We start from the raw sequence: 55,761 nt of genomic DNA on the forward strand, positions 1-55,761 counted from the left end.
GGGTCGCGTTGTCGGTGGGGTCCTGCGGGCGGCGGATGAGCTGCTCGGCGTCGGAGGCGGTGTCGTACAGCGCGCCGCTCTCCGGGTCGGTGAAGCGGGTCATGACCTGGTCGAGGAGGAGCCCGGCGAAGTCCAGCCAGACGCCCTCGCCGGTCACGGAGGCCAGCGCGAGGAAGCCCTCGGCGACGTCGGCGTAGTCCTCCAGCACCCCGGTGTTGGCACCGGCCCGGCCGTCGCGGCTGGTCCGGGTGAGGTGGCCGTGCTCGTCGAGGTGGACGCGGACCAGGTGGTCGGCGGCGGCGACGGCGGCCTCGATCAGGTCGGGGCGGTCGAAGTAGGCGCCGGTCTCGGCGAGCGCGGCGACAGCGAGGCCGTTCCAGGCGGCGACGACCTTGTCGTCCCGGCCGGGCGCGGGCCGCCGGGACCGCTCGGCGAGCATCCGCTCCTTGACGGAGGCGATCCGGCCGGCGTCGAACACCCGCTCGGCCTGCGGCAGTTGAAGCACCGACTGGCCGTGCTCGAAGGTTCCCTCGTCGGTCACGCCGAAGTATTCGGCGGCCAGGTCACCGTCCTCGTCCCCGAGAAGGGCACGCAGGTGCTCGGGCGTCCAGACGTAGTACGCGCCCTCGACGTGCTTACCGGTGCCGTCGTCACTGTCGGCGTCCAGCGCGGAGGCGAACCCGCCCTCCTCGGTGCGGAGTTCGCCTACGAGGAAGTCGGCGGTCTCCAGTGCGACCCGGCGGGCGAGGTCGGAGCCGGTGGTGCGCCAGAGGTGGGCGTAAACCCGACAAAGCAGTGCATTGTCGTAAAGCATTTTTTCAAAGTGCGGTACGACCCAGTCGCGGTCCACGGAGTAGCGGGCGAAGCCGCCGCCGAGCTGGTCGTAGATGCCGCCGCGGGCCATCCGCTCGCAGGTGTCGCTCGCCATCTGGAGGGCGCCCTCGGAGCCGGTGCGGGCGTGGTGGCGGAGCAGGAACTCCAGCGCCATGGACGGCGGGAACTTCGGCGCGCCGCCGAATCCGCCGCGCTGCGGGTCGTACTCACGGGTGAGCCCGAGGAGGGCCTGCGCGAGTTCCTCCTCACCGGGCACACCGGCCGCCTGCTGGACGATCTCCCGCTGGGCGAGGTCCCGCGTGATCTTCCCGGCGACCTCGGTGACCTCGTCCCGCCGGCCGTCCCACGCCTGGTGGACACCCTCCAGCACCTGCCCGAAGGAGGGCATGCCGTGCCGGGGGCGGGGCGGGAAGTAGGTGCCGAAGTAGAAGGGCTCGGCCTCCGGCGTGAGAAACACGGTCATGGGCCACCCACCCTGCCCGGTCGCCGCCTGCACGGCCTCCATGTACACCGCGTCGACATCCGGCCGCTCTTCCCGGTCGACCTTCACACTGACGAAGTTCTCGTTCAGATAGTCGGCGGTGGCCTGATCCTCGAAGGACTCGTGCGCCATGACGTGACACCAGTAAATCGTCAGAAGCATAAGTGGCAGGACGCATAGCCCACACTCAAGAGGATGGGCACGTCCCGCCGCTTGGCTTCCGTCATCGCCTCCTCTCCCCATGGCCACCAGTCCACTGGATTGGAGGCGTGCTGGAGTAGGTAGGGCGACTGCTCATCAGCCAGTCGGTTCATACCGCCATGGTGGCACGACGCCGACCGCGATGCGTGATCATCCGAGCTTCTGGCGAGGCCGCCGACGATCACCCCTGTTCAGCAGCCATCGAACCGCCACAAGGGGCATCGATCCGGGGCGCGAGCCGGAGCCTGCCGCTGTGCCGCGCAGCCCGGAGGTGGCCGGGTCGATCAACTGGCAGTCGCCCAGGTCGATGCCGAGGTCGGCGGCCTTCTTGCGGCTCGGCCAGGCACTCGCGATGCCTGTCGTTCGACGGAGACCTATGCTCAACGATATGGCGCTGAGCTGAGGGGACAGTCATGGGTGATGAGGAGCTGTTCGAAGGCGACGCCGAGATCAGGTGGCAGGAGAGGGCTGCCGCAGGCCAGCCGCTGGAGCCGCGGGTGGGCCCGGTGCCCAAGGGGCCGCCCAAGTCGAAGCCGTACACCCATCCGGCGGCGGGCTGGGGTGCGGCCAAGGCCGTCACCGAGTTCCTGATCGACGAGCGCGAGGTCGTGGACGGCACCCTTGAGATGCTGAAGATGAACCAGGAGGACAAGGGCGGCTTCGACTGCCCCGGCTGCGCGTGGCCCGACACCAAAGACCTGGCGCTGGACCTCTGCGAGAACGGCATCAAGCACACCACGTGGGAGATGACGGGCAAGCGTGTCACCCGCGAGTTCTTCGCGAAGCACACCGTCACCTCGCTGTTCGACTGGAACGACCACGACCTCGAGGCAGAGGGCCGGCTGACCGAGCCGATGGTCTACGACCCGGAGACCGACCATTACGTGCCGATCAGCTGGGCGGACGCGTTCAAGCTCTTCGGCGACAGCGTCCGGGCCCTGGATAGTCCGGACCAGGCCGCGTACTACACCTCGGGACGGCTGGGCAACGAGGCCTCCTTCCTCTATCAGCTCATGGCCCGCGAGCTGGGCACCAACAACCAGCCGGACTGCGCCAACATGTGCACGGAGGCCGGCAGCCGGGCGATGCTCGCCGCGCTCGGCACCGGCAAGGGCACCGTGGACCTGGGGGACTGGGAGGCCGCGGACGCCGTCTTCGTGGTCGGCATCAACGCCGCGTCCAACGCGCCGCGCATGCTCACCCCGCTGGCGCAGCTCTACCGCGAGGGCAAGAAGATCGTCCACATCAACCCGCAGATCGAGGCGGGCGCCACCCGTACGATCATCCCGCACGACATCCTGGCGATGGCGACCTTCCACGCCACCCCGACCAGCAACCTCAACATCCAGCCGCGGTCCGCGGGCGACATGGCGCTGATGCGCGGCATCGCCAAGGCCACCCTGGATATGGCCGGGAACGACGAGCACGCGATCGACCGGCAGTTCCTGGAGCGCCACACGGAGGGGTTCGAGGAGTACCGGAGGGTGGTCGAGGCGACCTCCTGGGACGAGATCGTCCACCAGTCGGGCGTGGCCAAGGAGGACATCCTCAAAGCGGCCGCGATCTACCGCGAGGCCGACCGGTCGATCATCACCTGGGGCCTGGGCGTGAACCAGCACGAGCACGCCGTCGACACCATCCGCGAGATCGTCAACGTACTGCTGCTGCGCGGCAACCTCGGCCGCGAGGGCGCCGGCGCCGCGCCCAACCGCGGCCACAGCAACGTGCAGGGCAACCGCACCTGCGGCATCACCAACGCCCCCACCCCGGAGTTCCTCGACAAACTCGCCGAGGTCTGCGGGATCGACCCACCGCGCGAAGAGGGGCTGGACGTCGTCGGCACCATCGAGGCGATGGACCGGGGCGACATCAAGGTCTTCGTCGGGATGGCGGGCAACTTCGCGCTGGCCTCGCCCGACACCAGGTTCACCTACGCGAGCCTGCGGAAGGTGGACCTGACCGTCTACGTCAGCACCAAGCTCAACCGCAGCCATCTCGTCCACGGCATGCGGGCGCTGATCCTGCCGTGCCTGGGCCGCACCGAGAAGGACGTCCAGCGGGGCACACCGCAGCGGATCTCCGTCGAGGACGGCGACTCGATGGTCCACCTCTCGCAGGGCAACCAGCACCCGGCCTCGCCGCAGCTGCTCTCCGAGCCCGCGATCATCGCCGGTCTCGCCCGGGCGGCGCTGCCCGACTCGAAGACCCCGTGGGAGTGGTACGTCGAGGACTACGACCGCATCCGCGACACCATGGCGGACGCCCTGTACGGCTTCGAGGACTTCAACCGGCGCGTCCGGCTGCCGATGGGCTTCCGGATCAAGCAGCCCGCCCGCGAACTGGTCTTCCTCACCCCTTCCGGGCGCGCCGAGTTCTCGCACGCCCCGCTGCCCGACGTGGTGCCCCGAGACGGACGGCTCGTCCTGGGCGCGATGCGCTCCCACGACCAGTGGAACACCACGATCTACACCGACAACGACCGCTACCGGGGCATCCACAACCTGCGCACGCTCGTCTTCATGAACGGTGACGACATGCGCGAACGTGGCCTGGAGGAATTCCAGCCGACCCTGATCACGGCATACGCCAAGGACGGCACCCAGCGCACGCTGAAAGGCTTCCTCGCGGTCAAGCACGACATCCCGCGCGGCGTCGCCGCCGGCTACATGCCGGAGCTGAACCAACTGATCTCGATCAGCGACTACAGCACCCAGAGCGACCAGCCGCTGATGAAACAGCTGAACGTCACGATCGAACAAGACACCTGACGACGCGCGATCCGCTCACACGCAGATCGGGTTCATCGCCCGGCCCGCGATGGTCGACCCCCGTAACACCGGCCGATCAACCGTAAGGATCTCAACGTCAGTTGGATCGATAAGGTGGTGCTGGAGTTCGAGGTCTCCGCCGTCAAGCAGCTCTGATCTTTCCCGCCAACTGCTAGGAGAACCACCATGACCGCGACGTGCACGGACCAACGACGTGATATGGGCCTGCTGTTGCTCCGTCTGGGTGTCGGTGGCACGCTGGCCGCGCACGGCGCGCAGAAGCTGCTCGGCTGGTTCGGCGGGGGCGGCATCAAGGGCACGGCCAAGTTCATGGAGTCCGTCGGCTTCGAGCCGGGCAAGCAGAGCGCGATGGCCGCCGGAATCGCCGAGGGGGGAGGGGGCACCCTGCTGGCCCTCGGCCTTGCCACGCCCGCCGCCGGTGCGCTGGCGGCCGGCGCCATGGGGGGCGCCAGCGCGGTGACCTGTCACAACGGTTTCTTCGCCCAGAAGGGCGGCGACGAACTCTCCACCGTCCTGGGTATCGCCGCCGTGGCGATCGCCGTCTCGGGCCCCGGCCGCTACTCTCTCGACCACGCCTTCCGTAACGTGCTCAACCGCCCGTGGATGGTCCCCACGGCGCTCGCCGTGGTGGGCACGGGAACGGCGCTGGTGGTACGCAAGCGCAACAGGAACCTGCAGAGGTCGCAGGAGCAGGACGCGTCGACAGGGGCCAAGGGATAGTCGGCGGTCGAAGGTCCTCGACTCAGGGATCGCCGCCTGTGACGAAGGTGGAGCGGACGGTCGAAGACCAGCACGGACGACTGAAGGAGATTCCCATGCCCACGTCCTCCTCCATGACCTTCGGACTCGACTCCTTCGGCGACCTGCCCCTCGGCGCCGACGGGAAGCTCCTCAGCCACGCCCAGGCCATCCGGCAGGTCGTCACGGAAGCGATCGCCGCCGACGAACGAGGCGTCGACGTCATCGCCCTCGGCGAACACCATCGAGCCGACTTCGCGATCTCCAGCCCCGAGACAGTCCTGGCCGGCATCGCCACGCGCACCGAACGCATCAAGCTGGCGTCCGGAGTGACCGTGCTCAGTTCCGATGACCCGGTGCGGGTGTTCGAACGTTTCGCGACGGTCGACGCACTGTCCAACGGCCGTGCCCAAGTGATCCTCGGCCGCGGGTCGTTCACCGAGTCGTTCCCGCTGTTCGGATACGAACTCAGCGACTACGACGACCTCTTCGAGGAGAAGGTGGGTCTGTTCGCCGAACTCCTCAGGGAAAAACCGGTGACCTGGGAGGGGCGCACCAGGACGGCACTCCGCGATGCCGATGTCTTCCCCAAGACCGAATCGGGCCGACTCCACACCACCATCGGGGTGGGAGGTTCCCCCGAGTCGGTGGTCCGGGCCGCCCGATACGGGTTCCCACTGATGATCGCCGTCATCGGTGGACCGCCTGAGCGTTTCGCGCCGTTCATCGACCTCTACCGGCGTGCCGCGAACGAGTTCGGCACGGACCCGAACGAGGTCGGCATCCACTCACCCGGGCACATCGCCGAGACCGACGAGGAGGCCCTCGAAACCTACTGGCCGGCGATCAAGACCCATCGTGACCGGGTCGGCCGTGACCGCGGATGGCCGCCGATGACACGCGAGCAGTTCGACGCCGAAGTCGCCCACGGCTCGCTGTACGTCGGGTCGCCCGAGACGGTCGCCCGCAAGATCGCTGCCACCGTTCGGGACCTCGACGTCAACCGGTTCGATCTCGTCTACGGGTTTGGTCCCCTTCCGGCCGACGCCCGGCTGAGGAGCGTAGAGCTCTATGGCGAACAGGTGGTGCCGCGGGTCAAGGAACTGCTCCTTCGGAACTCTTTGCAAGCGAGTCCACTCTGACCCCAGCCAGGCGTTTCTTCGACCAGCGATTCACCGAATCGGGTTTGACGTGGATCTCGGCCCCGGACGGGGTGACGACGGGGGTTGACATCCGCATCTGGGAGAAGGGTACGGATCGCGATCCAACGACCTTGACCATCGTCCAGTGCAAGCGAGAGCGCCGGAAGGTCGGGAAGGTTGTCGTCAAGGCCCTTGCCGCAGACGTGAAGTGGAACGGGGCGGTCAAGGGCTTGCTCGTCGCGACGACCGACTGGTCTTCTGCCGCCCGCGCCATCGCACGCACCCGGGCCTACCCGGTGGAAGAGGTCAACGAGGACGCAGTCGCCACGTGGTACGTGCGATGAGGACGGCCGGTGCCGGGACCACGCTCCCCCACCGACTCGAGACGCTGCGACCGGCTACCCCTCCTGGCCGGTAGAGGTCACGCCAGCCAGGCGGTTCGTGCGATCCAGCCTCTCACAGGGCCCATCCCGAATCGGGCACCCGGACAGTGCTGGACAGTAGGCTGGTCCGAGCAGTTCCGGAACTGCCGAGGTTTTCGAAGGAGGCACGCCATGACCGCCGAGATGGTGGCGCCCGCCTGGATGCACTCCCAGATCAGCGCGGAGCAGTACGACTCCTGGTCCGAGGAGCAGTGCGCCGGGATCGAGATCGTGGACGGAATGGTGGTCGTGAGTCCGAGCGCCTCGAAGCGGCACAACCGGCTGGCCCGGGTCCTGGCCAACGCCCTGGACAACGCCGCGGGCCCGGACTGGAACGCCGACACGGACTTCGACGTCCGCCTGCAGGACGTTCCGCTCACCAACCGTCGCCCGGACGTCATCGTCTATCGGGCGGAGACCATCGACCTCACGCCCACCCGCCCCGAGCACGTGCTCCTGGTCGTCGAGGTCGTGTCGCCCGGTTCGGAGACCACCGACCGGATCGTGAAGGTGGACCAGTACGCCAAGGCGGGCATCCCCTTCTACTGGCGGGTCGAGCAGGCCGCCACCGGTGTCCCGATCGTCTACACCTACGTTCTCGATCCCGCCACCAAGGCATACAAGGACGGCGAGATGTTCATCGGTGTGATCAAGTCCTCTGTCCCCTTCCTTGTCGCTGTCGACCTGGGAGTCATTTGACGGCCGCCATCCACGCAGGCGGCCTGGCCGTCAGCAGGCACCGGCCGACGAAGAACCGTCGAATCAAGCTCTGCCGACCGCGTCGGGCCTCGGCGAAACGCACTGTCACCAGTGACAGGCGGAGTAGCCGCACCAGTCGACCGGATTGTCAGCGTGCTGAAGCAGATAAGGCGAGGTCACACCAGCCAGCCGGTTCATGCGATCCAGCCTCTCACAATGCCCGGTCCCGTCAGCGAGACCGCAGCGCGCCCTTCCAAGGAGGGAGTGGAGTTGCACTGCCAACGCGGCCTCTGCGGCACTTGGAGCACCGCGGTGCGAGGGAATGAGCGATCCGTGCTTCGAGATCGGGCTTCCGCAGGCAGCGCCCTACTTCGGTAGCAACCATGGGGCCATGAAAGGACTGAAAACCTCTGGATTGTAATAGAAGCTGTACTACACTTGGGGTATGAAGTCGACCCGGACCGGGACCACGGAGAACATCTCCGTCTCTATGCCCTCCGAGCTGGTCAGTGAGCTCCGCTCAAGGACCGGGCGTCGAGGCCTGTCCAGCTACGTCACCGAAGCCGTCAGGCACCAGCTCGCCATGGACGGGCTCGCCGAGATCGTCGCGGCACATGAAGAGGAGCACGGCGCGCTCACGGAGCAGGAGATCGACGCCGCTCGTCACGAGTTGTTCGGAGAAGAGGGCGCCGGCGACGTCGAACGGGGCGCTGCGTGAAGGAGCAGTCGGCCCGCTCGCTGGTGCTCGACTCCGAGGCGCTCTCCCTGCTCCTGCGCAACGACCGCAAGATGGCTGCACGCGTCGAGGCGTCCCGGCAGGTCGGAGTTCCTGTCCTCGTGTCTGCGCTGACCATTGTCGAAGCCGTGCACGGGAAGACCGATCTGGCGCGCTTGAAGTGGGTGCTCTCCCGGCTGCGGGTGGAACCAGTCAGCCAAGAGGACTCCCTGACCGCAGTGGAGCTGCTTCAGGACGCAGGCGGGCTACATGGGCACAAGTACGCGATCGACGCCCTCGTTGCCGCGCTCGCGCTCCGCGTCCCGGCTCCTGTGATCGTTCTGACCTCCGACCGTGACGACTGGTCGAAGCTGTGCGGGAACCGCGTGATCATCAGAGAGGTGTGAGCACCGCCCATTACTGGGTCCGCAAGTCCACTGTCACCAGTGACAGGCGGAGTAGCCGACGGAGAGCAGGATCGGCACGTCCCTGCGCTTCGCCTCCTCGAACGCCTCCGGTCCCCAGGGGTACCAGTCGACCGGGTTGTCAGCATGCTGAAGCAGATAGGGCGAGGTCACGCCAGCCAGCCGGTTCATATCGCCATGGTTGCACGATGCGTACCGCCCCGGGAGATCATCCGCGCTCGACGCGGAGTCACCGGAGATCAGCCCTGGCCCGGCAACCATCGAGGTTTCCCGGTCGGCTCACTGCTCGCCGCGGCGAACTCCCTGCCCCTTCGGTTCGTGGTCGCGAACCGGCTGAGGTGCGGTGTTGTCGAGGAGGAGCAGGGCGTCGTGGTCGGGGGTGCCGGGTTCGGCGGTGTAGACGCCGATGCGCTGGCCGGGGGTGCCTTCGACGTGCAGCGACTGCGAGGTGAGGGTGACCGTGCCGACCTGGGGGTGCTGGAAGGTCTTGTGGGCGGGCTTGCGTCCGGTCACTTCGTAGCGCTCCCACAGGCCCGCGAAGTCGGGGCTTTTGAGGAGGAGTTCGCCGACGAGGTTGGTGAGGTCGGGGGCGTCCGGGGCGGTGCCGGCGATGGCGCGCAGGCGGGCGACGCAGGCGGTGATCTGCCGGTCCCAGTCGGTGAAGAGGTCACGGGCCGCCGGGTGGAGGAAGAGGTAGCGGGCGAGGTTGCGGTGCTTGGCCGGCCAGTCGTCCAGGCCCGCGTAGAGGGCGAGGCCGCCGGGGTTCCAGGCGAGCAGGTCCATGCTGCGGCTGATGACGTAGGCCGGGTTCGGTCGCAGTGATTCGAGCAGCAGCTTGAGGTGGGGGCGCACGGTGCGGCTGGGCGCGGGCGGTGGTTCGGGGGTGTAGCGGGCGGCGCGGGCGGCGAGTTCGCGCAGGTGCTGGTGTTCCTGGTCGTCCATGCGCAGGGCGCGGGCGAGCGCGTCGAGGACGGCGGGGCTGGGGCGGGTCTCCTTGCCGCGTTCCAGGCGCACGTAGTAGTCGATGCTGATGCCGGCGAGGGTGGCCAGTTCCTCGCGGCGCAGGCCGGGGGTGCGGCGGATACCGGTGCCCACGGTGAGTCCGACGTGCTGGGGGCCGGTCTGGGTGCGGCGGGCGCGCAGATAGCGGCCCAGCTCCGCGCTCTCGCTGTGCGCGCTCGTCGATGCCATGCCCCCAGTCTCACCCACCGGGCATCCGCCGGGCGGGGTGCGAGGGGGGCCCTGTCATTACCCCCGAAGAGCCCGCCCTGCCACACCGGCGCGATCCGGGTGAAGGTGGATGAGCAAGACGCCGGTACCCCGGCGCACGCCAGGGCCGGCACAGGGACGACGTGGCCGGCCGGGCGGGAGCGAGGGTGCCGGGCAGGCCACGATCGGAGAGAAGCGATGCGGTACATCAAACTGCGTGACCTGGAGGTTTCCCGGATCGGGCTCGGTGCGATGGGCATGTCCCACGGCTACACCGGCTCCGGTACCGACGACGCGGAGTCGATCAGGACGGTGCACCGGGCGCTGGAGCTGGGCGTCACGCTCATCGACACCGCCGAGATCTACGGCCCCTACACCAACGAGGAGCTGCTCGGCCGGGCGCTGAAGGGACGCCGGGACCAGGTCGTCCTGGCCACCAAGTTCGGCCTGGTCTCCCACGGCGGAGACGGCGCGTGGAACCTGGACTCCGGGCCGGCCAACATCCGCACCGCCGTCGAAGGCTCCCTGAAGCGGCTGGGCACCGATCACATCGACCTGTACTACCAGCACCGGGTGGACCCGAACACCCCGGTCGAGGAGACCGCCGGAGCCGTCGGCGAGCTGATCACCGAGGGCAAGGTCAGGGCGTTCGGCCTCTCCGAAGCGGGCCCCGACACGATCCGCCGCGCCCACGCCGTCCAGCCGGTCACCGCGGTGCAGTCGGAGTACTCCCTGTGGACGCGCGGTATCGAGGACCGCGTCCTGCCCGTCCTGCGGGAGCTGAACATCGGCCTGGTGCCGTTCTCCCCGCTGGGACGCGGTTTCCTGACCGGCACCGTCCGCTCCACCGACCAGTTCGACCAGGACGACTTCCGGCGCGACAACCCCCGCTTCACCGGCGAGAACTTCCGGCACAACCTCGCGCTCGCCGACGAGGTCAAGGCCGTGGCCGCCGAGGTCGGCGCCACCCCCGCGCAGGTCGCGCTGGCCTGGCTGCTCGCCCAGGGCGACGACATCGCACCGATCCCCGGCACCAAGCGGGTTGCCCGCGTCGAGGAGAACACCGCCGCCGACACGGTCGTCCTGACCGACGAGCAGCTGCACAAGCTCAGCAGCCTGCCGCCCGCCGCCGGCGACACCCACACCGAGGCACAGGCTCAGATGCTCGAACGCTGATCTCTCCCCCGGCGCGACAACCCCACCTCCCCCGTTTGGAGCAACCCCTTCTTATGCGTGCGGCAGTGATGTACGGAGCCGGAGACGTCCGCGTCGAGGACCGGCCCGACCCGAAGATCGTCAAGCCGACCGACGCCTTGATACGCACGGTCGCCACGTGCGTGTGCGGCAGCGACCTGTGGCCGTACGGCTCGATGCCCGCGGCCGACACCGGCCGCCCCATGGGCCACGAGTTCCTCGGCGTCGTCGAGGAGACCGGCGCCGACGTGACCGGACTGAAGGCGGGGGACCTGGTCGTCGCCCCGTTCACCTACAGCGACAACACCTGCGACTACTGCGCCAAGGGCCTGCACATCTCGTGTCGCAACGGCGGCCGGTACGGCTTCGACGGCGTCGACGGCGGCCAGGGCGAAGCCGTCCGTGTCCCGTACGCGGACGGCACCCTGGTGAGGCTCCCGGTGGCCGCCGACTCCGCGCTGGTGCCGTCGCTGCTGGCCCTGTCGGACGTGATGACCACCGGCCACCACGGTGCGGTCACCGCCGGGGTCCGTCGCGGGGACGCGGTGCTGGTCGTCGGGGACGGCGCGGTCGGCCTGTGCGCGGTGATCGCCGCCAGGCGGCTGGGTGCCGAGCGGATCGTGCTCGCGGGCCGCCACGAGGAACGCACCGGACTGGGCCGGGAGTTCGGCGCCACCGACGTGGTCGCCGAGCGCGGTGAGGAGGGCATCGCCCGCATCCGCGAACTGACCGGCGGCGTGGACAAGGTGATCGAGGCCGTCGGCACCCGGCAGGCCCTCGACACCGCCCTGGGCGCCGTCCTGGACGGCGGCACCATCAGCCGCCTGGGCGTCCCCCAGTACGAGCAGGGACCGATCGGCCCGGCCGAGTTCATGCGCAACATCACCCTGACCGGGGGCGCCAGCCCCGCCCGCGCCTACATCGAGCAGCTCCTGCCCGACGTCCTCGACGGCACGATCGACCCCGGCCGCGTCTTCGACCAGACCTTCACCCTCGACCGGACCCCGGACGCCTACCGGGCCATGGCCGACCGCCAGGTCCTCAAGGCCCTCATCCGCCCCTGACTCCCCCCTCCCACCCGCACAGCGAAGGACACCCCGCTCATGGAGTTCGTCACCCTGAACAACGGCGTCGAGATGCCGCTCCTCGGCTTCGGCGTCTACCAGATCCCCGCCGGGGACACCGAACGCGCCGTCTCCGAGGCGCTGGCAGCCGGCTACCGCCTGCTGGACACCGCCGCCGCCTACGGCAACGAAGAAGCCGTCGGCCGGGCGATCAAGTCCAGCGGCATCGCCCGCGAGGACCTGTTCATCACCACCAAGCTGTGGGTGCAGGACGCCCCCGCCGAGGAGAACACCCGCCGCGCCTTCGAGACGTCCCTGAACAAGCTGGGCCTGGACCACCTCGACCTGTACCTGATGCACCAGCCCTACGGCGACGTGTACGGCCAGTGGCGCGCCATGGAGGCGCTGAACCGCGAGGGCCTCGCCAAGGCGATCGGTGTCGCCAACTTCTACCCCGACCGGCTGCTCGACCTGATCGTCAACAACGAGATCACCCCACAGGTCAACCAGATCGAGACCCACCCCTTCTTCCAGCGCGCCGACTACCAGGACCTCATGCGCGAGCACGGAGTGCGGATCGAGTCCTGGGGCGGCTTCGCCGAGGGCAGGAACGACATGTTCACCAACCCGCTGCTGGCCGGGATCGGCAAGGAGTACGGCAAGTCGGTCGCGCAGGTCGTCCTGCGCTGGCTGACCCAGCGTGGCGTCGTCGCCATCCCCAAGTCGGTGCGCGCCGAGCGCATGGCCGAGAACATCGACATCTTCGACTTCCGCCTCACCGACGAGCAGATGGCGCAGATCGCCACCCTCGACACCGGCGACTCCCTCTTCTTCGACCACCACGACCCCGAGATCGTCACCTGGCTCGCGGGACGCCGCCTGGACACCTGACCCACCCGCCCCGGGGAAGTGGAGGCAGTGCGGCTTCGGTGTCGTGATACCGCGCCAGGGCCGTCCCACATCGTCTCGATGTGGGACGGCCCTCTTCATGTGTGCGGTCCGCTACCCGGGCAGCCCGGCGCTCAGCGCGCGGGCAGGGCCACCGTGCTCCAGAGGGGCTGGTGGTCGGAGGGGTTGCCGGTGTTCGAGCCGATGGTGGTGCCGGACCAGGTCGCCGAGGGCGAGGCGTAGAGGTAGTCCAGCTTGTTGCTGCCCTTGGTCGGCCGGTTGTCCGGCTGGTCGCTCTCCTTGTACGCGTCGTACAACGGCTGGAGGACCGGCGTGCTGCTGTTCGTCGGCGTCACGGTCGGGGTGGCGTTCAGATCGCCGCCGAAGACGGGCCGGTAACCGCTGTAGCCGGCGAGCTGCTGCGCCAGGGCGGACGCCTGGGCCTGCTGCACATACCGGTCCGGGTCGTCGTACGGCTTGCCGTCGGCGTCGCGGCCACCGGTGCTGAAGTGAGCCGAGCAGGCCATGACGGCCCAGGACGGAATGGCGGCACAGAGGGCGGTGCGGCGCTCCGTGTTGTCCGGGGACGTCAGCTCCACCGCCCTGTACCAGGTGTTCTCGGCGGGTACGGCGACGGCGACGCCGTATGCCCCGCGGTTGTTGGAGCAGGACTTCTGGGCCCACTGGCCGGTGGCGCCGACCTGGTACTGGATCGGGGCGAAGCGGACGTCCCACGTGTCCGCTCCCTGGTCGAACGTGTCTTCCAGCTTCTGCTCCAGCGGCTTGGCCCACTTCTCGCAGAACTCCTGCAGGAAGATCACGTCGGCCTGCGCGGAGGCGGCCCGCTGCGTGACGGCGGAGGCGAACTGGTCGGAGGTGTACCCGGCCATGGCGCAGTCGCCGTTGTTGCTGCAGGTGTTCCAGGTCAGCGCGTTGAAGGTGCGATTCGGCGTGGACGCGGCCGCCGGCGGCGTCGCCGAGGAGGGGATCGGGACCAGCTTGAAACGCTCCCAGGAGCCCGGCGTCGTGGTCGTACGGGCCCGCAGCAGTCCCGCGTCGCTGTCGGTGCTGTTGACCTCGGCGGTGACGTAGTAGTCCCGGGAGGTGCCGCCCTCGGTGAAGTTGTACCGCAGCGCGTACCAGCCGTCCTTCAGGTCCACCAGCTGGAACTGCTCCCAGTCGCCGATGGAGCCGTCCTGCCGGGCCCGGAGCATGCCGAAGTGGGGGTCCGCGTCATGGAACTCGGCGGACACGTAGAGGCCGTTGGCCTCGGAACGCAGGGCGGCGTGCGAGCCCTTGTCGTTGGTGTGCAGCGTGAAGGTCTCCCAGGAGCCGAGGCTGCTCGGGTTGGTGCAGTCCGTTCGCGCGCGGAGCTTGCCGGCCTGGTTGCCGGCGTCGTTGATCTCCGTCGAGACGCACGTCGCCTTGCCGGCCTTGTCGGTGGCCGCCTTCGACTGGAGTGCGTACTTACGCCCCGCCGACTTCTCGGTCAGGATGTCGCCGGCCTGCGCCGACGGCGCTATGGACAGCGTGAGGAGCGTCAGCAGAAGCCCGAGCAGGGCTCCCGTACGCGTCGTTCTTCGCAACGTAACTCCGTTCTTCCCCAAGGGTGTTTCCCAGGAGGGTTTGGTTTCTCGAATCACCGCGGTACGAGTGGTCGCGGCAGACGGTTACACCTTAGTGATCTAGCCTCGCGCCTTCATGCGAGAGCGAGGCCGGGGAGCCGGGAACGCGGTGATCGCCCGGAAATCACCAGTCGAAGTGATCGACGCCCCCTCGCGCTCACTGCACCTCCGAAGGAGACTCATGAGCAAGGGAGTTGACGAGGGACCGCCGAGGGGGACGCATGCGGGACGGACATCGGGCCGAGGCCGACCGGCTGGTGGTGCGGGCCGTGGAGGAGGAGGTGCGGCGGTCGGGCGGTCGGGCCGACGGGCAACTGCTGCTCACGCGGGCGCGCGCCGGGCTGGACGGGATGGCGGGGTCGGCGGCGGAGGAGTACGCCGCGTACACCCGCGCGCTCGACGAGTCCGAGGCGGACCGGCTCACCTTCGGCCGGCGCTACGCCCGTGAGGGCGCCGGTACCCCGCTGCTGGTGGCCGCCGTCGCGGCGGCCGCGGCGGCCGTCGCCGACCTGTCCCTCGGCACCGGTGCGGGCACCGCGCTCGGGGCGGGCGTCATCGTCGGCGTGGCCGGTGCCGCCGCGACGGTGGTGAAGGTGGCCGGCGTTCATCTGCCCGCCGCCCACCACCGCAAGGGCGCGGCGAGCCAGCCCGGCGGCCCTGAGCAGTTGCGGTTGCAGTGGCTGACCGCGCTGGAAGTACGCGGCATCCGCCCCTTCCTGGACCAGCAGCGGATGCTCGCCGCCTCCACGGCACCGCTGAAGAAGAGCGGCGGCCCCGCGCTGCGCGGCTCGGACAAGAGCGCGGCGGCCCGGCGCCGGACGGTACTGGAGCAGTCCTTCGGCCAACTGCCTGAGCCGGAGGGCCTGTTCGCGGGTCGCACCGAGGAGCTGGCGCGGATCGGGCAGTGGGCGCTGGCCGCCCGCGCGGAGACGGAGACCCGGCCGACCGTGGTCGTCCTGCACGGCGAACCGGGCTCGGGCCGCACCGCGCTCGCGGTGCGCGCGGCGCACGAGCTGCGCGACCACTTCCGGGGCGCGGTCGTCGTCGACCTGCGCGGCGACGGCCACGAGACCCGCCCGCTGCCCACCCGCGACGCCCTGCTGCATCTGCTGAACCGGCTCGGCGCGCCCCGCGAGCAGTTGCTGTTCCGTGAGCACTCCTCCCCCGAACAGCAGGTCAAACGGCTCGGCGAGCTGTACCACCAGCACCTGGCCGGGCTGCCGGTGACGATCGTGCTGGACGACGCCTCCGACCCGGCACAGGTGCGCGCGCTGATCCCGGAACGCTCCGACAGCCTGGTCCTGGTCACCTCCCGCACCCCGCTGAAGCCGGCCGCGGACCTGCCCGCCTGGGTGCACCACCTGCCCGTCGAGGCGCTGGACGCGGCCGGCGCCGAGGAACTGCTGACCGCCTCCGCGCAGGGCTCCGCCCACCCCTACGACGCCGAATCCACCGAGCGGATCAGGCAGTTGTGCGGCGGGCTGCCGCTGGCCCTGCGCTGCGCGGGCTCCGCGCTCGGCTCCCGCCCGGCGAGCGGACTCGCGGCGGACCTGGCCGCGTACGGCCCCGTCGAGCCGGTGGAGCGGGTGCTGTGGCTGCGCTACACCGACCAGCCGGAGCCGGCCCGCCGTCTGCTGCGCCGCCTCGCGCTGGCCGGCCGGGCCTCGCTGGGGGTGGCGGCGGCCGCCGCGCTGCTGGGTACCGGAGAACAGGAGGCGGGCCGGCAGCTGGCCGCGCTGGCCCGCGCCGGGCTGCTGGACCAGGTGCGCGGCGACCGGTACCGGCTGCACCATCTGGTCCGCGCCTTCGCCCAGGCCCGGCTGCTGGACGAGGAGGAGCAGGCCGAGCGCACGGCGGCGCAGGAGCGGCTGATCGTGAACTACGCGGAGCTGGCCGACTCGGTGCTGCGCCTGGTCGACGGCAACATGTCGACGCGTTCGGACCGGTTCGGCTCACATGGCTTCGTCTCGCTGGAGGAGGCGCTGCGCTGGCTGGACGACGAGACCAGCTTCATCACGGCCACCCTGCGTCAGGCCGAGGGAGTGGACCAGGGTGCGGTGCTGAACCTGCTGGGCGCGCTGTGCGACTACTGCCTGCTCCGCGGCGACCTGTACCGGCTCGGTGAGATCAACGAGCTGGCGCAGGCCGTGGACGAGGGGCTCCTGGTGCGCTCGGTGCAGTGGCGCACCGGTATCGCGGCCCGGCAACTCGGCGAGCTGGACAAGGCGCGCACCACGCTGGCCTCGGTGGTGGACCTGTACCGGGAGGCGCACCACGACGCGGGCGCCGCCCGTGCCCTGTGCTCGCTCGGCATCACCCTGCACCACCAGGGCAACCTGACCGAGGCGGCGGCCAGGCTCCAGGAGGCGCTGGACCTCCAGGCGCCCCCGCAGCTGGCGACCGACCGCGCCTGGACGATGCACGCGCTGGCCGCCGTACAGCGCGACCGGGCCCGGCTGCCGGAGGCGCTGGATCTGCTGAAACGCTCCCTGGTCCTGCACCGGGCGGGCGGCTCGGTGCACGGCGAGGCGTGGGCCCACTACCAGCTGGGCCAGCTCGCCCTGTGCCTCGGCGACGTACCCCGCGCGGGGGACGAGCTGGGGGCCGCGCTGGAGCGGTACGGGCGGACCCGCGACGCGCGCGGTGAGGCGTGGGCGCTGACCCAGCTCGCGCGTGCCCGGCTGGTCGACGGCGACGCGGCGCCCGCCGTGGAGGGGCTGCGCCAGGCTGCCGTACGGCACCGGGACAACGAGGACGCGCGCGGCGAGGCGTGGACGCTGTACCACCTGGGGCAGGCGCTGGAGGAGACCGGCGATCTGGACCGGGCGGTGCGCGAGCTGGAGCGCTCGCGCACGATGTTCTCCCGGATGCGGGACGTGTACGGCCTGGCCTGGGCCCGGCACCACTCGGCGCGGGTGACCCGTGACCAGCGGGCCGCGCAGACCGGCTCGCTGCGCAACTCCGGGTTCGCCCGCCAGCTGCTGGTCGACGCCCGCGCCGACTTCCAGCGGGTCGGTGTCCCGCACGGTGAGGCGTGGACGTGCCTGGAGCTGGCGGTGGTGGACGCGGGCAACGAGCGCAGCCGGCAGGCGCTGGCCCTGTGCGACGAGGCGCTGGGGCTGTTCACCGCCTATGGCGACCGGCGCGGCGAGGACTGGGCGCGCTTCCTGCGCTGCACCCTGCTGCCGTACGCGGCGCCGGGCGGCACCGAGGTGGGCACGGCGGTCGCGCAGGAGGAGCTGGCCCGTCTGGTCCGCGCCGCCCACCCCCTGCGGGACGAGCGGCTCACCGACTGCGCCCCGGCCTACGCCCTGCTGCTGGAGCGCGGGGTGAGCCTGGAGGCGGGCTGGCAGGCGTGGCGGCTGCGCATGACACCGGACCGGCACGCCCGCGATGTGCTGGGGGTGCCGGTACCGGCCAAGGGGTGATCGGGACACCGGCGGGGCGCGGCCGGTCGTGCACCGGTCGTGCCCGTCGGTGGGGTCCCGCTCGGCGGGGTCAGCCCTGCCGGGACTCGGCCGCCTTGTCGGAGGTCTCGCCCTCGGCGGGGGCCTCCTTGAAGTCGACCTTCCCCATGTGCTTGCTCATGGACTTCATCAGGCCCCACACGGCCAGGGCCATCACCGCGAACACGATGAAGCCGAGGACACCGGGGGTGACCTTGTTCTCGTCGATCTCCTTGGCGAGAGGGACGAGATGCGTCACTGCGAGGCTCACGCTTGCGCTCATGTCAGGCATTGTCCCGGATGCCCGCGAAGAGGTCGTCCTCGGGGAGGGAGGTGTCCACGAGGGACTTCGCCAGCTCGTACTCCTCGGTGGGCCAGACCTCCTTCTGGAGCTCCATCGGGACCTTGAACCAGCCGCCGTCGGGGTCGATCTGGGTGGCGTGCGCGATCAGCGCCTTGTCCCGGATCTCGAAGAACTCCGCACACGGGACATGCGTGGTCAGCGTGCGCTCGACCCGCTCGAACTCGCTCCAGCGCTTGAGCCAGTCCCCGTACGGCGACTCCAGCCCGCGGTCCAGCATCGCGTTGTGCAGCGCCTCGGTGCGGGGGCGGTTGAAGCCCTGGTTGTAGTAGAGCTTCTGCGGCTGGAAGGCCGGGCCGAACTCCGACTCCGGGTACTTCTCGGTGTCCGCCGCACCCTCGAACGCCACCATCGAGATCTTGTGGGTCATGATGTGGTCGGGGTGCGGGTAGCCGCCGTTCTCGTCGTAGGTGGTGATCACCTGCGGGCGGAACGCGCGGATCTTGCGCACCAGTTCGCCGGCCGCCTTGTCGACGTCCTCCAGGGCGAAGCAGCCCTCCGGCAGCGGGGGCAGCGGGTCGCCCTCGGGCAGGCCGGAGTCGACGAAGCCGAGCCACTCCTGCTTGACCCCGAGGATCTCGCGGGCCTCGTCCATCTCCTTCTTGCGCACCTCGTGGATGTGCTCCTCGATGTACGCGTCGCCCTGGAGCTTGGGGTTCAGGATGGACCCGCGCTCTCCACCGGTGCAGGTCACCACCAGCACGTCCACCCCGTCGGACACGTACTTCGCCATGGTGGCCGCGCCCTTGCTCGACTCGTCGTCGGGGTGGGCGTGCACGGCCATCAGTCGCAGCTGGTCAGTCAAGACTCGTTCCTTGTAAGTCGGCGCCCCGCGGTCGGTGGGGCAGTCAACGGGTGCCGTGCCTGGGGGCACGTCGTCCATGGGGCGGCGGTCGGAGGGCGGGCGGCAGGCTTCTATAGTGACCGAATCGGGGGACGAATAATTCCGCGGAGAGGACGATCATGGGTACGGCGAGCACGCGGCTGCCCGAGGGCCGATACGGCCGCTCCTCGGACGAGCGTGCCGACCACCGGCTCAAGATCCTCGGCGCGGTACTGGGTGCGGCCCTGCTGGCGCTGGTCGGTTACTTCGCCTACCACTACGTCGCCAAGAACGAGATCAGCGCCCAGGTCATCACCTTCCAGGCCACGGACGACTCGGTGCGCGTGCATCTGGAGGTCCACCGGGACGCCGATGTCGACGGCTACTGCACCCTGCGCTCCCAGTCGGCCGACGGGGCCGAGGTCGGCCGGGCCGACTTCCGCTTCACCGGGCCGGACACACGCGTGGACAAGGTCGTCACGCTCCGTACGACGGCCAAGGGAAGCACCGCCGAGCTGCTGGGCTGCCACGCCGGCTGAGGGATCACCCGGAATGTGTACAGCGTGACCTGCGCTGATGCGATTCTGATGGCTTATGTCCTCCCCCTTTCGCCCCTGAATTGTTAGGCTCGTGGTTTCGCCCATCCAAGAGAGAACATGCTTCCTGGTAGGGCGATGCTTTGTATTCCCAGTACCGACGAGGAGCACCCTGTGACCCAGACCAGCGAGAACGTCACCTGGCTGACCCAGGAGGCGTACAACAAGCTCAAGGACGAGCTTGAGTACCTTACTGGTCCTGCGCGCACGGAGATCGCGTCCAAGATCGCGGCCGCGCGCGAGGAGGGCGACCTGCGCGAGAACGGCGGGTACCACGCGGCCAAGGAGGAGCAGGGCAAGCAGGAGCTGCGCGTGCGCCAGCTGACCCAGCTCCTGGAGAACGCCCAGGTGGGCGAGGCCCCGGTCTCCACCGATGGCACCGTCGCGCCGGGCATGGTCGTCACGATCGCCTTCGACGGTGACGAGGACGACACGATGACGTTCCTGCTCGCCTCCCGTGAATACGCCAGCTCCGATGTCGAGACGTACTCGCCGCAGTCCCCGCTCGGCTCGGGTGTGCTCGGCCACAAGGTCGGCGAGGACGCGGAGTACGAGCTGCCGAACGGCAAGAAGGCCACGGTGAAGATCCTGAAGGCCGAACCGTACTCGGCCTGACCCGGCCCCCTTTTTCCGACCGGCCCCCGGTGCCCTTGAGGCGCCGGGGGCTTCGTCGTGCCGGGACAACCCCGCCACCGGTTCTCCTCAGGCGGTGGCCGAGCGGTACTTGCGGACCGCCAGGGTGCGGAAGACGACGATGATCAGAATGGAGTAGATCAGCGAGGCCCACACCGGGTGCTGCATGGGCCACGCGGTCGACGTGGATGCGCCGGGGTTGGCGAACAGCACGCGGGCCGCCTCGACGGTGGCGCTGAACGGGTTCCAGTCCGCGATGTGCCGCAGCCACGGGGTCATGTTGCCGGTGTCCACGAACGCGTTGGACAGGAAGGTGACCGGGAAGAGCCAGACCAGGCCGCCGGAGGTCGCCGCCTCGGGGGTGCGCACGGACAGGCCGATCAGGGCGCCGATCCAGGTGAACGCGTACCCGAGCAGAAGCAGCAGGCCGAAGGCGGCGAGCACCCTGAGGGCGTTGGTGTCGCCGTTGGACCCCACCCGCCAGCCGACCAGCAGGGCGACCGCCGCCAGGACCAGCAGGGTGAGAGCGGTCTGCACCAGGTCGGCGAGGGTGCGGCCGGTCAGCACCGCGCCGCGCGCCATGGGCAGCGAGCGGAAGCGGTCCACCAGGCCCTTGTGCATGTCGTCGGCGATGCCCGCGCCGGAACCCGCGGTGGCGAAGGTGACGGTCTGCGCGAAGATCCCGGCCATCAGGAAGTTGGTGTAGGCGGTGGCGCTGGTGCTGCCGCCGATCTTCATCGAGCCGCCGAAGACATAGGTGAACAGCACCACGAACATGATCGGCTGGATGAGCCCGAAGATGACGACCTCGGGAATCCGGACCATGCGGATCAGGTTCCGCTGGGCCACGATCAGTGAGTCGCGGACGGCCCGGCTGAAGGGGTTGGCGGGCGCCACGGCCCGCGCGGTGTCGCTGACGGCACTCACTTGACGGCCCCCTCGGTGTCGGTGGTGTTCTCGGCGTCCTTGGCCGCGTTCGGGCCGGCCTCGGCGGTGTGTCCGGTCAGGGAGAGGAACACGTCGTCGAGGGTGGGGCGGCGCAGCGCGATGTCGTCTATCTCGATGCCCCGGGTGTCCAGCTCCCGGATGACCTCGGCGAGCAGCTTGGCGCCGCCGGTGACGGGGACGGTGAGCTTGCGGGTGTGCTCCTCGATGGTGGTCTCGCCCTTGCCGAGGGCGCGCAGCACCTCGGCGGTGCCCGCGATCCGGTCCCGCTCGTGCACCACGACTTCGACGCGCTCGCCGCCGGTGCGGGCCTTGAGCTGGTCGGAGGTGCCCTGGGCGATGACCCGGCCGTGGTCGACCACGGCGATGTCGTGGGCGAGGTGGTCGGCCTCCTCCAGGTACTGCGTGGTGAGCAGCAGGGTGGTGCCGCCGGAGACGAGCTGCTGGATGACCTCCCAGAGCTGCTGGCGGTTGCGCGGGTCGAGGCCGGTCGTCGGCTCGTCCATGAACATCACGGGCGGCGAGACCACGAGGGCGGCGGCGAGGTCGAGCCTGCGGCGCATGCCGCCGGAGTAGGTCTTGGCGGGGCGGTCGGCGGCGTCGGCGAGGTGGAACTGCTCCAGCAGCTCGGCCGCGCGCTCCTTCGCCGCCCTGCCCCGCATCTGGTAGAGCCGACCGACCATCTGGAGGTTCTCCCGGCCGGTCAGATACTCGTCGACCGCCGCGAACTGGCCGGACAGGCCGATGGAGCGGCGCACGGTGTCGGGGTGCTTGAGCACGTCCACGCCCGCGACGACCGCCTTGCCGCTGTCGGGGCGCAGCAGGGTGGTCAGACAGCGGACGGTCGTGGTCTTGCCCGCGCCGTTCGGCCCGAGCAGCCCGAGGACCGTCCCCTCGGGCACATCGAGGTCGACGCCGTCCAGTGCCCTTACGTCTCCGAAGGTCTTCACCAGACCCTCGGCATAGATGGCGCCCGGCATGATGTCTCCACGTCGTCGGTGGTGCACGGAAATGACTGGCACACGGACCCGGCACCACTCGGCGAGCGAGCGGCGATCCGACCCCCACGTCACACACCGTAACGCGATGTATCGCGTCTCTCAACGGGTTTTCGGATTCCTTCCCCGAACGAGTGACACAGCAGCCGGGCCGACCGCGCTCGCGGCGCTCAGTCGATGATCACGTACCCCGACTCCCGCAGAGCGGCGGTGACTTCGGTGCGGTGGACAGGACCCTGGGTCTCCAGGTGGAGTTCCACCTCCACCTCGCTCAGACCGAGGCGCGGGTCGGTGCGGATGTGGCTGACGTCGAGGACGTTGGCGTCGGCCGCCGAGAGCACGCCGAGGAGGGTGGCGAGCGCGCCGGGGCGGTCGGTCAGCCTCAGCCGGACCGCGAGGTAGCGCCCCTGCGCGGCCATGCCGTGCCGCAGCACCCGTTGAAGCAGCACCGGGTCCACGTTCCCGCCGGACAGCACCGCGACGACCGGGCCGGGGAAGCCGCCGGGGTCGGCGAGCAGCGCCGCGACCGGGCTCGCGCCCGCCGGTTCCACGACCAGCTTGGCCCGCTCCAGGCACAGCAGCAGCGCGGCCGAGAGCTGGTCCTCGCCGACCGTGCGCACCTCGTCGACCAGCTCCTCCACGATCCCGAACGGCACCACGCCGGGCGTGCCGACCTTGATCCCGTCGGCCATGGTCGCCGGGCTCCCCACCGTCACCGGGTGCCCGGCGGCCAGCGAGGGCGGGTAGGCGGCGGCGCCCTCGGCCTGTACGCCGATGATCCGCACGTCCGGCCGCAGCGACTTCACCGCCACCGCGATCCCGGCCGCGAGCCCGCCGCCGCCCATGCCGACGACGATCGTGCCCACCTCCGGGCACTGCTCCAGGATCTCCAGGCCGACCGTGCCCTGGCCCGCGATGATGTCGGGGTGGTCGAAGGGGTGGATCAACACCGCGCCCGTCTCGGCCGCGTACTCCTCGGCCGCCGCGAGCGCCTCGTCCACGACCTGGCCGTGCAGGCGCACCTCGGCGCCGTACTCCCGCGTGGCGCTGACCTTGGGCAGTGGGGCGCCCTGCGGCATGAAGACGGTGGAGTGCACGCCCAGCAGGGAGGAGGCCAGCGCGACGCCCTGCGCGTGGTTGCCGGCGCTCGCGGCGACCACTCCGGCGGCGCGTTCCTCGGGGAGCAGCCCGGCGATGCGGACGTAGGCGCCGCGGAGTTTGAACGAGCCCGTCCGCTGAAGGTTCTCGCACTTCAGGTGCACCGGTGAGCCCGCCAGCCGGGAGAGGTGCCTGCTGCTTTCCATGGCGGTCGTACGGGCCACGCCCGAGAGCATCTTCTGCGCCCCGCGCACATCGTCGAGGGTGACGGAGCGCAAGGGGCCGGCCGTGCGGTAGCTCATGCCTCAAGTCTCGCAGTTCACGCTCGCGACCGGCGCCGGCGCCGGACCGCCGGGGCCGGTTTCCCCAGCGCCCGTACGGGCCACCGCCCGGCCGCGTACCCTGTCCCCCAACCCAGCACCCCTTCATGAAGCGAGCCTCCGGCCATGCCCACAACACCTGATATGTCGATGGACATGACAACCGTCGGTGACAGCGGTCTGCTCGACACCCTCCAGCACGAGGTGGCGGTGTTCGCGCGCCGTGCCGAACAGACGCGGCTCGGCGGGGTCGGGCAGGTGCGCAACTCCATGGACCGCGCCGCCTACCTCCTGCTCAACCGCCTCGACAACGAGGGCCCCATGGGCGTCAAGGCGCTCGCCGCGAGCATGGGCATCGACTCCTCCACGGTGACCCGGCAGGTGGCCCCGCTGGTCGACGCGGGCCTGGTCAAGCGCACTTCGCACCCCGAGGACGGCCGCGCGGTGGTGCTCCAGCTGTCCCCGCGCGGGAGCACGCGGCTGGCCGAGGTACGGGCCTCCCGGCGCCAGTTGATGGCCGAGCTGACCGAGGAGTGGACACCGGCCGAACGCGAGAGCTTCTGCGATCTCCTCAGCCGTTTCAACACCGCGCTGTCCGCGCGCATGGCCGTCCAGCCGCAGCCGCCCGCCGCCTCCTGAGGACGCCCCGTCCCGGCTCTTGACCCCCAGGCCCCCGCGGGCCTCAGATGAGACCGGGCCCTGGGCACGCGTCCGGGTGCCACGGGTTCTTCTCGCGCCGCAGGGTGCGCTGGGGGGAGGCGGGGTGCGTGATCGGCCGGCCGTGCGGGACGCCCGCAGGGCACAGGAGTTCGGGGGGTTCGTCGCGGGCGCGGCGGGCCGGCTGCTGCACACCGCCACGCTGCTCACCGCGGAGGCGCCGGACGCCAACCCGCGCGCGCGGCGCCTGCTGACACGGGCGCTCGCCCACACCTACGCCCACTGGGACCGCCCGCCCGGCGAGGACCCCTACGACCGCGCCCGCCAGTATCTGGCGACCCGCTTCGCACACGCGCCCTGGCACCGCTCCCGCCCGCACGGCCCGCTCGCCGCGCTGACCCCGCGCGAACGGCTGGTCCTGGTACTGCGGCTGTACGAGGGGCTGGCCGACGAGCAGACGGCGGCCCTGCTGGGCCTGCCCGCCGAGCGGGTACACGCCCTCTGCGACCGGGCGACGGCCACGGTGCTGCATCCGCCGCCCGGGCCCGCCCCGCGCGCGGCCGGCCACGTCATGAGACGGCTCCAGCCGTGAACCGGCCGGAGCGCGAGGCCGCCGTGCGGCGGCTGATGGAGACGGTGCCGGTGAGTGTGCCGCCGGAGCTGCCCGGCGAGGCGGTGCGCCGGGGCGCCCGTCTGCTGCGGCTGCGGCGGCACACGCGCCGGCTGCTGTGGCTGGTGCTGTGCGCGGCGGCGGTCGCGTTCCTCACCTGGGCCGCGCTGACCCGGCCGTGGGCGGAGCCGCCGTCTGCGACGACCCCGCCCTTGTCCGGCTGGTAGGCCGGAGCCCGCTTACTTGCCGAGCGCCTGCTGGAGGTCCTCCAGCAGGTCGTCCGCGTTCTCGATGCCCACGGACAGGCGGACCAGGTCGGAGGGGACCTCCAGCGGCGAACCGGCGGCGGAGGCGTGCGTCATCCGGCCGGGGTGCTCGATGAGGGACTCCACGCCGCCCAGGGACTCGCCGAGGGTGAAGATCTGCGCGCGGTCGCACACCGCGACGGCCGCCTCCTCGCCGCCCGTGACCCGGAAGGAGATCATGCCGCCGAACGCCCGCATCTGCTTGGCGGCGACCTCGTGGCCGGGGTGCTCGGGCAGGCCCGGGTAGAGCACGCTGCTCACGCGCGGGTGCCGGGACAGCATGTCGGCGATCTTCGTGGCGTTCTCGCTGTGCCGGTCCATGCGCACCGCGAGGGTCTTGGTGCCACGCAGCACCAGCCAGGAGTCGAAGGGGCCGGCGACGGCGCCCATCGCGTTCTGGTGGAAGCCGATCTCCTCGCCCAGACCCTCGTCGGCGACGATCAGCGCACCGCCGACCACGTCCGAGTGGCCGCCCATGTACTTGGTCAGGGAGTGCACGACGACGTCCGCGCCGAGCGACAGCGGCTGCTGGAGGTAGGGGGTGGCGAAGGTGTTGTCGACGACGAGCTTCGCCCCGCCGGCGTGCGCGACCTGGGCCACGGCGGCGATGTCGGTGATGCCGAGCAGCGGGTTGGAGGGGGTCTCCACCCAGACGGCCTTGGTGCGCGGGGTCATCGCGGCGCGCACAGCGGCCGGGTCGCTGGTGTCGGCGACGGACCACTCCACGCCCCAGCGGGTGGCGACCTTGGCGAAGAGCCGGAAGGTGCCGCCGTAGGCGTCGTTCGGGATGACGACGTGGTCGCCGGGGCTGAGCAGCGTACGCAGCAGGGTGTCCTCGGCGGCGAGGCCGGAGGCGAACGCGAAGCCGCGGCGGCCGCCCTCCAGCGCCGCGAGGTTCTCCTCCAGCGCCGTCCTGGTCGGGTTGGCGCTGCGGCTGTACTCGTAACCGCCGCGCAGCCCGCCGACGCCGTCCTGCTTGTAGGTCGAGACCTGGTAGATGGGCGGGACGACCGCGCCGGTGAGGGGATCGGCGGTGTTGCCCGCGTGGATCGCCAGAGTCTCGAAGTGCTCGCTGATGTGCCTGTCGCTCATGTGCACCGAGCGTAATGCGCTCGCGGGGGTGCTGCCGGACGCCGGGCGCGGGACGGGCGGCGGACGGGAGTTTTCCACAGGCTCGCGGGAGGGGTTGGCCAAGTGTCGCCGGCATCTGGTTCGCTTGACTCATGGCGACTCTCTGGCTGCTCCTGGCGCTGGCCCTGCTGGCCTTCGCGCTGCTCCCGCTGATCCGGCGCGGGCGCGGCGGGATCGAGCGTGTGCATCCGGACCACCCGGACGCGGCCGACCCGGAGCGGTACGGCTTCCTGCGCCAGGAGGAGCTGGACGTCCGGATGCCGGGCCCCGACCAGGACCTGCTGGATGTGCTGGACCTGGTCGGCCGCACCGGTGACCACCGCGCCGCGGCCCAGCTCCTCGCGGGTACGGAGGCGGCGGGCGAGACGCGCTGGCAGCGGGTGCAGGCGTTCGCCGGGGCGGCCTCGCTGGAGCTGCGTGAGCGGCCCGGCGGAATACATCAGACGCCGGGCGGCCAGTGGCTGCGGGTGTGGCGGGCCGAGCAGCCGAAGGACGCGGGCGGCGCGGCGGTGCACGCCGAGTTCCTGGCGCAGCAGGCGTGGCGGACCTCGGTGCCGGGCACGGACGACTTCCGGATCATCATGGAGGAGGCGCGCGACGCCTGCGGGCGGGCCGCGCTCGCCGCCCCCGGCGACCCGGTGCCGCACATCGTCACGCTGTCCGTCGCGCGCGGACTCGGCTGGTCCCGGCCGGAGTTCGACGAGCTGTGGGGAAAGATCCTCGACGTCGCCCCGCACCACATGGGCGCCCACCTCGCCGCGCTGCACTACACCTGCGAGAAGTGGCACGGCTCGCGCGAGGAGGCGTACGCGTTCGCCGAAGCGGCGGCGGCCCGCGCGCCCGAAGGTTCGCTGCTGGCCGCGCTGCCGCTGTTCGCGGTCTTCGAGCATCTGCCCGAGGTCAACCTGGTCGCGGGGTTCTACCGCAGCGAGGTCGTCGTCAAGGCGATCCACGGCGCGCTGCACGCGGTGCACTCCGCCCGGCCGGACGATCCGATGCTCGCGCACGTCCGGCATCTGCTGGTGTTCTTCCTGGTGCGGGCCGAGCGCTGGGCGGAGGCCATGGACCAGCTGGTGCACGTGGACGGCCATGTGGGCGCGCTGCCGTGGAGCCTGTCCGAGGAACCGGCAGAGGCGTTCGCGGTGTACCGGGCGCTGGCGGTCGCGGGGTACGAGGCCAACGGCGGCAACCCGGCGAGCCTGCCCGGCTGACACCCCCGTCCGGCCGCCCGGAGAATACGTATTGCCCCGCTGACCTGCGGTAGGGCATACTCCGCTTGCCCTGGGCTTTGCTCCTGCTTTGCTCGGGCCCGGGTCCCCCCACACTCAGTCGGCGGCACCGCGCAGCGGTGTGCGCCTCGTTCGTCTTGCTCCGGCCGGCCCGGTTGCTGTGGGGGGATCTTTCCGATGGGCGCAACCCTGCGCGCGCTGCGCGCCCTCGTCCTGCTGTCCGGCTTCTACCTGATCAGCCTCGTCCTGCTGGCGGCGCTGGCCGGTGTCGACATCGCCCTGTTCAACGGAGGGCTGCACGGCATCGGGGCCATCAAGATCGGCATCCTCACGGTGCTGCTCGCCATACCCGTCGTACGCGGCATGTTCATGCTGCGCATACCCATGGCTGACGACCCGGCCGCCGTCGAGGTCGGCGAGGCGGACGAGCCGCGGCTGTGGGCGCTGGTGCGCGAGGTGGCCGACGCGAGCGGCACCCACGCCCCCGCCCGCATCCTGCTCACCCCCGATGTGAACGCCTCCGTGCGCGAGGACGCGCGGCTGCTCGGCCTGCGCCCCGGACCGCGCGCCCTCACCCTCGGCGTGCCACTGCTGACCGGACTGAGCGAGGCCCAGTTGCGTTCCGTCCTGGGCCACGAGTACGGGCACTTCACCGCCGGCGACACCCGGCTGTCCGCGATCGTGGTGCGCGGCCGGGCGCAGATCAGCAGGGTCATCGAGCAGTTCCATGCCACCGCCGACGGCAAGGTGGCCGACGAGCGCGAGCGCCAGGAGCGGACCGCCGCCAAGCGGATCGCCAAGGGCAAGAAGGCCCGCGAGGTGGACACGCGGCACACCGGTGCGCTGTACCGGGGGATGGCGCGGCTCTACACCTGGTACGCCAAGCTCTACCTGCGGGCTTCGCAGAGCACCGCGCGCGGGCAGGAGTTCGCGGCCGACCTGGCCGCCGCCCGGATCGCCGGACGCGACGCCACCGCCTCGGCGCTGCGCGAGATCCCGGTCCTCGTGGCCGCCCACGGCTTCTACCTCGACTCGTACGCGACCCTCGGCCTGCCCGCCCGTACGCTGCCGCCGCGCGGTCAGTTCTTCGGGGGCTTCCGCGAGTTGCTGTCGGCCCGCTCCGCCGAGCTGGAGAACCTGCGCGCCCAGCTGCCCACCGAGCCGGAGTCCCGGTACGACTCCCACCCGCCGATGGCCGAGCGGGTGCGCCGTATCGAGGCGCTGCCCGCCGACGGACGCGGCCCTGAGGGCGCCGGCCCCGCCCTGGCCCTGCTCACCGACCCGGAGCGCACCCTGACGGCGCTGGAGGAAGCCTCCCTGACGGCGGAGGCGCTGGGCTTCCGGCGCACCGCCGACTGGCCGGAGCTGCTGAACGTCGCCATGGCCGAGGGCATCACCTCCGCGCAGACCCCGCTGCACCGCGCGCTGACCGCCTACAACGGACGCCCCGCGACCCTCCCGGACCTGCTCGACGCCATGGACGAGGGCCGGCTGTGGCGGGTGGCCGAGCGGCTGCCGCTGTCCGAGGAGGCGGCCGCGGCGACGGGACGGGCGTTCCGCCAGTTCGTACGGCCCGCGCTGGGCGACTCGCTGCGGACGATGGTGCTGGCCGAGTTCAGCGCGCGTTCGCTGCTGAGCTGGGAGTTCTCCTGGTCGCGCCCGGCGGCCGTACGGCTGCCCGGCGCGGCCACCGGCGCCGGGGCGAGCCCCGAGGACGCGTTCGAGGCGGCCGTGGACGCGGCCCTGGCCGACGTGCCGGACACCGCTCCGCTGCGCGCCCTGCTCCCGCCGACGGTCGCCCAGCCCGTCTGAGCGCGGAACCGACCGACCCGAACCCCCCGACCCGAACGGACCCCGCCCGCAGATGACCGTCCTGCTCTGGATACTGGCCGCCCTGGCCCTGCCCTTCGTGCTCTTCGCGGCCTGGCTGGCCAAGGTGTTCCTGAAGGAGTTCTTCTCCGGCAACGCGGAGGCCGCCATCGCCGCCGAGGAGGCCGCCACGACGGCCACCGAGAAGGCCGCCGCCTCGGCCGCGCTCGGCCTGCTGCCCGCCGAGCGGCAGAACACCGGCTCGGCCGGCCCGCTGACCCCCGAGACGGCCGCCGCGCTCGCCGGGGTCCAAAGCGGCGACTGGCGGCCCGCCGCCGACCTGATGGCGGCCGTCGGCCGGGACTGGGAACGCCGTTCCCTGCTCACGTTCCGGTTGGCCGACAAGGCGGCCGACGACGACGCCTGGCTGCTGGCCTGGGAGACCGCGCGCCCCGAGGACCCGGACGCGGCCGTGGTCAGGGCGCGCAGCTCGGTGATCCTGGCCTGGCGGGTGCGGGGCGGGAAGCGGGCGCAGTACACGACGCACGAGCAGTTCGAGGGATTCCACCGCACGCTGCTCGAAGCCCGCGAGGAGATCGCGCGGGCGGCGGCGCTGAACCCGGACGACCCGACGCCGTACATCGCGGAGATCTGGCTGGCGCTGGGCCTCGGTTACCCGAACGCCCGGATGGACACCCTGTGGACCGAGATCACGGCCCGCGCCCCGCACCACTACGAGGCGCACTTCTCGGCCCTCCAGTACTGGTGCGCCAAGTGGCGCGGCTCGGAGCGGCTGGCGACCGAGTTCGCCGCACGGGCCGCCGCCGCGGCACCCACCGGGAGCCTGCTGACGGCGCTGCCGCTGATCGCGCACTTCGAGCACGACGACTCGGACGACACCGCCGCCGACAACACCCCGGAGATGGTGGCTCGGGTGGAGGCGGCCCTGAAGGACGCGGCCGCCGCCGACCCGGCGCACCCGCGCCTGCCGGAGCTGCGCCACCTGCTTGCCTACTACCTGCACCTCCAGGGCCGCGACGAGGCCGCCGTGGAGTACTTCCGGCTGATCGACGGCCATGTGGACGCGCTGCCGTGGCGGTACCGGAACAACAAGGCGGAGTACTTCTGCCAGGTCCGCGACACCGCCGTACGGGAAGCCGGGCGCACCGCGAGCTGAACCGGAATTCCAGGGGCACGCGAGCCGTTGTAACGGGTGCACGTCCGCACCCGAAACCGACCAGGGAGACCTCATGCTCTTCGGCCGCACACCGCAGCTGCCCACTCCGGAGCAGGCGCTCACGGGGCGGGATGTGCCCGCCTTCGAGGTTCCCGCCCGGCACACCGTCCTCGGCAACCCCCTGGCCGGCCCCTACCCCGAGGGGCTGGAGGTCGCCGATTTCGGGATGGGCTGCTTCTGGGGCGCGGAGCGCAAGTTCTGGGAGCTCCCGGCGGGGATCTACACCACGCTGGTGGGCTACCAGGGCGGCTCCACCGAGAACCCCACCTACGAGGAAGCCTGCTCGGGCCTGACCGGCCACACCGAGGCGGTCCGCGTGGTCTACGACCCCGAGGTCATCTCGTACGAGCAGTTGCTGAAGACCTTCTGGGAGTCCCACAACCCCACGCAGGGCTTCCGCCAGGGCAATGACGTGGGCACCCAGTACCGCTCCGCGATCTACACCCACACCCCGGAGCAGGCGGCCGCCGCCGAGGCGTCCCGCGCCGCGTACCAGAAGGTCCTGTCGGGCTCCGGCCACGGCACGATCACCACGGAGATCCTCCCGGCCGAGGGCCGCCCCTTCTACCCGGCCGAGCCCTACCACCAGCAGTACCTGGACAAGAACCCCGCCGGGTACTGCGGGATCGGCGGCACGGGCGTCTCCTGCCCGATCGGCGTCGCCCCCGCCCAGGGCTGAGCACACACGAGAACGGGCCGCCCGGCCGGAGCCGGGCGGCCCTTCTCCTTGCCTGGCGTCAGATCGTCGCCGTGTCGATGACGAAGCGGTAGCGCACGTCGCTGGCGGTGACGCGCTCGTACGCGTCGTTGATCTCGTCCGCGCCGATCAGCTCGATCTCGGCGCCCACCCCGTGCGCCGCGCAGAAGTCCAGCATCTCCTGGGTCTCGGCGATGCCGCCGATGCCGGAGCTGGAGAGGCTGCGGCGGTGGCCGAACATCGACTGGAGGGTGATCTGCACCGGCTCCTCCGGCAGGCCCACGTTGACCATGGTGCCGTCGGTGCGCAGCAGGGACACGTACTCGGCGAAGTCGAGCGGGGCCGAGACGGTGTTCAGGATGACGTCGAAGGTGCCCGCCAGCTCCTCGAAGGTCTTCGGGTCGCTGGTGGCGTAGTAGCGGTCGGCGCCGAGCCGCAGGCCGTCGTCCTTCTTGCGCAGGGACTGCGAGAGCACGGTGACCTCGGCGCCCAGCGCGTGGGCGATCTTCACGCCGACGTGCCCGAGCCCGCCGAGGCCGACCACGGCGACCTTCTTGCCGGGGCCGACACCCCAGTGCTTGAGCGGGGAGTACGTGGTGATGCCCGCGCACAGCAGCGGCGCGGCCACGTCCAGCTCCAGTCCGTCGGGGACGCGGACGACGAAGTCCTCGTTCACGACGACGTTCTCGGAGTAGCCGCCGTAGGTGGGCTCGCCCTGCTTGTCGGTGTCGTTGTAGGTGAAGGTGGGGCCGCCGCCGGTGCAGTACTGCTCCAGGCCGGCCTTGCAGTTGTCGCACTCGCGGCAGGAGTCGACCATGCAGCCGACGCCCACCCGGTCGCCCACCGAGAACTTGGTGACCTCGGGTCCGACCTCGGTGACCACACCGGCGATCTCATGGCCGGGGACCATCGGGAAGATGCCCTCGCCCCAGCCGTCGCGGGCCTGGTGGATGTCGGAGTGGCAGATCCCCGCGAACTTGATGTCGATCAGGACGTCATGGTCGCCGACCGGCCGCCGCTCGATCGTGGTCCGCTCCAGGGGCGCCTTGGCGGCGGGCGCGGCGTACGCAGCAACAGTGGTCATGCCGGGGTTCTCCTAAGCTTCGCCGTGGCCCGGACACGGTTCCGGCCGGGCACTCTCCCAGAGTGCCCCCATCCGGCGCCCCCACCCAGGCCACGGCTTTGCGTACGACCACCGTGCCTACCACTGGGAGGGACAGGCTCCGGCGCGTACGACCGGGCGCCGCCCTCGATACTTGAGGCATGGACGAACAGCCGGAGACGGCCCCGAGCCGCCCGCTGGACCGGCGGGCCGAGCTGAGCGAGTTCCTGCGCAGCCGCCGGGCCCGGCTCAAGCCGGAGGACGTCGGACTGCCCGAGTTCGGCCGGCGCCGCCGGGTGCCGGGGCTGCGCCGCGAGGAGCTGGCGCAGCTGGCCGGGGTGTCGGTGGCGTACTACACGCGGCTGGAGCAGGGCAACGGGCGGAACGTGTCGGCGGAGGTGCTGGACTCGATCGCCCGCGCGCTGCGCCTGACCGACGCCGAGCACGCGCATCTGACCCATCTGGCCAAGCCGGCGCCGCACAAGAAGCGGCCGCAGGCCCGCCGACCGCAGGTGCGGACCGCGCTCCAGCATCTGCTGGACTCGATGGACGCGGTGCCGGCGTACATCGCGGGGCGGCGCACGGAGATCCTGGCCTGGAACCGGATGGCGACCGCGCTGTTCGGCGACTGGGGACGGCTGGCGCCCGAGGACCGCACCTGGGCCCGGCTGGTGTTCCTCTGTCCGGAGTACCGCGAGCTGTTCGTGGACTGGGAGCAGAAGGCGATCGACATCGTGTGCGGGCTGCGCATGGACGCCGGGCGCTTCCCGGACGACGCCCGGCTGGCCGCGCTGGTCGGTGAACTCTCCGTCAAGAGTGAGGAGTTCCGCCGGCTGTGGGCCACGCACGACGTGAAGGAGCAGTTCTACGGCGTGAAGCGGCTGCGGCACCCGCTGGTCGGGGAACTCGCCCTGGGCTTCGAGGGGTTGCGGGTGACGGGCGACGCGGACCTCAATCTGATCGTCTACCACGCCGAACCGGACTCCCCGTCGGCCGAGTCCCTGCGCCTGCTGGCGAGTTGGGGCGCGGCCGCGGTGCCGACGCTCTAGCGGACCCCGTACATACGCGAGTGCCGCCCCTCACCAGGAGGGGCGGCACTCGTGCGCTCAGGGGATGTTCCGGGGTGGGATCAGACGGCCGAACCGGCCTTCCACTGCGCCCAGTCCATGTTCCAGCCGTTGAGGCCGTTGTCGGGGGCGACGGTCTTGTCACCGGTGTTCTGGAGGACCACCACGTCACCGACGAGGGAGTGGTTGAACACCCAGGCGGCCGGGGTGTTGGGGTCCTTGGCGCCCTTGGTGTCGGACAGGCCCACACAGCCGTGGCTGGTGTTCGCGCTGCCGAAGATGGACTTCGCGCCCCAGTAGTTGCCGTGCAGGAAGGTGCCGGAGCCGGTGAGGCGGATGGCGTGCGGCACGTCCTTGATGTCGTACTCGCCCTTGCCGTCGTCGTCGGTGAAGCCGACGGTCGCGCCGTTCATCCGGGTCTGCTCGAACTTCTCGGACATCACCATGGTCCCGGCGTACGTCTTGTTCTCCGGGGAACCGGCCGAGATCGGGATCTGCTTGACGACCTTGCCGTCCTGCGTGATCTTCATCTGCTTGGTCTTCGCGTCGACGTAGGAAACCTGGTTGCGGCCGACGTGGAAGGTGATCGTCTTCTGCTGGACGCCGTAGACGCCGTCGGCGCCCTCGACACCGTCGAGCGCGAGCTTCAGCGTGACGGTGGAGTTCTCCTTCCAGTACGTCTCCGGGCGGAAGTCGATCCGGTTGGCGTTGAACCAGTGGCCGACGACCTCCTGGCCGCTGCTGGAGGAGACGGTGATCCCCTTCTGCACGGCGGCCTTGTCGGTGATCGCCTTGTCGAAGTTGATCGACACGGGCATGCCTACCCCGACGGTGCTGCCGTTGTCCGGGGTGAAGTTGCCTATGAAGCTGTTGGACGGGGAGACCGTGGTGAAGGAGGCGTTCTCGTGGGCCACGCGGCCCTCGGAGTCCTTGGCCTCGGCGGCGAGCTTGTAGGTCGTCGACCGCTCCAGCTGGGTGGTCGGCTTCCAGCTGAGCTTGTCGGCGGAGAGCGCGCCGTCGACCGGCTTGCCGTCCGCGGTGGTCATGCTCACGCCGGTCAGGGTGCCCTTGGCGACCTTGACCGCGGCCGAGTTGTTGATGGAGGCGTTGTTCGAGCCATCCTTCGGCGTGATCGTGATCTGAGCCTCGGACGACTTCTTCGCCGCCGCTTCGTCGGCCTTCGCCTGCGAGCTCTCGCCGCCGTCGGACGCGTTGGCGTCACCGCCGCCGGAACAGCCCGTGAGCACGAGCACGCCACCGAGCAGAGCGGACGCGACCGTCAGGCCCTTGCGCCGCTTACTGTCCGTCATCACACGCTTCTCCATCGTTGCCGAATCCGCCAGAACCCCGAGAGTCCCCGTTGAAATCTTTCAACGTCACGGCCACGCCTTCCCGTTCCCCGGTCGGGGGTTCTGTGGGAAACGCCACGTCCCCTTCCCGGGACGGGTGTGCGCGGTACTCCGTGCGCCTCTTGTCAGACGTGAAAACCCGGACGGCGGTTGCCGTCCGGGTCATGCGTGCCCCGAATCGCCCGGCCGAAGCCGCCGGCCTACCGCTCGTTCTCGCCGTCCGGCTCGTCGTCGTCCTCCCCATCATCCTCATCGAGGTCCCACTCGGGCGAATCCGCGTCGTACGCGGACCGCTCGCTGGACCAGGAGGCTTGCTGGAGTTCCACTCCAGGCACCTCCCTGACCAGGTCGAACGGGTCGACGAGATAGGCCAGCGCCTCGGCGGTGTCTTCCGTCACAGCGCCCTCGGCGTGGGCCCGCTCCGCCTCCGGCAGCTCCGGGTCGGTGGCGATGCGGCGCAGCGCGGCCTTGGTCAGCTCGTCGTCGTCGAGCACTTCCAGAACCAGCTCCACCCGAAGGCGTACAAAACGTGATGTCTCTTCAGCGTCCATGGGGCGAGCCTAGAACCGAAACCTGTCGTGACTTTCCTGTGACCCGCGATTTTCACTAACATCGCTCCACACGGCCAATTCGCCAGCGTCACAAGGGGGATCGATATTCCGTGGCATCCGCTCGCCGTCCGTTGCTGACCGCCACCGCCGCGGGCACTCTGCTGTGCGCCCTGTGGTTCGTCCCGTCCGCCAACGCCTCGCAGGACGGCCCCACGACAGGCTCGACGGCCGTCGGTACGGCGGTCGACGGCGGGGCCTCCGGCACCGGGTCGCCGCAGTCCGAGGACCCGGCCTCGGGAATCACCGAGCAGGTCACCACGGTGTCCCAGCTGGCCGGTCAGGACGCGTCCGACCCGACCCGGCTCGCCGACACCGGCAGCTTCGACACCACGCCGTACGTGGTCTCCGGGACCCTGTTCCTCGCCGTGGGCGCGGGCTTCGTGGTGTATTCGGTGCGCCGGGAACGCCTGGAGTTCTAAGCCTGCGCGCTTTAAGCCCGCTTGACGATTCGTTGACCGGCCGATGGGTGGAAAAGGGGCCCCGCCCGTGGGCGAGGCCCCCGTGGTGGCTAGCGCAGCGGTCCGGTGACCGTCTCGGCGGCCGCCACCAGCCCGCCCCCGCGCACGAAGGCGTCGGCGGCGGCCAGGTCGGGCGCGAGGAACCGGTCCGGGCCCGGACCGCCCACCCCGGCCGCGCGCGCGGCCTCGATCACGGCGCGCGAGGCGGGCGCCGGTTCCAGCCCCTCCCGCAGCTCGACGGCCCGGGCGGCCGCGTACAGCTCGACCGCGATGATCCGGGTGAGGTTGTCCACGGCGGTACGCAGCTTGCGCGCGGCCGACCAGCCCATGGAGACGTGGTCCTCCTGCATGGCGGAGGACGGGATGGAGTCGGCGGAGGCCGGTACGGCGAGCCGCTTCAGCTCGCTGACCAGCGCGGCCTGGGTGTACTGGGCGATCATCAGGCCGGAGTCCACGCCCGCGTCGTCCGCGAGGAACGGCGGCAGCCCGTGGCTGCGGTTCTTGTCCAGCAGCCGGTCGGTGCGGCGCTCGGCGATGGAGCCGAGGTCGGCGGCGGCGATGGCCAGGAAGTCCAGGACGTAGGCGACCGGGGCGCCGTGGAAGTTGCCGTTGGACTCCACCCGGCCGTCGGGCAGCACGACCGGGTTGTCGACGGCGGCCGCCAGCTCGCGCTCGGCGACCAGGCGGGCGTGCGCCAGGGTGTCGCGCCCGGCACCGGCGACCTGCGGGGCGCAGCGCACCGAGTAGGCGTCCTGGACGCGGGGCGCGTCGTCCTGGTGGTGCCCGGTGAGCTGGGAGCCCTTGAGCACGGCGAGCATGTTGGCGGCGGAGGCGGCCTGGCCGGGGTGCGGGCGGATGGCGTGCAGCTCGGGCGCGAGGACCTTGTCCGTGCCGAGCAGCCCCTCCAGGCTGAGGGCGGCGGTGATGTCGGCCGACTTGTAGAGGGAGTCGAGGTCGGCGAGGGCCATGATCAGCATGCCGAGCATGCCGTCGGTGCCGTTGAGGAGGGCCAGGCCCTCCTTCTCGCGCAGCTCGACCGGCTCGATGCCGTGCTCGCGCAGCAGCTCACCGGCCGGGCGTACGACCCCGTCGGGACCCTCGGCGTCGCCCTCGCCCATCAGGGCCAGCGCGCAGTGCGAGAGCGGGGCGAGGTCGCCGGAGCAGCCGAGGGAGCCGTACTCGTGCACGACCGGGGTGATCTGGGCGTTGAGCAGGTCCGCCATGGTCTGCGCGACCTCGGGGCGTACGCCGGTGTGCCCGGAGCAGACGGTCTTCAGGCGCAGGAACATCAGCGCGCGGACGACCTCGCGCTCGACGCGCGGGCCCATGCCGGCGGCGTGCGAGCGGACGATGTTGCGCTGGAGCTGGGCCCGCAGCTCGGGGCTGATGTGCCGGGTCGCCAGGGCGCCGAAGCCGGTGGAGACGCCGTAGACCGGATCGGGTTTGGCGGCCAGCGCCTCCACGATCTCGCGGGCCGCGGCGAGCGCGGCCACGGCCTCCTCCGACAGCTCCACGCGGGCACCGGCGCGCGCGACGGCGAGGACGTCGTGCGCGGTGACACCGGTGGTCCCCACCACCACAGAGTGCATATCCATATTCAGGAGCGTACGCATTGAATGCGGTGGTGTCACTAGTGGATTGCGCCCGCGCCCCTTACCGGTCACGAGCGGCGGCGGCCCCGGAAGCGGCGGCGCTCGGTCTTCGCCGGCGGGGGCGTCTCGTCCGCCAGCCGTACGACCGGGTCGTCCGGGCCCTCCCGGCCGGCCACCACGGGCAGGTCCGCGCGCTCGGCCTTGGCCCGGTACTGCGCGGCGTCGGCCAGCCGGAACAGCCGCCGGGCGTCGCGCACCGGGCCGATGTCGTGCCCGGTGGAGGCGACCCCGCAGGCCACCCCCTCGCCCAGCTCCAGCGCACCGGCCCGGCGGCACAGTTCCCCGGCCGCCTCGACCACGTCCTCGGCCGACGGCCCGAGGGCCAGCAAGCAGAACTCGTCGCCACCGAGCCGCGCCGCGAGCGCGCCCGGCAGCATCGCCCCGCACAGCGACAGCACCGACCCGAACCGTTCCAGCAGCCGGTCCCCCACCGCGTGCCCATGGGTGTCGTTGACCTTTTTCAGCCCGTTCAGATCGCAGACGACGAGGCTGACGACCACCCCCTCCGCCCGGTGCCGCTCCACCGCCTCCTCAAGGCGTACGTCGACCGCGCGGCGATTGGCCAGGCCGGTGAGGGCGTCGGTGAAGGCGAGGCGGCGGGCCTCCTCCAGCCGCTCGGTCTGCGCGAGCCCGGCCGCGACGACGGCGGCCAGCACGGTGGCGAAGTCGGCGTCCCCCCGGTCGTACACCGGTGCCCCGGCCGCCCGGGCCACGTACAGCTCGCCCCAGGCCCGGCCGTGCAGCACCACGGGCGCGACCACACAGCAGCCCCGGCCCCGGCGGCGCAGCGCGGCGACCCGCTGATGGATGTAGCCGGGGGTGCCCGCGGCCGGCCCCCGCGCGGTCTCCACCCAGGCGTTGGGGCCGCCGCCCCCGGCCCAGCGTTCGTGCAGGAACTCGGTGATCTCCGGGAACTGGTGCACCGGGTACGCCTCCAGCTCCGGGAACTCCTCCTCGTCCTCGGCGCGCTTGCCGACGTTCACCAGGACCCTGAGCCGTCCCCGTTCCCGCTCCCACACCGACAGCGCGGCGAAGTTCCCGGCCAGCGCCCGGCAGGCACCGAGCGCCGCCGCCCGCCAGGACTCCGGCGCCGTGTGCGCGGCCGCCATCCCCTGCGCCAGCCCCACCACGGCAGCGAGCCGATCATCCTCACCCATCACCCCAGGTTAGGGAGAAACGGGCACATCAGGGGCATTGGCGCGGGCGATCAGGTGGCCACCGGGCCGGCCGGCTCACTCCCCCGGCCACTGCGGCGCGCGCTTCTCGTTGAAGGCCGCCACGCCCTCCGCACGGTCGCCGGAGAAGGCCGTCGCCCGCCAGGCCGCGTCCTCGACCTCCAGGCCGGCCCGCAGGTCCAGGCCCTGGCCCAGGCGGAGCGCCCGCTTGGCCGAGCGCAGGCCCACCGGGGAGTTCTTCGCGATCCTCGCGGCCAGCGCGAGCGCCTCCTCGCGGTCCTGGCCCGCCTCGGTGAGCTGGTCGACCAGTCCGAGCGCGGCCGCCTCCGGCGCGTCCACCCGGCGCGCCGAGAAGATCAGCTCGGCCGCGCGCGCCGCGCCGACCCGCCTCGGCAGCAGCTGCGTACCGCCGCCGCCCGGAATCACGCCCACGGACACCTCGGGCAGCCCCACCACGGCCGTCGCGTCGGCCACGATCAGGTCGCAGGCCAGCGCCAGTTCGAAGCCGCCGCCGAGGGCGAAGCCGTGCACCGCCGCGATGACCGGCACCGGCAGCTCCAGCACCCCGGTGTACGCCCCGCGCGCCACGGGGCGCTGCCGGACCAGGTCCGCGTCGCTGAAGGAGTTCCGCTCCTTCAGATCCGCGCCGACACAGAACGCGCGTTCGCTGGAGGACGTCAGTACGACCACGCGGGCGTCCCGGTCGGCGGCGAGCGCCGCGCAGGCGGCCGCGAGGGAACGGGCCATCTCCGTCGACACGGCGTTCATGGCCTTCGGCCGGTCCAGCACCAGCTCAGCCACATGCCCGTGCCTCCGCACCAGCACGAACTCCCCGTACCGCTCCTCGCTCATGACACCCTCCGGTTAACGCGGGTTAACACACTGTCGGGCCGATCATCGCAGCAGGACCGGTCCCCGGAAAAGAGCAGCCCCCACCCGTTCGGGTGACGACCCGGCCGACCCGGCCCGGACCACCCACACGAGCGCATAGCGTCCCCCTCGGCTGACGCGCCCGGCGGCGCGCGGCGGGGAGGAGCGGAGCGCATGACACCCAGACGGCGGAAGTCCGCGACGCCTCCACCCCGACTCCCTGCCGAATCGATTCCCCTGGTGTCGTCCCCGGCGCGCATCCCCACCGACCCGACCAAGCCACCGGGACCGTCGTTCCGGGTGCGTACGGGGGCGGGAGCGACGTGGGGAGAGGCCGACGGCCGGCCACAGACGGGGCCGAAGCGGTCCGAGACGCGCGGTCGGGCGAAGGCGGGCGTGGCCGACGCCGCCGGACCGCCGAAGGCGGCCACAGCCCCGGCCGCCCCTCCCGTCGTTCCCACCCCAGCCGCCGCCACGGCGGTGCTCCCCCTGCTCCCGGAGCCCGCCCCCCTCACCCGGACCCAGCGTGCCGTGGCCGTGCTGCGGCACGGTCGGCACCGGCGGGGGCGGCGGCGGGTCGTTCTGCTGGTGGGGGCGGCCGTGCTCGCCGTCGCGGTGCTGAGCCTCGTACGGATCGCGCCGGATGCCGGACCCGGCACCGCCGAGGCGGAGCCCCGGCAGCCGTGGAAGCTGGGCGCCGATCCCTCGCCGGGCGTGTCCACCACCGTCGTCGCCGTCCCGTCGGCCGCGCCCGCGGGAGCCTCCGCCCTGGGGTCGGCGCGTCCCACGCCGAGCGGCACGGTCACGCCCGACGCCGAGGCGACCCCTACGGTCACCGCGCCCACCGGCCGCCCCAGCGAGCCCCCACCGCCACCCACCACCGCCGACGTGCCGCAGCCCCAGGCCACGACGCACGCCCCTCCGGAAGCCCCCGCCGAAGCCCCCGCACCAGCGCCCACGCCGACACCGGCCCCGACGCCGGCCCAGAGCAGCACAGCACCCCCGCAGAACGGCAAGGGCGTCTGCGTACCGGTGCTGGGGGTGTGTCTGGAGTTGCGGGGCCGGTAAGGCCCGTCAGCTCGCTTCGTCCCGGCGGGCGAGCAGCCATGGCTCGACCATGCCCAGGCCGCGCACCGAGCGCTGCCACATCGACTGGAGGGCGAAACGGTACTGCGGGGGCTCCTCGCCCTCCTTCTCGGCGGTGGCGACGGCCTCCGCCGCGTCCGCCTCCGAGGCGGGCGCCAGACCGGCGCGGATCAGCTCCTCCGCGAAGGCGCTGTCGACCAGTACGGCGTCGCGCGGCGCTATCGAGGTCAGCCGGGAGGCGAGGTTCACGGTCGTGCCGAACACGTCGCCCATCCGCGTGGTCACCGTGCCGAGCGCCATGCCGACCCGCAGCTCGGGCATCGTCTCGTCGTTGGACAGCGTCTCGACCAGGCGCAGGGCGATGTCGGCGGCGGTGGCCGCGTCGTCGGCGACGTACAGCACCTCGTCGCCCAGGGTCTTGATGAGGCGGCCGCCGCGCGCGGCCACCAGGTCGGCGGCGGTCGTCTCGAACGCCTCGACCAGCTCGCCCAGCTCCTCCTCCTCCATCCGGCGGGTGAGCCGGGTGAAGCCGACGAGGTCGGCGAAGGCGACGGCGAGGCGACGGTCGACCATCTCCTCGTCGTCCACGTTCTGCACCACCCGCCCGGCGGACGCGGCGAGCTGGCGGCGCCAGACGTAGACGAGGAACTCCTCCAGCTCGGGCAGGAGCAGTTCGATGATCGGGTACGTGACCTCGGTGCGGGTCATGCCGGGCTCGGGGGGCTCGGTCAGGCCCTCCAGGAAGGAATCGATCTGCCATTCGGCCAACCGGGCGGTGGTCTGTCCGGTGGAGCGGGCCACCTGCACCGCCATGGCCTCGCTGAGCAGCCCCGCCTCGACCAGACCGGCCAGACGGCGCAGGGCGAGTACGTCGGCCTCGGTGAGGGCCTTGGCCTGGCCGATGTCGGCGAAGCCCATGGCCCGCCAGAAACGGGACGCCAGCTCCATGGAGACACCGGCGCTACGGGCGGCCTGGAAGGGGGTGTAGCGCCGCTCGGCGCCGAGGATCAGCTGTTCGAGGCGGAGGGCGAGCGGGTCGTCGCCGGGGTCGGGGGCATCGGGGTCCACCCGGCCCTCCGCGCCCGCGCCGGAGCCCGTGTCGTCGACGCTCACGCCTGCTGCCCTTCCGATCTGCCGCGGTCAGGTACCGACCGGCCTCAACTCTACGGCAGGTGTGCGCCAGCTCACTCCGCTGGGACCGCCCACCCGGACGCACCTTCCACCCCCTGGAAGCACCGCCCCGCGCGCACAGCGCACGACGGGAGCGCGGCCCGCCGTCCCCACGCCCCTCTGCCCACTTTCCCCGGCCGGGAACGCCCGCGACGCCCCTTACGCCGGGCGCAGATGCACGATGTCCCCGGCCCCCACGGCCTCCCGCGTCCCCTTCTCGGTGGCGATGACCAGCCGCCCGTCCCCGTCGATCGCCACGGCCTCCCCCACCAGGTCCCGGTCGCCGGGGAGTTCCGCGCGGACCTGGCGGCCGAGGGTGGCGCAGCCGGCCGCGTAGGTCTCCTGGAGGGTGCTGGCGACGGGGTCACCGGCGGCGGCGCGCCAGCGGTCGTACCAGGTCTCCAGGGAGCGGAGCACGGAGCGGAGCAGCGTGTCGCGGTCCGTGCTCACGGCATTGGCGAGGGCCAGGGAACCCGCCTGGGGAACGGGGAGTTCGTCGGCGCGCAGGGTGACGTTGAGGCCGACGCCGACCACCACGCCGTCCTCCCCCGCCCGCTCGGCCAGGATGCCGCCCGCCTTGCGCTCGTCGCCGTCGACTGTGACCAGCAGGTCGTTCGGCCACTTCAGGGCGGTGTCGACGCCGGCCGCGCGGGACAGGCCGGTGGCGACCGCGACGCCGGTCAGCAGCGGCAGCCAGCCCCAGCGCTCCAGCGGCACGTCGGCGGGGCGCAGCAGTACGGAGAAGAAGAGCCCCGAGCGCGGCGGAGCCGTCCAGCGCCGGTCCAGCCGCCCGCGCCCCGCCGTCTGCTCCTCGGCGACCAGCACCGCGCCCTCCGCCGCCGTACCGGAGGCCGCGCGGGCGACGAGGTCGGAGTTGGTGGAGCCGGTGCGCTGGACCACGTCGACCGAGGACCACAGCCCGCCCTCCCGGACGAGCGCGTGGCGCAGCGCGGTCCCGTTGAGCGGCGGGCGGTCGAGGTCGGACCAGCGGCTGGGGCCTGAGGCATTGTGCGGCGTCATGCAAGTCACCCTAGGTGTGGGAAAGACCGCACTCCTCGGAGGTGGGCCCCGCACTACGCTACGGATGAGTAATCGTCCCCCCTTTTGAGCAGGCAGGGAGCCGCATCCCGATGTCCGAGCCGGAAGAGCGTCACGACACCGATATCCACACGACCGCCGGGAAGCTCGCGGATCTCCAGCGGCGCATCCACGAGGCGACGCACGCCGGCTCGGAACGCGCGGTGGAGAAGCAGCACGCCAAGGGCAAACTGACGGCGCGTGAGCGCATCGAACTCCTCCTGGACGACGATTCGTTCGTCGAGCTGGACGAGTTCGCCCGCCACCGCTCCACCAACTTCGGCCTGGAGGCGAACCGTCCGTACGGCGACGGTGTCGTCTCCGGGTACGGCACCGTGGAGGGCCGTCCGGTGGCCGTGTTCTCGCAGGACTTCACCGTCTTCGGCGGTGCCCTCGGCGAGGTCTACGGCCAGAAGATCGTCAAGGTAATGGACTTCGCGCTGAAGACCGGCTGTCCGGTCATCGGCATCAACGACTCCGGCGGTGCCCGTATCCAGGAGGGGGTCGCCTCGCTGGGCGCGTACGGCGAGATCTTCCGCCGCAACACCCATGCCTCCGGGGTGATCCCGCAGATCAGCCTGGTCGTCGGCCCGTGCGCGGGCGGCGCGGTGTACTCCCCCGCGATCACCGACTTCACGGTGATGGTGGACAAGACCAGCCACATGTTCATCACCGGCCCCGACGTGATCAAGACGGTCACCGGTGAGGACGTCGGCTTCGAGGAACTGGGCGGCGCGCGCACGCACAACACCAACTCCGGTGTGGCTCACCACATGGCGGGCGACGAGAAGGACGCGATCGAGTACGTCAAGCAGTTGCTGTCGTACCTGCCGTCCAACAACCTCAGCGAGGCCCCGGTGTACCCGGAGGAGGCGGACCTCGCGCTCACCGACGAGGACCGCGAGCTGGACACCCTCGTGCCGGACAGCGCGAACCAGCCGTACGACATGCACACGGTGCTCGAACACGTCCTGGACGACGGGGAGTTCTTCGAGACGCAGGCCCTGTTCGCGCCGAACATCCTCACCGGCTTCGGCCGGGTGGAGGGGCGCCCGGTGGGTCTGGTCGCCAACCAGCCGATGCAGTTCGCGGGCTGCCTGGACATCACGGCGTCCGAGAAGGCCGCCCGGTTCGTGCGCACCTGCGACGCGTTCAACATCCCGGTGCTCACCTTCGTGGACGTGCCCGGCTTCCTGCCCGGTGTGGACCAGGAGCACGACGGCATCATCCGCCGCGGCGCCAAGCTGATCTACGCCTACGCCGAGGCCACCGTCCCGCTGATCACCGTCATCACCCGCAAGGCGTTCGGCGGCGCGTACGACGTGATGGGCTCCAAGCACCTGGGCGCCGACCTCAACCTGGCCTGGCCGACCGCGCAGATCGCGGTGATGGGCGCGCAGGGCGCGGTCAGCATCCTGCACCGCCGCACGATCGCCGAGGCGGAGGCCGCCGGCGCGGGCGAGGAGACGCGGGCGCGGCTGGTCCAGGAGTACGAGGACGCGCTGCTCAACCCGTACGTGGCGGCCGAGCGCGGCTACGTCGACGCGGTGATCATGCCGTCGGACACCCGCGCGCACATCGTCCGGGGCCTGCGTCAGCTGCGTACGAAGCGGGAATCCCTGCCTCCGAAGAAGCACGGCAACATCCCCCTGTAGGACAGCGCCGACGGGAGCCGTCATGAACATCAAGGTCGTACGAGGCAATCCCACCCCGGAGGAGCTGGCCGCCGCACTGGCGGTGGTCCGCGCCCGCGCCGTGGCGGCGGCGGAGTCGCCGTCCGGCGCGGCGGGGCCGAGGGACGCGTGGTCGGACCCGGCCCGGATCGCGGGCCGCCGCCTGCCCCCGCCGGGCCCGGTCTCCTGGTCCCGCACCTACTGGCCGGGCTGAGCCGAAGGGGAAGCCCGGGGGAACCTGAGTACGGGTACTCAGGCGCGCGGGCCGGGCCGCGCCCCAGGCTGGAGCCATGCTGTGGTCAGACCCGGAGGACGAGCCGCCCGAGGAACTCCGTCACATGGAGGAGAAGCTCAGGCGGCTCGGCCTGTTCATGGCCCTGGCCATGGTGCTGGCGATGATCGTCATCGGGCTGAGGTGACCGCCGGGGTGAACAGGGCGGCGGCGCTAGGCTGATCGCATGACTGACCAGCAGCGCCGTCTCGTTCTCGCCTCCCAGTCCCCCGCCCGTCTGGGTCTGCTGCGGCAGGCCGGGCTGGCGCCCGAGGTGATCGTGAGCGGGGTGGACGAGGACGCCGTCAGCGCCCCCACCCCGGCCGAGCTGGCGCTCGCCCTCGCCGAGGCCAAGGCGTCCGTGGTGGCGGCCCGGCCCGAGGTCCAGGGGGCGCTAGTGATCGGCTGCGACTCGGTGCTGGAGCTGGACGGGCAGGCGCTCGGCAAGCCCGCCGACGCCGAGGAGGCCACCGCCCGCTGGAAGGCGATGCGCGGCCGCGCCGGGGTCCTGCAGACCGGGCACTGCGTGTGGGACACCACGGCCAAGCGGTACGTGTCCGCGACCGCCTCCACCGTGGTCCGCTTCGGCGACCCCACGGACGAGGAGATCGCCCGCTACGTCGCCTCCGGCGAGCCCCTCCATGTCGCCGGGGCCTTCACCCTGGACGGCCGGTCGGCGCCGTTCATCGAGGGCATCGAGGGCGACCACGGCAACGTGATCGGCATCAGCCTGCCGCTGGTCCGCAAGCTGCTGCGCGAACTGGGTGTCGGAATCACGGAGTTGTGGGCGCCGTCCGAGTGACGTGGCCCGTGTCGGCCGTACGGCCCTGAGCGTCACCCGTAGGGGTGGACGTGGGCTTCGGCTCGGGGGCGGCCTCGGGGGCGCCGCCCTGTCCAGGCGTGTCACCGGCCGGCCGGGCGCCCGCGTCGCGTGGACGGTCGTACGTCATCAGGAGCAGCACCAGCAGGGCGAGGACCACCATCAGCGCCAGGAACGCCCCCGGGCCCACCAGGCCCCACGCCACCGCGCCCAGCAGGGCGTTCACCACGGCGGCGCTGATCAGCAGGACGCGGCCCAGGCCGGCCGGGGCGCGGTCGCGCACCGCGACCAGGAGGGCCACCAGGGCGCAGAAGGCGAAGTAGAGCCCGAAGACCACGGCTCCCACCTTCGAGGACGTCGCCATCACATCGGGGTCGAGGCCGGCCAGCGACATGTGCTGGCTGTCCACCACCATGCCGAGCAGCCAGTTCACCGCCGCTATGCCGACCGCCTCGGCCAGCAGGACGACCGTCACGATCCAAGCCACCGGTCTGCGCACCACCGGCCCCACCCCACCTTCGCCGTCGCCCCCGCGCGGATCGCCTGTTACCGGCAGTACGCCGGGTCAGCGCGAACGCTACTAACGGGTAGGACGGGGGACAAGACCTTGGTCGGCGGCAAAGAATCATTGGGCCATTCGTAGGGACTCCACAAAGAAACCGCGTGGCCCGCAGCACGCTCTCACAGAGACCTTGGCCACATGACGGGGCTAGGGTTTTCCGGTGGAGTCCTGCGTACCGAGGTGCGACAAGGACTTTCGTGGGTCGAGCGGGCCACGCGTCACGCTCCGTGTGGGCAAGCTCACCATTGGGGACGGGTCGATGTGCCGTGTCGGCTGTCCCTAAACTCGGCTTGTTTCAAGGAGGGAGCCTCAATCGTGCACAAGGTGCTCATCGCCAACCGTGGCGAAATCGCTGTCCGTGTGGCGCGGGCCTGCCGGGACGCAGGGATCGCGAGCGTGGCCGTGTACGCCGACCCGGACCGGGACGCTCTGCACGTCCGGGCCGCGGATGAGGCGTTCGCCCTGGGCGGTGACACCCCGGCCACCAGCTATCTGGACATCGAGAAGGTCCTGAACGCGGCGCGGGAGTCCGGCGCGGACGCGATCCACCCCGGCTACGGCTTCCTCTCGGAGAACGCCGAGTTCGCCCAGGCCGTGCTGGACGCGGGCCTGACGTGGATCGGCCCGCCGCCGCAGGCCATCCGGGACCTGGGTGACAAGGTCGCCGCCCGGCACATCGCGCAGCGCGCGGGTGCTCCGCTGGTCGCCGGCACGTCGGACCCGGTCTCCGGCTCCGACGAGGTCGTGGCCTTCGCCAAGGAGCACGGCCTGCCGATCGCCATCAAGGCCGCATTCGGCGGTGGCGGACGCGGTCTGAAGGTCGCCCGCACCCTCGAAGAGGTGCCGGAGCTGTACGACTCGGCGGTCCGCGAGGCGGTCGCCGCCTTCGGCCGGGGCGAGTGCTTCGTGGAGCGCTACCTCGACCGTCCCCGGCACGTGGAGACCCAGTGCCTGGCCGACAAGCACGGCAACGTGGTCGTCGTCTCCACCCGTGACTGCTCGCTCCAGCGCCGGCACCAGAAGCTGGTCGAGGAGGCCCCGGCGCCGTTCCTCTCCGAGGCGCAGGTCGCGGAGCTGTACCGCGCGTCCAAGGCCATCCTCAAGGAGGCCGCCTACGAAGGCGCCGGCACCTGTGAGTTCCTGGTCGGCCAGGACGGCACGATCTCCTTCCTGGAGGTCAACACCCGCCTCCAGGTCGAGCACCCCGTGACCGAGGAGGTCGCCGGGATCGACCTGGTCCGCGAGATGTTCCGCATCGCGGACGGCGAGGAGCTGGGCTACGGCGACCCCGAGCTGCGCGGGCACTCCTTCGAGTTCCGCATCAACGGCGAGGACCCGGGCCGGGGCTTCCTCCCCGCCCCCGGTACGGTCACCCGCTTCGAGGCGCCGGCCGGCCCCGGTGTCCGCCTGGACGCCGGTGTGGAGTCCGGGTCGGTCATCGGCCCGGCGTGGGACTCCCTGCTGGCCAAGCTGATCGTCACCGGCCGCACCCGCAAGGAGGCGCTGGAGCGCGCCGCGCGGGCGCTGGACGAGTTCCAGGTCGAGGGCATGGCCACGGCCATCCCGTTCCACCGCGTGGTGGTCCGGGACGCGGCCTTCGCCCCGGAGCTGACCGGCTCCAAGGACCCCTTCACGGTCCACACCCGCTGGATCGAGACCGAGTTCGTCAACGAGATCAAGCCCTTCACCGCCCCCGCCGACGCGGACGCGGACGAGGAGCTGGGCCGTGAGACGGTCGTGGTCGAGGTGGGCGGCAAGCGCCTGGAGGTCTCCCTCCCCTCGTCGCTCGGCATGTCCCTGGCCCGCACCGGCCTCGCGGCGGGCGCCAAGCCCAAGCGCCGCGCGGCCAAGAAGTCCGGCCCCGTCGCCTCCGGCGACACCCTCGCCTCCCCGATGCAGGGCACCATCGTCAAGGTGGCCGTCGAAGAGGGTCAGACGGTCCAGGAGGGCGACCTGATCGTCGTCCTGGAGGCCATGAAGATGGAACAGCCCCTCAACGCCCACCGAGCGGGCACCGTCAAGGGCCTCCTCGCCGAGATCGGCGCCTCCATCACCTCGGGCGCCCCGATCTGCGAGATCAAGGACTGATCCGAGGGAACAGCTCGAAGCGAACGCCCGGCCCGGAGCCGGGCGTTCGTCATTTCCCGGTACGCATCTCCCGATGCCGTTCCTCGGCCACCTTCAGCAGGAGCGTGCGCAGCCGTTCGCGGGAGCGGCCACGGGTCTTGACCGTGTGGCAGTTGGGGCAGAGCGCGACCATCTGGCCGGGGTGGTCGCGGCCGCCCAGGGCCAGGTCCCGCACATGGTCGACCTCCAGCAGCGGCAGCCCCCGGTCGGTCAGCTCCGCCGGCTGCCCAGCGCACTCCGGGTTCTCGCAGCGCCCCTCGCTGCGCCCCAGCACCAGCAGCCGGGCCGCCCGCGAGCGCCGGGGCCGGCTGCCACCGGCGGCGGCCCGCGTGCCGTGCCTCTGCTCCTCCGTCAGCTCCAGCAGACGGCAGCCCTGTTCGTACTCGGCGGCGGTGACGAGCCAGGGCTCCGGGTCGCCCGGGCGGGCACCGGGCAGCTCCAGGTCCAGCGGGTCCGGCTCCGGCTCGGTGGCCGTCTCGGGCTCGGAGTACGGCAGCCCGAGCCGGGCGAGGAGCGGGGCCGGGTCATGGTCGGCGAAGTACAGCTCCAGCAACTGTTCCCGCACGGCGAGCCGGGTGACGGCGGAGTACCGGAAGAGGTCGTAGACCTCCTCGGTCGGGCCGCCCAGTGGCTGTCGCTCGGTGAACCAGCGGCGCGGGTCGCCGTGGGCGGTGGGCGCGTCGTCCTGGCCGGGCAGTGACCACAGTCCGTCCCGGCTGAGGGACGCCACCGGATAGTGGGGGCGCGCAGGCACTCCCTGGGCGGCCAGCAGCCCGGCCAGCTCCCGCTCCGTCTCGGACCAGGGCAGCAGCCGCTCCGCACCACGCAGGGCCCGCGCCATGGCCCACAGCAGGGTGACCGGCTTGTACAGCGCCGGCCCGCCGGAGGAACGGTTCACCCGGAGGTGGGTGAGGCGGTGGAGCAGATCCTCCGGGGCCGTGCGGTCGGGGTGCGCCTGGGTCATGCCCGGAACCCTACGCAGGGTGTGCGGTCACGGCGTACCCCGCCGAGTTGCTACCTGCGGCGCAGGTCGGCCACTCGGGGGCGGTCGGTGGGCTGGTCGTTGAGGACGCCGCGGAGGGCGGCGCCAGGGACCTGGCCGCGGCGAGGGCCGGGGAGTTGGGAGGAGCGCTGGCCGCGGGGGGCCTGGGGCTGGTCGGGGGCCGGGGCGCCGGTCGCTCCGGCCACGGAGATCTGCACGCCCTGGTCGGCCAGGGCCTGGAGTTCGGTGACGGCGCGGTCGTCGTGGGCCGGGGGCTCGTCGGTGACCAGGCGGGTGATCGCCTCGGTGGGCACCGTACGGAACATGGTGTCCGTGCCCAGCTTGGTGTGGTCGGCGAGGACCACGACCTCGGAGGCGGCCTGGACCAGGGCCCGGTCCACGGAGGCCGACAGCATGTTGGACGTGGACAGGCCACGCTCGGCGGTCAGACCGCTCCCGGAGAGGAACGCCTTGGAGACGCGCAGACCATGGAGGGACTGCTCGGCGCCGGAGCCGACAAGGGCGTAGTTGGAGCCCCTGAGGGTGCCGCCGGTCATGACGACCTCCACCCGGTTGGCATGGGCCAGCGCCTGCGCCACCAGCAGGGAGTTGGTGACCACGGTCAGGCCGGGCACCCGGGCCAGCCTGCGGGCCAGCTCCTGGGTGGTCGTACCGGCGCCGACCACGATGGCCTCGCCCTCTTCGACGAGTCCCGCGGCGAGATCGGCGATGGCCGTCTTCTCCGCGGTCGCGAGATGCGATTTCTGCGGAAAGCCGGATTCTCGCGTGAACCCGCCCGGCAATACCGCACCGCCATGCCGGCGGTCTAGGAGTCCTTCTGCCTCCAGAGCGCGCACGTCCCGCCGTACGGTCACTTCGGAGGTCTGGACGACGCGGGCGAGTTCACGGAGCGACACGGCCCCATTGGCTCGCACCATTTCGAGGATCAGTTGACGACGTTCTGCAGCGAACACGAAACTGACAGTAACCCCAACGACCGTCTGCTTTCAGCAGTTTGCGCCGAATAGCAGAAGTTGTTCGCAACCGGACCCCGGAACTGATATAGGGCCTTACCGGCCGACTATGCCGCCCGCATGGGCCCGTCCGGTCAGCCCGCCCCGCCCGACTTGCGGGACTGCAACTGCCGGGCCACCTCGGCGATCGAGCCGGACAGCGACGGGTAGACGGTGAACGCCTTGGCGATCTGCTCGACCGTCAGGTTGTTGTCGACCGCGATCGAGATGGGGTGGATGAGCTCCGAGGCGCGCGGCGCGACGACCACACCGCCGACCACGATCCCGGTGCCCGGCCGGCAGAAGATCTTGACGAACCCGTCCCGGATGCCCTGCATCTTCGCGCGCGGGTTGCGCAGCAGCGGCAGCTTCACCATGCGCGCGTCGATCTTGCCCGCGTCCACGTCGGCCTGGCTGTAGCCGACGGTGGCGATCTCGGGGTCGGTGAAGACGTTCGAGGAGACCGTCTTGAGGTCCAGCGGGGCCACCGCGTCGCCGAGGAAGTGGTAGACCGCGATACGGCCCTGCATCGCCGCGACGGAGGCCAGCGCGAACACGCCGGTCACGTCACCGGCCGCGTACACGCCGGGCGCGCTGGTGCGGGAGACCTTGTCGGTCCAGATGTGCCCGGACTCGCGCACCTTGACCCCGGCCTCCTCCAGGCCGAGACCGGCGCTGTTCGGGATCGCGCCGACCGCCATCAGGCAGTGCGTACCGGTGATGACGCGGCCGTCGGCGAGGGTGACCTCGACCCGGTCGCCGACCCGCTTGGCGGACTGGGCGCGGGAGCGGGCCATCACGTTCATGCCGCGGCGGCGGAAGACGTCCTCCAGCACGGCGGCGGCGTCCGGGTCCTCGCCGGGCAGCACGCGATCGCGCGAGGAGACCAGGGTGACCTTGGAGCCGAGCGCCTGGTAGGCACCGGCGAACTCGGCGCCGGTGACGCCGGAGCCGACCACGATCAGCTCTTCGGGCAGCTCGGTGAGGTCGTAGACCTGGGTCCAGTTCAGGATGCGCTCGCCGTCCGGCTGGGCGTCGGGCAGCTCGCGCGGGTGACCGCCGGTGGCGATGAGCACGGCGTCGGCGGTGAGGGTCTCCTCGGTGCCGTCGGCGGCGGTGACGACGACCTTGCGGGAGCCGTCGAGGGCCTGCATGCCCTCCAGCCGGCCCCGGCCGCGCATGACACGGGCGCCGGCGCGGGTGACGGAGGCGGTGATGTCGTGGGACTGGGCGAGGGCGAGCCGCTTCACCCGGCGGTTGACCTTGCCGAGGTCCACGCCGACCACGCGGGCCGCCTGCTCGATGTGCGGGGTGTCGTCGGCGACGATGATGCCCAGCTCCTCGTAGGAGGAGTCGAAGGTGGTCATCACCTCGGCCGTGGCGATGAGGGTCTTGGACGGCACGCAGTCGGTCAGCACCGACGCCCCGCCCAGACCGTCGCAGTCCACGACGGTCACCTCCGCGCCGAGCTGGGCGGCCGTCAGCGCCGCTTCGTATCCGCCGGGTCCGCCACCGATGATCACGATCCGAGTCACGTACCCCATTGTCCCGCACCCCGCGAGAAGCGAACGCGCCGGGGCCGCTCCCAGGGGCGGAGACGCCGGTACGGGCCGACGGGACCGGAGTTTTCACAGTGCCGCGTGGGGCGGAATGCATCACCGGTCAATCACGCGCAGCCGTTTTGCCCAGCCTTTGTCGAAATCTGCATGACAACGATCGCATTCCCATGGGCGCTGTCATCTACGCGCGTAGGAGAACACCGGCTACCCTCGTCGGCGTGAACGCATCTCTCCTTCCGGACGACCGCCAGGGCGACCCGCACGCCGCCGCCGACGCCGCCGCCGCGCGCCTGCGCGAACTCACCGGCGCCGAGACCCACGACGTCGCCCTCGTGATGGGCTCCGGCTGGGCCCCGGCCGTGGACGCCCTGGGCGAGCCCGACGCCGAGTTCCAGGTCACCGAGCTGCCCGGCTTCCCGCCGCCGGCCGTCGAGGGGCACGGCGGCAAGATCCGCTCGTACACCTTCGGTGACAAGCGCGCGCTGGTCTTCCTGGGCCGCACCCACTACTACGAGGGCCGTGGCGTCGCCGCCGTCGCGCACGGGGTGCGCACCGCCGTCGCCGCGGGCTGCAAGACCATCGTGCTGACCAACGGCTGCGGCGGCCTGCGCGAGGGCATGCGCCCCGGCCAGCCGGTGCTGATCAGCGACCACCTGAACCTGACGGCCACCTCCCCGATCGTCGGCGCCAACTTCGTCGACCTCACCGACCTGTACTCGCCGCGCCTGCGCGCCCTGTGCAAGGAGATCGACCCCTCCCTGGAGGAGGGCGTCTACGCGCAGTTCCCCGGCCCGCACTACGAGACCCCGGCCGAGATCCGCATGGCCCGCGTCATCGGCGCGGACCTGGTCGGCATGTCCACGGTGCTGGAGGCCATCGCCGCGCGCGAGGCGGGCGCCGAGGTGCTGGGCATCTCCCTGGTCACCAACCTCGCCGCCGGCATGACGGGCGAGCCGCTGAACCACGAGGAGGTCCTCCAGGCGGGCCGCGACTCGGCGGCGCGCATGGGCGAGCTGCTGGGACAGGTGCTGAACCGGCTGTAGCCCGACGGCGGCAGCGGACGGAATCGAGAGAGAGGTTCACCCGAGGTGCAGGACGAAGTGATCGCACGGGCCCAGGCGTGGCTGGCCGAGGACCCCGACGCCGAGACCCGCGAGGAGCTGGCCAAGCTCATCGACGCCGGGGACGTCGGGGAGCTGACCGCGCGCTTCAGCGGCACGCTCCAGTTCGGCACCGCCGGGCTGCGCGGCGAGCTGGGCGCGGGCCCGATGCGGATGAACCGCGCCGTCGTCATCCGTGCCGCCGCCGGTCTCGCCGCGTACCTGAAGGCCAAGGGGGAGACGGGCGGCCTGGTCGTCATCGGCTACGACGCCCGGCACAAGTCGGCCGACTTCGCGCGGGACACCGCCGCCGTGATCACCGGTGCCGGACTGCGCGCCGCCGTGCTGCCGCGCCCGCTGCCCACCCCGGTCCTCGCCTTCGCCATACGGCACCTGGGCGCGGTCGCGGGCGTGGAGGTCACGGCCAGCCACAACCCGCCGCGCGACAACGGCTACAAGGTGTACCTCGGCGACGGCTCCCAGATCGTGCCGCCCGCCGACGCCGGGATCGCCGCCGAGATCGACGCGGTGCGCGCGCTGGCCGACGTGCCCCGGCCGGAGTCCGGCTGGGAGGTGCTCGGCGACGAGGTGCTGGACGCGTATCTGGCGCGTACGGACGCGGTGCTCGCCGAGGGCTCGGCCCGTACCGCCCGTACCGTCTACACGGCGATGCACGGCGTCGGCAAGGACGTGCTGCTCGCGGCGTTCGCGCGGGCCGGGTTCCCGGAGCCGGTGCTGGTGGCCGAACAGGCCGAGCCCGACCCGGACTTCCCGACCGTGGCCTTCCCCAACCCGGAGGAGCCCGGCGCGATGGACCTCGCCTTCGCGGCGGCCCGCGCGACCTCGCCGGACCTCGTGATCGCCAACGACCCGGACGCGGACCGCTGCGCGGTGGCCGTACGCGACGGCGACGGCGACGGCTGGCGGATGCTGCGCGGCGACGAGGTGGGCGCGCTGCTCGCCGCCCACCTGGTGAGCCGGGGCGTCACCGGCACCTTCGCGGAGTCCATCGTCTCCTCCTCCCTCCTCGGCCGGATCGCCGAGAAGGCCGGGCTGGGCTACGAGGAGACCCTCACGGGCTTCAAGTGGATCGCCCGCGTGGACGGCCTGCGCTACGGGTACGAGGAGGCGCTCGGCTACTGCGTGGACCCCGAGGGCGTGCGCGACAAGGACGGCATCACGGCGGCCCTGCTCATCACCGAGCTGGCGTCGGAGCTGAAGGAGTCGGGGCGGACCCTGCCCGACGTCCTGGACGACCTCGCGCTGGAGCACGGTCTGCACGCCACGGACCAGCTCTCGGTGCGGGTGGAGGACCTGTCGGTCATCGCGGACGCGATGCGCCGCCTGCGCGAGCGGCCGCCGGTCCGGCTCGCCGGTCTGGCGGTCACCTCGGCGGAGGACCTCACCCGTGGCACGGCCACCCTCCCGCCCACGGACGGCCTGCGCTACACCCTGGACGGCGCCCGCGTCATCGTCCGCCCGAGCGGCACCGAGCCCAAGCTGAAGTGCTACCTGGAGGTCGTGGTCCCGGTCGCCGACCGCGACGCCCTCCCGGCGGCCCGCGCGAAGGCGGCGGAGCTGCTGGCGGAGATCAAGCGGGACCTGTCGGGGGCTGCGGGGATCTGAGAAGTGCTTGCCGCGCCGGGCCGATCCTTCGACGGGCGGGCCCGGCGCGGTCGTGTGCTCCGGTCAAGATCTGCACAAGTACCTGGTGGCGAGCCCCTGCCGAGCCGCTAAGGTCCCGATCATGACCATGAACATGACTCGCCGCGGTCTGATACGCGGCGGCACCGGGCTCGCCGCGGCGGCCGCCGCCGGACTGGGACTGCCCGCTCAGGCGGCGGTCGCCGCGCCCGTGGACAACCCCGCGAGCGTGCCGGGCGGGACCGCGCTGATCGACGTCGCCGCCGGTTCCACCCGCTGGCTGGCCGGTGTCGCCAACCAGGACAGCTCGACCACGCTCCAGGGCATCGCCTTCGACTCGGCGAACGGGCACTTCTACACGCTCCAGGTCGCCGGGGCGAGCCAGATCGCGTACCTCCGCTCGGGCAGCCAGGTCGCGGTGACGGCGTCGATCGGCGGGGACGACCACGCCGAGTCGGGCGACCTCTGTCTGACCCGGCACGACATCGCCACGGGTGCGGTCAACGGGTACATGTACCTGCTGGGCTTCGGCCATGGCGTCTCCCTGGGCATCCAGCCCGCGAGCGGCGGCAATCCGGCGTACGTGTGGACCGAGGCCGGGTCCGGGCGCAGCGGGTACGGGCAGGAGTTCGTCCGCTTCCCCTTCGCCACCAAGACCGTGCTGTGGACCAGCCACCCGTCCGTGCAGCGCTTCGGCTCACCGGACCCGGCGGCGACCTCGATGACGCCCTCGGTGGACGTGGACCACAACATCCTGCTGATCCGCTACGCGCTGGGCTCCGACCACTGGTTCGCGGCGTACGACCTCGCCGCGGCGGTGGCCACGGCGGGCACCGGCACCCTGCCGGCGCCGCTGGCCCGTATCCAGCAGCCCCCGCTCTACAAGTACAACGCCGACGGCACCCCGGACACCGCCACCCCGGCGACCTTCCAGGGCTTCACGTCCTACGGCCAGTACGTCTACATGCTCGACGGCGACCCCCGCACGAGCACCCCGTCGAGCACCCTGACCGGCGTGGACAAGTGGGCCATCCACACCACGTCCTTCGACCTCAACGGCACCCAGAACGAC

General features: G+C 71.5%; 51 protein-coding genes and 3 pseudogenes (2 of these 54 running past the window's edge). 31 read left to right on the forward strand and 23 right to left on the reverse strand.

Translation table 11 applies throughout. The features are described 5' to 3' along the window. A pseudogene (locus ACIGA3_RS23490) lies at positions 1-1,629 on the reverse strand (thioredoxin domain-containing protein); it reaches 425 nt to the left of the window's first position. Positions 1,630-1,929: 300 nt separating this feature from the next. Between ACIGA3_RS23490 and ACIGA3_RS23495 the strand changes: the two are divergent. The 5 genes from ACIGA3_RS23495 to ACIGA3_RS23515 all read left to right on the forward strand — a co-directional run bounded on the left by ACIGA3_RS23495 (position 1,930) and on the right by ACIGA3_RS23515 (position 7,306). Next, a complete protein-coding gene (locus ACIGA3_RS23495) occupies positions 1,930-4,284 on the forward strand; it encodes an FdhF/YdeP family oxidoreductase (RefSeq protein WP_399718921.1) in 2,355 nt (784 codons plus the stop codon). Positions 4,285-4,470: 186 nt separating this feature from the next. Then, positions 4,471-5,025, forward strand: a complete 555-nt coding sequence (locus tag ACIGA3_RS23500) for a DoxX family protein (protein WP_399718923.1) — start codon at positions 4,471-4,473, stop codon at positions 5,023-5,025. Positions 5,026-5,120: 95 nt separating this feature from the next. Further along, entirely contained in the window at positions 5,121-6,185 is a 1,065-nt protein-coding gene (locus ACIGA3_RS23505; protein ID WP_399719266.1) for an LLM class flavin-dependent oxidoreductase, read from the forward strand. Beyond that, positions 6,182-6,529, forward strand: coding sequence for a restriction endonuclease (locus ACIGA3_RS23510; protein ID WP_399719269.1), 348 nt, complete (start codon positions 6,182-6,184; stop codon positions 6,527-6,529). The genes ACIGA3_RS23505 and ACIGA3_RS23510 overlap by 4 nt, the downstream gene beginning before the upstream one ends. A 210-nt stretch (positions 6,530-6,739) precedes the next feature. Further along, positions 6,740-7,306 (forward strand): Uma2 family endonuclease, encoded by a 567-nt coding sequence (locus ACIGA3_RS23515; RefSeq protein WP_399718926.1) that lies wholly within the window; start codon positions 6,740-6,742, stop codon positions 7,304-7,306. A 108-nt stretch (positions 7,307-7,414) separates the two neighbouring features. On the opposite strand, the pseudogene ACIGA3_RS23520 reads toward ACIGA3_RS23515, so the two are convergent. Then, positions 7,415-7,504, reverse strand: a pseudogene (locus ACIGA3_RS23520) (DUF255 domain-containing protein); the annotation flags it as partial. A gap of 247 nt (positions 7,505-7,751) precedes the next feature. Here ACIGA3_RS23520 and ACIGA3_RS23525 point away from each other — a divergent pair. Both ACIGA3_RS23525 and ACIGA3_RS23530 read left to right on the forward strand, forming a co-directional pair. After that, a complete protein-coding gene (locus tag ACIGA3_RS23525; RefSeq protein ID WP_399718929.1) occupies positions 7,752-8,024 on the forward strand; it encodes a hypothetical protein in 273 nt (90 codons plus the stop codon). After that, on the forward strand, positions 8,021-8,428 hold the full coding sequence (locus ACIGA3_RS23530) for a type II toxin-antitoxin system VapC family toxin (protein ID WP_399718932.1): 408 nt from the start codon (positions 8,021-8,023) through the stop codon (positions 8,426-8,428). The genes ACIGA3_RS23525 and ACIGA3_RS23530 overlap by 4 nt, the downstream gene beginning before the upstream one ends. Positions 8,429-8,464: 36 nt before the next feature. On the opposite strand, the pseudogene ACIGA3_RS23535 reads toward ACIGA3_RS23530, so the two are convergent. Beyond that, positions 8,465-8,617 (reverse strand): annotated as a pseudogene (locus tag ACIGA3_RS23535) (DUF255 domain-containing protein); the annotation flags it as partial. 108 nt (positions 8,618-8,725) lie between these two features. After that, positions 8,726-9,637 (reverse strand): helix-turn-helix transcriptional regulator, encoded by a 912-nt coding sequence (locus ACIGA3_RS23540; protein ID WP_399718935.1) that lies wholly within the window; start codon positions 9,635-9,637, stop codon positions 8,726-8,728. A 216-nt stretch (positions 9,638-9,853) separates the two neighbouring features. Here ACIGA3_RS23540 and ACIGA3_RS23545 point away from each other — a divergent pair, with 216 nt between their 5' ends. The 3 genes from ACIGA3_RS23545 to ACIGA3_RS23555 are packed head-to-tail and all read left to right on the forward strand — an operon-like array spanning position 9,854 to position 12,804. Continuing rightward, positions 9,854-10,831, forward strand: coding sequence for an aldo/keto reductase (locus ACIGA3_RS23545; RefSeq protein ID WP_399718938.1), 978 nt, complete (start codon positions 9,854-9,856; stop codon positions 10,829-10,831). Positions 10,832-10,884: 53 nt separating this feature from the next. Next, on the forward strand, positions 10,885-11,913 hold the full coding sequence (locus tag ACIGA3_RS23550; RefSeq protein ID WP_399718940.1) for a zinc-binding dehydrogenase: 1,029 nt from the start codon (positions 10,885-10,887) through the stop codon (positions 11,911-11,913). 39 nt (positions 11,914-11,952) lie between these two features. After that, entirely contained in the window at positions 11,953-12,804 is an 852-nt protein-coding gene (locus ACIGA3_RS23555) for an aldo/keto reductase (protein WP_399718943.1), read from the forward strand. 131 nt (positions 12,805-12,935) lie between these two features. Here ACIGA3_RS23555 and ACIGA3_RS23560 read toward each other — a convergent pair whose 3' ends face one another. Further along, positions 12,936-14,387 carry an endonuclease/exonuclease/phosphatase family protein gene (locus ACIGA3_RS23560; protein WP_399718946.1) on the reverse strand — a complete coding sequence of 484 codons (1,452 nt, stop codon included), beginning with the start codon at positions 14,385-14,387 and terminating at the stop codon, positions 12,936-12,938. Positions 14,388-14,647: 260 nt separating this feature from the next. Here ACIGA3_RS23560 and ACIGA3_RS23565 point away from each other — a divergent pair, with 260 nt between their 5' ends. Further along, positions 14,648-17,854, forward strand: coding sequence for a tetratricopeptide repeat protein (locus ACIGA3_RS23565; protein ID WP_399718948.1), 3,207 nt, complete (start codon positions 14,648-14,650; stop codon positions 17,852-17,854). Positions 17,855-17,924: 70 nt separating this feature from the next. On the opposite strand, the gene ACIGA3_RS23570 is transcribed toward ACIGA3_RS23565, so the two are convergent. After that, the gene (locus ACIGA3_RS23570; RefSeq protein ID WP_399718951.1) at positions 17,925-18,164 is read right to left on the reverse strand and encodes a hypothetical protein; all 240 of its coding nucleotides are present in this window, start codon (positions 18,162-18,164) and stop codon (positions 17,925-17,927) included. Further along, positions 18,157-19,038: a mycothiol conjugate amidase Mca gene (mca, locus tag ACIGA3_RS23575; RefSeq protein ID WP_399718954.1), complete on the reverse strand. Its 882-nt coding sequence runs from the start codon at positions 19,036-19,038 to the stop codon at positions 18,157-18,159. The genes ACIGA3_RS23570 and mca overlap by 8 nt, the downstream gene beginning before the upstream one ends. Before the next feature lie 158 nt (positions 19,039-19,196). On the opposite strand from mca, the gene ACIGA3_RS23580 reads away from it, so the two are divergent. Then, entirely contained in the window at positions 19,197-19,595 is a 399-nt protein-coding gene (locus ACIGA3_RS23580) for a DUF4307 domain-containing protein (protein ID WP_399718957.1), read from the forward strand. A 171-nt stretch (positions 19,596-19,766) separates the two neighbouring features. After that, entirely contained in the window at positions 19,767-20,267 is a 501-nt protein-coding gene (gene greA, locus ACIGA3_RS23585) for a transcription elongation factor GreA (protein WP_399718959.1), read from the forward strand. Positions 20,268-20,354: 87 nt separating this feature from the next. Here greA and ACIGA3_RS23590 read toward each other — a convergent pair whose 3' ends face one another. From ACIGA3_RS23590 to ilvA, 3 genes are all read right to left on the reverse strand, one after another. Beyond that, positions 20,355-21,212 carry an ABC transporter permease gene (locus tag ACIGA3_RS23590; protein ID WP_399718962.1) on the reverse strand — a complete coding sequence of 286 codons (858 nt, stop codon included), beginning with the start codon at positions 21,210-21,212 and terminating at the stop codon, positions 20,355-20,357. Further along, entirely contained in the window at positions 21,209-22,210 is a 1,002-nt protein-coding gene (locus ACIGA3_RS23595) for an ATP-binding cassette domain-containing protein (protein ID WP_399718964.1), read from the reverse strand. The genes ACIGA3_RS23590 and ACIGA3_RS23595 overlap by 4 nt, the downstream gene beginning before the upstream one ends. Before the next feature lie 188 nt (positions 22,211-22,398). Next, the gene (gene ilvA, locus ACIGA3_RS23600) at positions 22,399-23,628 is read right to left on the reverse strand and encodes a threonine ammonia-lyase (RefSeq protein WP_399718967.1); all 1,230 of its coding nucleotides are present in this window, start codon (positions 23,626-23,628) and stop codon (positions 22,399-22,401) included. 162 nt (positions 23,629-23,790) lie between these two features. On the opposite strand from ilvA, the gene ACIGA3_RS23605 reads away from it, so the two are divergent. The 3 genes from ACIGA3_RS23605 to ACIGA3_RS23615 all read left to right on the forward strand — a co-directional run bounded on the left by ACIGA3_RS23605 (position 23,791) and on the right by ACIGA3_RS23615 (position 25,140). After that, a complete protein-coding gene (locus tag ACIGA3_RS23605) occupies positions 23,791-24,285 on the forward strand; it encodes a MarR family winged helix-turn-helix transcriptional regulator (RefSeq protein WP_388997370.1) in 495 nt (164 codons plus the stop codon). Positions 24,286-24,409: 124 nt separating this feature from the next. Then, positions 24,410-24,895, forward strand: coding sequence for a sigma factor-like helix-turn-helix DNA-binding protein (locus tag ACIGA3_RS23610; RefSeq protein WP_399718970.1), 486 nt, complete (start codon positions 24,410-24,412; stop codon positions 24,893-24,895). Beyond that, positions 24,892-25,140: a hypothetical protein gene (locus ACIGA3_RS23615; RefSeq protein ID WP_399718972.1), complete on the forward strand. Its 249-nt coding sequence runs from the start codon at positions 24,892-24,894 to the stop codon at positions 25,138-25,140. The genes ACIGA3_RS23610 and ACIGA3_RS23615 overlap by 4 nt, the downstream gene beginning before the upstream one ends. A 12-nt stretch (positions 25,141-25,152) precedes the next feature. Here ACIGA3_RS23615 and ACIGA3_RS23620 read toward each other — a convergent pair whose 3' ends face one another. Then, entirely contained in the window at positions 25,153-26,310 is a 1,158-nt protein-coding gene (locus ACIGA3_RS23620; RefSeq protein WP_399718975.1) for a cystathionine gamma-synthase, read from the reverse strand. Between the two features lie 131 nt (positions 26,311-26,441). Here ACIGA3_RS23620 and ACIGA3_RS23625 point away from each other — a divergent pair, with 131 nt between their 5' ends. From ACIGA3_RS23625 to msrA, 4 genes are all read left to right on the forward strand, one after another. Continuing rightward, positions 26,442-27,560 (forward strand): hypothetical protein, encoded by a 1,119-nt coding sequence (locus ACIGA3_RS23625; protein ID WP_399718977.1) that lies wholly within the window; start codon positions 26,442-26,444, stop codon positions 27,558-27,560. 195 nt (positions 27,561-27,755) lie between these two features. After that, on the forward strand, positions 27,756-29,390 hold the full coding sequence (locus ACIGA3_RS23630; RefSeq protein ID WP_399718979.1) for a M48 family metalloprotease: 1,635 nt from the start codon (positions 27,756-27,758) through the stop codon (positions 29,388-29,390). Between the two features lie 52 nt (positions 29,391-29,442). Beyond that, positions 29,443-30,564, forward strand: a complete 1,122-nt coding sequence (locus ACIGA3_RS23635) for a hypothetical protein (protein WP_399718981.1) — start codon at positions 29,443-29,445, stop codon at positions 30,562-30,564. A 73-nt stretch (positions 30,565-30,637) separates the two neighbouring features. After that, positions 30,638-31,303, forward strand: a complete 666-nt coding sequence (msrA, locus tag ACIGA3_RS23640; RefSeq protein ID WP_399718984.1) for a peptide-methionine (S)-S-oxide reductase MsrA — start codon at positions 30,638-30,640, stop codon at positions 31,301-31,303. Between the two features lie 58 nt (positions 31,304-31,361). Here msrA and ACIGA3_RS23645 read toward each other — a convergent pair whose 3' ends face one another. Continuing rightward, the gene (locus ACIGA3_RS23645) at positions 31,362-32,405 is read right to left on the reverse strand and encodes an NAD(P)-dependent alcohol dehydrogenase (RefSeq protein WP_399718986.1); all 1,044 of its coding nucleotides are present in this window, start codon (positions 32,403-32,405) and stop codon (positions 31,362-31,364) included. Between the two features lie 179 nt (positions 32,406-32,584). Between ACIGA3_RS23645 and ACIGA3_RS23650 the strand changes: the two genes are divergently transcribed. Then, the gene (locus ACIGA3_RS23650) at positions 32,585-33,472 is read left to right on the forward strand and encodes a helix-turn-helix domain-containing protein (RefSeq protein WP_399718988.1); all 888 of its coding nucleotides are present in this window, start codon (positions 32,585-32,587) and stop codon (positions 33,470-33,472) included. Positions 33,473-33,552: 80 nt separating this feature from the next. On the opposite strand, the gene ACIGA3_RS23655 is transcribed toward ACIGA3_RS23650, so the two are convergent. Both ACIGA3_RS23655 and ACIGA3_RS23660 read right to left on the reverse strand, forming a co-directional pair. Continuing rightward, positions 33,553-34,815: an Ig-like domain-containing protein gene (locus ACIGA3_RS23655; protein WP_399718991.1), complete on the reverse strand. Its 1,263-nt coding sequence runs from the start codon at positions 34,813-34,815 to the stop codon at positions 33,553-33,555. A 224-nt stretch (positions 34,816-35,039) separates the two neighbouring features. Beyond that, a complete protein-coding gene (locus tag ACIGA3_RS23660) occupies positions 35,040-35,390 on the reverse strand; it encodes a hypothetical protein (protein ID WP_399718994.1) in 351 nt (116 codons plus the stop codon). Positions 35,391-35,500: 110 nt separating this feature from the next. On the opposite strand from ACIGA3_RS23660, the gene ACIGA3_RS23665 reads away from it, so the two are divergent. Beyond that, entirely contained in the window at positions 35,501-35,869 is a 369-nt protein-coding gene (locus ACIGA3_RS23665) for a hypothetical protein (RefSeq protein WP_399718997.1), read from the forward strand. Positions 35,870-35,958: 89 nt separating this feature from the next. Here the strand turns inward: ACIGA3_RS23665 and hutH are convergent, their stop codons facing one another. From hutH to ACIGA3_RS23680, 3 genes are all read right to left on the reverse strand, one after another. Next, positions 35,959-37,497 (reverse strand): histidine ammonia-lyase, encoded by a 1,539-nt coding sequence (gene hutH, locus ACIGA3_RS23670; RefSeq protein WP_399719273.1) that lies wholly within the window; start codon positions 37,495-37,497, stop codon positions 35,959-35,961. A 71-nt stretch (positions 37,498-37,568) separates the two neighbouring features. Beyond that, complete coding sequence (locus ACIGA3_RS23675) at positions 37,569-38,717, reverse strand: diguanylate cyclase domain-containing protein (protein WP_399719000.1); 1,149 nt, start codon at positions 38,715-38,717, stop codon at positions 37,569-37,571. Between the two features lie 75 nt (positions 38,718-38,792). Next, on the reverse strand, positions 38,793-39,587 hold the full coding sequence (locus tag ACIGA3_RS23680; RefSeq protein ID WP_399719002.1) for an enoyl-CoA hydratase/isomerase family protein: 795 nt from the start codon (positions 39,585-39,587) through the stop codon (positions 38,793-38,795). Positions 39,588-40,001: 414 nt separating this feature from the next. Between ACIGA3_RS23680 and ACIGA3_RS23685 the strand changes: the two genes are divergently transcribed. Then, positions 40,002-40,673: a hypothetical protein gene (locus ACIGA3_RS23685; protein ID WP_399719005.1), complete on the forward strand. Its 672-nt coding sequence runs from the start codon at positions 40,002-40,004 to the stop codon at positions 40,671-40,673. A gap of 6 nt (positions 40,674-40,679) precedes the next feature. Here the strand turns inward: ACIGA3_RS23685 and ACIGA3_RS23690 are convergent, their stop codons facing one another. Beyond that, entirely contained in the window at positions 40,680-41,804 is a 1,125-nt protein-coding gene (locus ACIGA3_RS23690) for an adenylate/guanylate cyclase domain-containing protein (RefSeq protein WP_399719007.1), read from the reverse strand. Between the two features lie 216 nt (positions 41,805-42,020). Next, positions 42,021-42,881 carry a biotin--[acetyl-CoA-carboxylase] ligase gene (locus ACIGA3_RS23695; protein WP_399719009.1) on the reverse strand — a complete coding sequence of 287 codons (861 nt, stop codon included), beginning with the start codon at positions 42,879-42,881 and terminating at the stop codon, positions 42,021-42,023. Positions 42,882-42,991: 110 nt separating this feature from the next. Here ACIGA3_RS23695 and ACIGA3_RS23700 point away from each other — a divergent pair, with 110 nt between their 5' ends. From ACIGA3_RS23700 to ACIGA3_RS23715, 4 genes are all read left to right on the forward strand, one after another. Then, entirely contained in the window at positions 42,992-44,593 is a 1,602-nt protein-coding gene (locus ACIGA3_RS23700) for an acyl-CoA carboxylase subunit beta (RefSeq protein ID WP_399719011.1), read from the forward strand. 22 nt (positions 44,594-44,615) lie between these two features. After that, positions 44,616-44,825, forward strand: a complete 210-nt coding sequence (locus tag ACIGA3_RS23705) for an acyl-CoA carboxylase epsilon subunit (RefSeq protein WP_399719013.1) — start codon at positions 44,616-44,618, stop codon at positions 44,823-44,825. 76 nt (positions 44,826-44,901) lie between these two features. Continuing rightward, entirely contained in the window at positions 44,902-45,030 is a 129-nt protein-coding gene (gene mmpB, locus ACIGA3_RS23710; protein WP_267881259.1) for a morphogenic membrane protein MmpB, read from the forward strand. A gap of 39 nt (positions 45,031-45,069) precedes the next feature. After that, entirely contained in the window at positions 45,070-45,684 is a 615-nt protein-coding gene (locus ACIGA3_RS23715) for a Maf family protein (protein ID WP_399719016.1), read from the forward strand. On the opposite strand, the gene ACIGA3_RS23720 is transcribed toward ACIGA3_RS23715, so the two are convergent. Beyond that, entirely contained in the window at positions 45,656-46,189 is a 534-nt protein-coding gene (locus ACIGA3_RS23720) for a hypothetical protein (protein WP_399719019.1), read from the reverse strand. The two genes, ACIGA3_RS23715 and ACIGA3_RS23720, sit on opposite strands and share 29 nt — an antisense overlap. Positions 46,190-46,579: 390 nt before the next feature. Between ACIGA3_RS23720 and ACIGA3_RS23725 the strand changes: the two genes are divergently transcribed. After that, positions 46,580-48,352, forward strand: coding sequence for an acetyl/propionyl/methylcrotonyl-CoA carboxylase subunit alpha (locus ACIGA3_RS23725; RefSeq protein ID WP_399719021.1), 1,773 nt, complete (start codon positions 46,580-46,582; stop codon positions 48,350-48,352). Positions 48,353-48,401: 49 nt separating this feature from the next. Here ACIGA3_RS23725 and ACIGA3_RS23730 read toward each other — a convergent pair whose 3' ends face one another. From ACIGA3_RS23730 to ACIGA3_RS23740, 3 genes are all read right to left on the reverse strand, one after another. After that, positions 48,402-49,355: an HNH endonuclease signature motif containing protein gene (locus ACIGA3_RS23730; protein ID WP_399719024.1), complete on the reverse strand. Its 954-nt coding sequence runs from the start codon at positions 49,353-49,355 to the stop codon at positions 48,402-48,404. Positions 49,356-49,405: 50 nt separating this feature from the next. Further along, positions 49,406-50,311 carry a DeoR/GlpR family DNA-binding transcription regulator gene (locus tag ACIGA3_RS23735; protein ID WP_399719276.1) on the reverse strand — a complete coding sequence of 302 codons (906 nt, stop codon included), beginning with the start codon at positions 50,309-50,311 and terminating at the stop codon, positions 49,406-49,408. A 170-nt stretch (positions 50,312-50,481) separates the two neighbouring features. Continuing rightward, positions 50,482-51,930 carry an NAD(P)H-quinone dehydrogenase gene (locus ACIGA3_RS23740; protein ID WP_399719027.1) on the reverse strand — a complete coding sequence of 483 codons (1,449 nt, stop codon included), beginning with the start codon at positions 51,928-51,930 and terminating at the stop codon, positions 50,482-50,484. A gap of 233 nt (positions 51,931-52,163) precedes the next feature. Between ACIGA3_RS23740 and ACIGA3_RS23745 the strand changes: the two genes are divergently transcribed. From ACIGA3_RS23745 to ACIGA3_RS23755, 3 genes are all read left to right on the forward strand, one after another. Continuing rightward, positions 52,164-52,988 (forward strand): purine-nucleoside phosphorylase, encoded by an 825-nt coding sequence (locus ACIGA3_RS23745; RefSeq protein ID WP_030806759.1) that lies wholly within the window; start codon positions 52,164-52,166, stop codon positions 52,986-52,988. Between the two features lie 45 nt (positions 52,989-53,033). Beyond that, a complete protein-coding gene (locus ACIGA3_RS23750; protein WP_399719030.1) occupies positions 53,034-54,671 on the forward strand; it encodes a phospho-sugar mutase in 1,638 nt (545 codons plus the stop codon). Positions 54,672-54,792: 121 nt separating this feature from the next. After that, a protein-coding gene (locus ACIGA3_RS23755) for a hypothetical protein (protein ID WP_399719033.1) crosses the window boundary here: on the forward strand, positions 54,793-55,761 show its 5' portion. Its footprint extends 171 nt past the window's final position; 969 of the gene's 1,140 nt are visible here — the first part of the coding sequence; its start codon is at positions 54,793-54,795; its stop codon lies beyond the right edge, outside the window.

This window comes from Streptomyces sp. NPDC085596 (assembly GCF_044541565.1).
GTDB lineage: Bacteria > Actinomycetota > Actinomycetes > Streptomycetales > Streptomycetaceae > Streptomyces.

Coding starts and splice junctions, on each gene's coding strand:
- ACIGA3_RS23495 (WP_399718921.1), top strand. CDS start 1,930: ATGGGTGATGAGGAGCTGTTCGAAGGCGACGCCGAGATCAGGTGGCAG.
- ACIGA3_RS23500 (WP_399718923.1), top strand. CDS start 4,471: ATGACCGCGACGTGCACGGACCAACGACGTGATATGGGCCTGCTGTTG.
- ACIGA3_RS23505 (WP_399719266.1), top strand. CDS start 5,121: ATGCCCACGTCCTCCTCCATGACCTTCGGACTCGACTCCTTCGGCGAC.
- ACIGA3_RS23515 (WP_399718926.1), top strand. CDS start 6,740: ATGACCGCCGAGATGGTGGCGCCCGCCTGGATGCACTCCCAGATCAGC.
- ACIGA3_RS23525 (WP_399718929.1), top strand. CDS start 7,752: ATGAAGTCGACCCGGACCGGGACCACGGAGAACATCTCCGTCTCTATG.
- ACIGA3_RS23540 (WP_399718935.1), bottom strand. CDS start 9,637: ATGGCATCGACGAGCGCGCACAGCGAGAGCGCGGAGCTGGGCCGCTAT.
- ACIGA3_RS23545 (WP_399718938.1), top strand. CDS start 9,854: ATGCGGTACATCAAACTGCGTGACCTGGAGGTTTCCCGGATCGGGCTC.
- ACIGA3_RS23550 (WP_399718940.1), top strand. CDS start 10,885: ATGCGTGCGGCAGTGATGTACGGAGCCGGAGACGTCCGCGTCGAGGAC.
- ACIGA3_RS23555 (WP_399718943.1), top strand. CDS start 11,953: ATGGAGTTCGTCACCCTGAACAACGGCGTCGAGATGCCGCTCCTCGGC.
- ACIGA3_RS23565 (WP_399718948.1), top strand. CDS start 14,648: ATGCGGGACGGACATCGGGCCGAGGCCGACCGGCTGGTGGTGCGGGCC.
- ACIGA3_RS23570 (WP_399718951.1), bottom strand. CDS start 18,164: ATGCCTGACATGAGCGCAAGCGTGAGCCTCGCAGTGACGCATCTCGTC.
- ACIGA3_RS23580 (WP_399718957.1), top strand. CDS start 19,197: ATGGGTACGGCGAGCACGCGGCTGCCCGAGGGCCGATACGGCCGCTCC.
- ACIGA3_RS23595 (WP_399718964.1), bottom strand. CDS start 22,210: ATGCCGGGCGCCATCTATGCCGAGGGTCTGGTGAAGACCTTCGGAGAC.
- ilvA (WP_399718967.1), bottom strand. CDS start 23,628: ATGAGCTACCGCACGGCCGGCCCCTTGCGCTCCGTCACCCTCGACGAT.
- ACIGA3_RS23605 (WP_388997370.1), top strand. CDS start 23,791: ATGTCGATGGACATGACAACCGTCGGTGACAGCGGTCTGCTCGACACC.
- ACIGA3_RS23620 (WP_399718975.1), bottom strand. CDS start 26,310: ATGAGCGACAGGCACATCAGCGAGCACTTCGAGACTCTGGCGATCCAC.
- ACIGA3_RS23625 (WP_399718977.1), top strand. CDS start 26,442: ATGGCGACTCTCTGGCTGCTCCTGGCGCTGGCCCTGCTGGCCTTCGCG.
- ACIGA3_RS23630 (WP_399718979.1), top strand. CDS start 27,756: ATGGGCGCAACCCTGCGCGCGCTGCGCGCCCTCGTCCTGCTGTCCGGC.
- ACIGA3_RS23635 (WP_399718981.1), top strand. CDS start 29,443: ATGACCGTCCTGCTCTGGATACTGGCCGCCCTGGCCCTGCCCTTCGTG.
- msrA (WP_399718984.1), top strand. CDS start 30,638: ATGCTCTTCGGCCGCACACCGCAGCTGCCCACTCCGGAGCAGGCGCTC.
- ACIGA3_RS23645 (WP_399718986.1), bottom strand. CDS start 32,405: ATGACCACTGTTGCTGCGTACGCCGCGCCCGCCGCCAAGGCGCCCCTG.
- ACIGA3_RS23650 (WP_399718988.1), top strand. CDS start 32,585: ATGGACGAACAGCCGGAGACGGCCCCGAGCCGCCCGCTGGACCGGCGG.
- ACIGA3_RS23655 (WP_399718991.1), bottom strand. CDS start 34,815: ATGGAGAAGCGTGTGATGACGGACAGTAAGCGGCGCAAGGGCCTGACG.
- ACIGA3_RS23660 (WP_399718994.1), bottom strand. CDS start 35,390: ATGGACGCTGAAGAGACATCACGTTTTGTACGCCTTCGGGTGGAGCTG.
- hutH (WP_399719273.1), bottom strand. CDS start 37,497: ATGCACTCTGTGGTGGTGGGGACCACCGGTGTCACCGCGCACGACGTC.
- ACIGA3_RS23675 (WP_399719000.1), bottom strand. CDS start 38,717: ATGGGTGAGGATGATCGGCTCGCTGCCGTGGTGGGGCTGGCGCAGGGG.
- ACIGA3_RS23680 (WP_399719002.1), bottom strand. CDS start 39,587: ATGAGCGAGGAGCGGTACGGGGAGTTCGTGCTGGTGCGGAGGCACGGG.
- ACIGA3_RS23695 (WP_399719009.1), bottom strand. CDS start 42,881: ATGACGCCGCACAATGCCTCAGGCCCCAGCCGCTGGTCCGACCTCGAC.
- ACIGA3_RS23700 (WP_399719011.1), top strand. CDS start 42,992: ATGTCCGAGCCGGAAGAGCGTCACGACACCGATATCCACACGACCGCC.
- ACIGA3_RS23705 (WP_399719013.1), top strand. CDS start 44,616: ATGAACATCAAGGTCGTACGAGGCAATCCCACCCCGGAGGAGCTGGCC.
- mmpB (WP_267881259.1), top strand. CDS start 44,902: ATGCTGTGGTCAGACCCGGAGGACGAGCCGCCCGAGGAACTCCGTCAC.
- ACIGA3_RS23715 (WP_399719016.1), top strand. CDS start 45,070: ATGACTGACCAGCAGCGCCGTCTCGTTCTCGCCTCCCAGTCCCCCGCC.
- ACIGA3_RS23730 (WP_399719024.1), bottom strand. CDS start 49,355: ATGACCCAGGCGCACCCCGACCGCACGGCCCCGGAGGATCTGCTCCAC.
- ACIGA3_RS23735 (WP_399719276.1), bottom strand. CDS start 50,311: ATGGTGCGAGCCAATGGGGCCGTGTCGCTCCGTGAACTCGCCCGCGTC.
- ACIGA3_RS23740 (WP_399719027.1), bottom strand. CDS start 51,930: ATGGGGTACGTGACTCGGATCGTGATCATCGGTGGCGGACCCGGCGGA.